This window comes from Parabacteroides sp. HGS0025 (assembly GCF_000969845.1).
Classification (GTDB): domain Bacteria; phylum Bacteroidota; class Bacteroidia; order Bacteroidales; family Tannerellaceae; genus Parabacteroides; species Parabacteroides gordonii.
On record NZ_KQ033903.1, the window covers coordinates 151,493 to 209,163 of the forward strand.

38 protein-coding genes and 1 tRNA gene (2 of these 39 running past the window's edge) are annotated in these 57,671 nt (G+C 43.7%); 23 read left to right on the plus strand and 16 right to left on the minus strand.

What is annotated here, in order from left to right; genetic code table 11:
- Both HMPREF1212_RS17845 and HMPREF1212_RS27585 read right to left on the minus strand, forming a co-directional pair.
- Window positions 1–3,147: the 5' portion of a TonB-dependent receptor gene (locus tag HMPREF1212_RS17845; RefSeq protein ID WP_046150538.1), read on the minus strand. Its footprint begins 291 nt before the window's first position; 3,147 of the gene's 3,438 nt are visible here — the first part of the coding sequence; it begins with the start codon at window positions 3,145–3,147; the stop codon falls past the left edge of the window.
- 114 nt (window positions 3,148–3,261) lie between these two features.
- Window positions 3,262–4,242 carry a FecR family protein gene (locus HMPREF1212_RS27585; protein ID WP_046150539.1) on the minus strand — a complete coding sequence of 327 codons (981 nt, stop codon included), beginning with the start codon at window positions 4,240–4,242 and terminating at the stop codon, window positions 3,262–3,264.
- A gap of 143 nt (window positions 4,243–4,385) precedes the next feature.
- On the opposite strand from HMPREF1212_RS27585, the gene HMPREF1212_RS17855 reads away from it, so the two are divergent.
- Window positions 4,386–4,955, plus strand: a complete 570-nt coding sequence (locus tag HMPREF1212_RS17855) for an RNA polymerase sigma-70 factor (protein WP_369800842.1) — start codon at window positions 4,386–4,388, stop codon at window positions 4,953–4,955.
- A gap of 106 nt (window positions 4,956–5,061) precedes the next feature.
- On the opposite strand, the gene HMPREF1212_RS17860 is transcribed toward HMPREF1212_RS17855, so the two are convergent.
- The 4 genes from HMPREF1212_RS17860 to HMPREF1212_RS17875 form a co-directional block, all read right to left on the minus strand.
- Window positions 5,062–5,829, minus strand: a complete 768-nt coding sequence (locus tag HMPREF1212_RS17860) for a glycerophosphodiester phosphodiesterase (RefSeq protein WP_046150541.1) — start codon at window positions 5,827–5,829, stop codon at window positions 5,062–5,064.
- A gap of 18 nt (window positions 5,830–5,847) precedes the next feature.
- Window positions 5,848–9,015 carry a TonB-dependent receptor gene (locus tag HMPREF1212_RS17865; protein WP_046150542.1) on the minus strand — a complete coding sequence of 1,056 codons (3,168 nt, stop codon included), beginning with the start codon at window positions 9,013–9,015 and terminating at the stop codon, window positions 5,848–5,850.
- Window positions 9,016–9,196: 181 nt separating this feature from the next.
- Window positions 9,197–9,847 carry a hypothetical protein gene (locus HMPREF1212_RS17870; protein WP_046150543.1) on the minus strand — a complete coding sequence of 217 codons (651 nt, stop codon included), beginning with the start codon at window positions 9,845–9,847 and terminating at the stop codon, window positions 9,197–9,199.
- 76 nt (window positions 9,848–9,923) lie between these two features.
- Window positions 9,924–10,553: a porin family protein gene (locus tag HMPREF1212_RS17875; protein WP_046150544.1), complete on the minus strand. Its 630-nt coding sequence runs from the start codon at window positions 10,551–10,553 to the stop codon at window positions 9,924–9,926.
- Window positions 10,554–11,065: 512 nt separating this feature from the next.
- Here HMPREF1212_RS17875 and HMPREF1212_RS17880 point away from each other — a divergent pair.
- Together HMPREF1212_RS17880 and HMPREF1212_RS17885 are read left to right on the plus strand one after the other, a co-directional pair.
- Window positions 11,066–14,062: a SusC/RagA family TonB-linked outer membrane protein gene (locus HMPREF1212_RS17880; RefSeq protein ID WP_046150545.1), complete on the plus strand. Its 2,997-nt coding sequence runs from the start codon at window positions 11,066–11,068 to the stop codon at window positions 14,060–14,062.
- A 17-nt stretch (window positions 14,063–14,079) separates the two neighbouring features.
- Window positions 14,080–15,798, plus strand: coding sequence for a RagB/SusD family nutrient uptake outer membrane protein (locus HMPREF1212_RS17885; protein ID WP_046150546.1), 1,719 nt, complete (start codon window positions 14,080–14,082; stop codon window positions 15,796–15,798).
- Between the two features lie 146 nt (window positions 15,799–15,944).
- On the opposite strand, the gene purL is transcribed toward HMPREF1212_RS17885, so the two are convergent.
- Window positions 15,945–19,637 (minus strand): phosphoribosylformylglycinamidine synthase, encoded by a 3,693-nt coding sequence (purL, locus tag HMPREF1212_RS17890; RefSeq protein ID WP_046150547.1) that lies wholly within the window; start codon window positions 19,635–19,637, stop codon window positions 15,945–15,947.
- Between the two features lie 243 nt (window positions 19,638–19,880).
- Window positions 19,881–20,315 (minus strand): DUF6078 family protein, encoded by a 435-nt coding sequence (locus HMPREF1212_RS17895; protein WP_046150548.1) that lies wholly within the window; start codon window positions 20,313–20,315, stop codon window positions 19,881–19,883.
- A gap of 506 nt (window positions 20,316–20,821) precedes the next feature.
- Between HMPREF1212_RS17895 and HMPREF1212_RS17900 the strand changes: the two genes are divergently transcribed.
- The 8 genes from HMPREF1212_RS17900 to HMPREF1212_RS17935 all read left to right on the plus strand — a co-directional run bounded on the left by HMPREF1212_RS17900 (window position 20,822) and on the right by HMPREF1212_RS17935 (window position 32,720).
- Window positions 20,822–21,385, plus strand: a complete 564-nt coding sequence (locus HMPREF1212_RS17900; RefSeq protein ID WP_046150549.1) for an RNA polymerase sigma-70 factor — start codon at window positions 20,822–20,824, stop codon at window positions 21,383–21,385.
- Window positions 21,386–21,494: 109 nt separating this feature from the next.
- Complete coding sequence (locus tag HMPREF1212_RS17905; RefSeq protein ID WP_046150550.1) at window positions 21,495–22,499, plus strand: FecR family protein; 1,005 nt, start codon at window positions 21,495–21,497, stop codon at window positions 22,497–22,499.
- A gap of 182 nt (window positions 22,500–22,681) precedes the next feature.
- Window positions 22,682–25,969, plus strand: a complete 3,288-nt coding sequence (locus HMPREF1212_RS17910; protein ID WP_232430155.1) for a TonB-dependent receptor — start codon at window positions 22,682–22,684, stop codon at window positions 25,967–25,969.
- A gap of 5 nt (window positions 25,970–25,974) precedes the next feature.
- Window positions 25,975–27,594 (plus strand): RagB/SusD family nutrient uptake outer membrane protein, encoded by a 1,620-nt coding sequence (locus HMPREF1212_RS17915; RefSeq protein ID WP_046150552.1) that lies wholly within the window; start codon window positions 25,975–25,977, stop codon window positions 27,592–27,594.
- A gap of 72 nt (window positions 27,595–27,666) precedes the next feature.
- Window positions 27,667–29,628, plus strand: coding sequence for an alpha-L-fucosidase (locus HMPREF1212_RS17920; RefSeq protein WP_046150553.1), 1,962 nt, complete (start codon window positions 27,667–27,669; stop codon window positions 29,626–29,628).
- Between the two features lie 106 nt (window positions 29,629–29,734).
- A complete protein-coding gene (locus HMPREF1212_RS17925; RefSeq protein WP_046150554.1) occupies window positions 29,735–31,285 on the plus strand; it encodes a sulfatase family protein in 1,551 nt (516 codons plus the stop codon).
- A gap of 132 nt (window positions 31,286–31,417) precedes the next feature.
- A complete protein-coding gene (locus HMPREF1212_RS17930) occupies window positions 31,418–32,077 on the plus strand; it encodes a LysE family translocator (RefSeq protein WP_028727715.1) in 660 nt (219 codons plus the stop codon).
- A 1-nt stretch (window position 32,078) separates the two neighbouring features.
- A complete protein-coding gene (locus HMPREF1212_RS17935; RefSeq protein WP_046150555.1) occupies window positions 32,079–32,720 on the plus strand; it encodes a carbohydrate-binding family 9-like protein in 642 nt (213 codons plus the stop codon).
- 55 nt (window positions 32,721–32,775) lie between these two features.
- On the opposite strand, the gene HMPREF1212_RS17940 is transcribed toward HMPREF1212_RS17935, so the two are convergent.
- On the minus strand, window positions 32,776–33,177 hold the full coding sequence (locus HMPREF1212_RS17940) for a DUF6249 domain-containing protein (protein ID WP_046150556.1): 402 nt from the start codon (window positions 33,175–33,177) through the stop codon (window positions 32,776–32,778).
- Between the two features lie 183 nt (window positions 33,178–33,360).
- Between HMPREF1212_RS17940 and HMPREF1212_RS17945 the strand changes: the two genes are divergently transcribed.
- Window positions 33,361–33,918, plus strand: a complete 558-nt coding sequence (locus HMPREF1212_RS17945; RefSeq protein WP_046150557.1) for an RNA polymerase sigma factor — start codon at window positions 33,361–33,363, stop codon at window positions 33,916–33,918.
- Window positions 33,919–33,920: 2 nt separating this feature from the next.
- Window positions 33,921–34,268, plus strand: coding sequence for an APC family permease (locus HMPREF1212_RS17950; RefSeq protein WP_046150558.1), 348 nt, complete (start codon window positions 33,921–33,923; stop codon window positions 34,266–34,268).
- Here the strand turns inward: HMPREF1212_RS17950 and HMPREF1212_RS17955 are convergent.
- Both HMPREF1212_RS17955 and HMPREF1212_RS17960 read right to left on the minus strand, forming a co-directional pair.
- Complete coding sequence (locus tag HMPREF1212_RS17955) at window positions 34,207–36,324, minus strand: sensor histidine kinase (protein WP_198293286.1); 2,118 nt, start codon at window positions 36,322–36,324, stop codon at window positions 34,207–34,209. The two genes, HMPREF1212_RS17950 and HMPREF1212_RS17955, sit on opposite strands and share 62 nt — an antisense overlap.
- Window positions 36,325–36,357: 33 nt before the next feature.
- Complete coding sequence (locus HMPREF1212_RS17960) at window positions 36,358–37,677, minus strand: sensor histidine kinase (protein WP_082099932.1); 1,320 nt, start codon at window positions 37,675–37,677, stop codon at window positions 36,358–36,360.
- 367 nt (window positions 37,678–38,044) lie between these two features.
- Between HMPREF1212_RS17960 and rpsA the strand changes: the two genes are divergently transcribed.
- Window positions 38,045–39,841, plus strand: coding sequence for a 30S ribosomal protein S1 (rpsA, locus tag HMPREF1212_RS17965; RefSeq protein WP_028727709.1), 1,797 nt, complete (start codon window positions 38,045–38,047; stop codon window positions 39,839–39,841).
- Between the two features lie 195 nt (window positions 39,842–40,036).
- Window positions 40,037–40,426, plus strand: coding sequence for a response regulator (locus tag HMPREF1212_RS17970; protein ID WP_046150560.1), 390 nt, complete (start codon window positions 40,037–40,039; stop codon window positions 40,424–40,426).
- 78 nt (window positions 40,427–40,504) lie between these two features.
- Here HMPREF1212_RS17970 and HMPREF1212_RS17975 read toward each other — a convergent pair whose 3' ends face one another.
- Window positions 40,505–40,777, minus strand: coding sequence for a hypothetical protein (locus HMPREF1212_RS17975; protein ID WP_028727707.1), 273 nt, complete (start codon window positions 40,775–40,777; stop codon window positions 40,505–40,507).
- A gap of 469 nt (window positions 40,778–41,246) precedes the next feature.
- Here HMPREF1212_RS17975 and HMPREF1212_RS17980 point away from each other — a divergent pair, with 469 nt between their 5' ends.
- The 3 genes from HMPREF1212_RS17980 (at window position 41,247) to HMPREF1212_RS17990 (ending at window position 43,453) form a co-directional block, all read left to right on the plus strand.
- Window positions 41,247–42,137 (plus strand): helix-turn-helix domain-containing protein, encoded by an 891-nt coding sequence (locus tag HMPREF1212_RS17980; RefSeq protein ID WP_046150561.1) that lies wholly within the window; start codon window positions 41,247–41,249, stop codon window positions 42,135–42,137.
- 29 nt (window positions 42,138–42,166) lie between these two features.
- The gene (locus HMPREF1212_RS17985; RefSeq protein WP_046150562.1) at window positions 42,167–42,448 is read left to right on the plus strand and encodes an HU family DNA-binding protein; all 282 of its coding nucleotides are present in this window, start codon (window positions 42,167–42,169) and stop codon (window positions 42,446–42,448) included.
- A gap of 183 nt (window positions 42,449–42,631) precedes the next feature.
- Entirely contained in the window at window positions 42,632–43,453 is an 822-nt protein-coding gene (locus tag HMPREF1212_RS17990) for a hypothetical protein (RefSeq protein ID WP_046150563.1), read from the plus strand.
- Window positions 43,454–43,537: 84 nt separating this feature from the next.
- Here HMPREF1212_RS17990 and HMPREF1212_RS17995 read toward each other — a convergent pair.
- The 3 genes from HMPREF1212_RS17995 to HMPREF1212_RS18005 form a co-directional block, all read right to left on the minus strand.
- Window positions 43,538–43,611: transfer RNA gene (locus HMPREF1212_RS17995), tRNA-Pro, on the minus strand.
- 36 nt (window positions 43,612–43,647) lie between these two features.
- Entirely contained in the window at window positions 43,648–44,712 is a 1,065-nt protein-coding gene (aroB, locus tag HMPREF1212_RS18000; protein ID WP_028727704.1) for a 3-dehydroquinate synthase, read from the minus strand.
- Between the two features lie 211 nt (window positions 44,713–44,923).
- Window positions 44,924–45,811 carry an Rpn family recombination-promoting nuclease/putative transposase gene (locus HMPREF1212_RS18005; RefSeq protein ID WP_046150564.1) on the minus strand — a complete coding sequence of 296 codons (888 nt, stop codon included), beginning with the start codon at window positions 45,809–45,811 and terminating at the stop codon, window positions 44,924–44,926.
- A gap of 1,726 nt (window positions 45,812–47,537) precedes the next feature.
- Here HMPREF1212_RS18005 and HMPREF1212_RS18010 point away from each other — a divergent pair.
- Entirely contained in the window at window positions 47,538–50,588 is a 3,051-nt protein-coding gene (locus HMPREF1212_RS18010) for a DUF6383 domain-containing protein (RefSeq protein WP_046150565.1), read from the plus strand.
- 240 nt (window positions 50,589–50,828) lie between these two features.
- Here HMPREF1212_RS18010 and HMPREF1212_RS18015 read toward each other — a convergent pair whose 3' ends face one another.
- Window positions 50,829–51,407, minus strand: a complete 579-nt coding sequence (locus HMPREF1212_RS18015) for an RNA polymerase sigma-70 factor (RefSeq protein ID WP_087880931.1) — start codon at window positions 51,405–51,407, stop codon at window positions 50,829–50,831.
- 180 nt (window positions 51,408–51,587) lie between these two features.
- On the opposite strand from HMPREF1212_RS18015, the gene HMPREF1212_RS18020 reads away from it, so the two are divergent.
- From HMPREF1212_RS18020 to HMPREF1212_RS18035, 4 genes are all read left to right on the plus strand, one after another.
- Window positions 51,588–52,562 (plus strand): FecR family protein, encoded by a 975-nt coding sequence (locus HMPREF1212_RS18020; RefSeq protein ID WP_198293287.1) that lies wholly within the window; start codon window positions 51,588–51,590, stop codon window positions 52,560–52,562.
- A 201-nt stretch (window positions 52,563–52,763) separates the two neighbouring features.
- Window positions 52,764–56,102, plus strand: coding sequence for a TonB-dependent receptor (locus HMPREF1212_RS18025; RefSeq protein ID WP_198293288.1), 3,339 nt, complete (start codon window positions 52,764–52,766; stop codon window positions 56,100–56,102).
- Window positions 56,103–56,114: 12 nt separating this feature from the next.
- Window positions 56,115–57,626 carry a RagB/SusD family nutrient uptake outer membrane protein gene (locus tag HMPREF1212_RS18030; protein WP_046150568.1) on the plus strand — a complete coding sequence of 504 codons (1,512 nt, stop codon included), beginning with the start codon at window positions 56,115–56,117 and terminating at the stop codon, window positions 57,624–57,626.
- 34 nt (window positions 57,627–57,660) lie between these two features.
- Window positions 57,661–57,671, plus strand: partial view of a M81 family metallopeptidase gene (locus tag HMPREF1212_RS18035; RefSeq protein WP_046150569.1) — the start only. The gene runs 1,546 nt beyond the window's last position; only the first 11 of its 1,557 coding nucleotides appear in the window; its start codon is at window positions 57,661–57,663; its stop codon lies off the right edge, out of view.

Consider the following 57,671-nt stretch of genomic DNA (forward strand, 5'->3'; position numbering starts at 1 on the left):
ACGCGGATAGACGGCACGCGGGTTCGGGTTTTCCTCTGTCCAACGCCCCAGATGGAACTTACGCGGGTTAGAGTTCAACATAAAAGCTGAAACCTGTTCAGATTCGAAAGCGGCCATCGTACCGGCAACACCTTGTCCGAAGAGAGACAATTCAAAGTCTTTATATTGCAGATTCAGATTGATACCATACGTAAAGTCGGGCACATCCTTGCCGATAATGGCACGGTCTTCTCCGGTAATGGCACTGCCCCATTCCACGCCTTCACGCTGCGGTACATATTTGATATCACCGGCTCTCGGTTTACGTCCGTAAGTATAGTAATGTCCGGCATCTATTTCTTCCTGGGTATACAGACCGTCGGTTTTCAATCCGAAGAAAGAACCGATCGATTCACCTTCGCGCAGGATAAAACGGATCTTATCCCCACCATTCTGGATAATATCGTCAGAGCCACCCATATCCATGATCTCATTATTATTGGTCGCAATATTCGCACTTACCGTATAAGAGAAATCACCCAATGTCTTGCGATGGGTCAGTGCCAGTTCGAAACCACGGTTACGTACTTTGGCTATGTTCTGCGACGGGTTAGACCAGATACCGGTTTCCAACGGGACATTATAGCTCAAAAGGATATCGCTGGTATTCTTGATATAATAATCGGCTGTCAGGCTAAACAGGCCATTGAAGATATCAAAATCAACTCCGATATCGGTCAGTGCAACCGTTTCCCAGCCTAACTTTTCGTTTGCCGGCTTCGACTCTAGCACGCCTTTTACCGCTTCATTATCAAAGTTATAATCCGATCCATTGTTATACAACTGGAAATAATCATAATTACCTACGTTATTGATATTACCCAGTGTACCCCAAGAGGCACGGATCTTCAGATTGTCGACCCATTTCACATCATCCATGAAACTTTCCTGATTGATACGCCATCCGGCAGAGAAAGAGGGGAAGATACCCCAACGGTTATCTTTGTAGAAACGGGAAGAAGCATCCGCACGCAGGTTCGCTTCAAACAGATAACGGTCATTAAAACTATAATTCAAACGGCCGAAATAAGACAGGATCTTATATTCCCGCATCGGATCACCATACGTATTCACATCGGGTTGGTCTTTGCTTACTTCCGAACCTGTAGTAATATCCTTCAGGTCATCGGTCACGAAGTTTTTATACTTGGAATAAAGACGTTCATATTTATAATGTTCATAAGAAGTTCCGGCTAATATACCGATATTATGTACTTTGTTCGACCAGTCGTAACGGGCAGTCAAAGTGTACATCGTCCGGTTCTCACTCTGCCAGAACATATTCATTTCATTTGTGTACACACCGGTTCCGGGGATTTCAGCTCCGGTTTCAAAATTCTTCACATTGTCCTGCAATGCGGTGTAACCCTTTGATTTAGACTCCCAGCTTTTGAAGGCGCCCTGTCCGGAAATAACCAGTCCTTCGATCGGCTTAAGGTCAAATCCCAGGTCGATCATGGTATTGTCGGTCTTTCCGTCAGACCAGTTGTTCTTGCTTAAGGCACGCAACGGGTTTCCATTCATAAACGATTGCGTGGCCGCTTTACCTCCGGCAATAGACCCCCATTCGCCGTTGGACTGCTGTGCAACCATCGTGGAAGGAACCATCAGGAAGTTTCCGATGGAAGCAACGCCATGTTCCGTCTTATTCGTGCTACGGATAAATTTCACACCCGTCTTCAATACCAGCCATTTCGTTACATCGGCTGCGACATTGGCATCCAGGTTATAACGTTGCGAGCTCTGTCCGGGCATGAATTTGTCATCATACAGATAACCCAATCCGGAGAAGAAACGAACCTTATCGCTACCACCGCTGAAGTTCAACGAATGCTGCGTGGTTACCACCGGATTATCCAACACCAGATCCGCCCATTTCGTATTCGGGTAGTAGTCAGGTCTTGATCCATCTTTAAACCATCCGATCTCGTCATTCGAGTAGGCTGCATTCTTTCCATTAGCCGGATCACGGTTATAGAATGCTTCGTTCAACAACTCCGCATAATCCCACGAGTCGAGTACATCCGGCAAATAAGTCGGCATCTTCAATCCTACATAACCGCTGTAAGACACATTCATTTTCTCTTTCTTACCGGTCTTTGTCGTAACCAGCACCACCCCATAAGCGGCACGTGAACCGTAGATGGCAGAAGAAGCGGCATCTTTCAGGAAAGAGATCGACTCGATACTGTTAGGATCGAGGTTCGAGAACAAGTCGGCATCGGAAATAGCGCCGTCGATCACATATAAAGGAGAAGAGGTTCCCAGGTTACCGCGTCCACGGAAATTGATAGAAGGAGTTTGTCCCGGACGGGATATGACCGTCACACCGGGAACAGTTCCCTGAACGGCAGCCAGCACATTTGTCTGTACGCGGTCTTTGATATCTTCGGAGCTGATGGCAGCTACTGCTCCTGTCAGGTTTACTTTCTTCTGTGTTCCATAACCGACAACTACTACTTCATCCAGCAGTTCAGAGTCTTCTTCCAGGGTGACATTAACAGATGACTGCCCTTCTTTCAAGTTTATTTTCTTTGTCGCATAACCAATATATGAAATAAGCAAATGCTTATCCCTTCCTGACATTGTCAGGACAAAGTTTCCATCAAAATCAGTAACCGTCCCGTTCGTAGTTCCGGCCTCTACCACACTGGCACCTATAACCGGTTCGCCATGAGTATCTTTCACAATTCCTTTTACCGTCACATTCTTCTGTTGATGGACAGCGTTCTTAGCGGCAACGTTCCTTGAAACGTCTGCTGTTTTCGACACTACGATCTGGTTATTTACAATCCGGAAAGAGTATTCCGTATTCCCGAACAGCTGATTCAGCACGACCTCCAGAGAGGCATTCGTTACATCAATGGATATCTTCTTATCCAGGTTGATCTGATCGTCATTATAGAAAAAGGTATAACCACTATCCTTTTCCAACTCCGCAATTACTGAAGACAGGGGAGCATTGCTCTTTTTCATGGTGACCTGATAGGTCTGGGCAAAGGCCGAGACAGGGATCAACCCTATCGCACCCATCAGAAATAACTGTGTGATCTGCTTTTTGAATTGTTTACAGAACACATCTCTCAACAAAACTACTCGTTTATTCATATTAATATTCAGATAAATTTTAATGTGTTTTTCTTTTTCTCTTTACCGGGGGTATTCCCGGTTTCCATAGACTCGTTTATCCCTTTTTCATTCTTCTCTGATTTAAGTTTAACATTATCTTTTTTTCCCTTTTTCAAACAGTACAAATCCATCCCCTCTCTTGTGGTAGGATACAGGGGAACTGTTGGATATTATATTCAATAAAAGTTCGAGCGATTCATTATGTATGGAGAAAGTGAAACTATATTTATCCGCCACTGCATCCGGACATTCAAGACGGATCCCATACCAGCTTTCCAGACGGGGAAGGATCATGGCAAGCTTTTCATTCTTAAAGCTGGGCTTTCCTCCCCGGTACCAGGCCGAATACTGGCCGGCATCCACTTTTTCAATCTCTGCCTTCCCATTCAGTTCATAAGTCAGCTTCTCATCCGGGAATACCAGATAGACATCTCCTTCTCCCTCGCTTCTCTTGGTACTAACTTCCACTGCCCCATCCGAAAGGATCATTTCCGTATAAGAAGCCGAATCGACACTAAACACCTCGAAAGAAGTTCCCAGTGCCTTTATATCCATACTTTTTGTTTTCACGATAAAAGGATGTTCCGTATCATGGTGCACCTTAAAGAAAGCCTGCCCCGAAAGTTGGATTTCACGATTCTTTCCGGAAAAAGTGGCAGGGTACGTCAGCTTACTGCCGGCATTCAACGATACATGGCTACCGTCCGGCAAATAAAACGACTCCATCGACTGCCGTCCGGCATTCACGACATATACGATCTGCGACTCCGGTTCATTTGTTGTACCCAGCCAGTAACCTACAGAAAGCAGTAACGCCAGCGAAGCTGCAATACCGTATCGTCCCCAACGTTCGGCAAACGATTTATGGCCACGTATCTTCTTCGTTATCCGACCATATACACGTTTTTTTGCTTCAACGTCAAATGTTGAATCATCCCGCGTATCGTTCCACTGACTTTTAAGATGCCGTACGATTATGTCCCGCTCGGAAATATTCTTCTTCTCCTCTCCGGTCAGACGTCCGGACAGCACTTTTTTTACTATTTCCTTTTCATTCATTGTTGTTAATCCCATTTTTAAGCGATTCTATATGTAAATACTCCGATTCTTTCCTTATCCCCCAGAAGATTTTGGTCTTTTTTTCATTTTATTTCTGAAGCATTCGTTAAAAAATGATACTTGATTATTGTTGATTCTTTCATATATTTGCATTCTACATGAATCAAAACGATCTAATATTGGAAGATAAAGCACTGATAACTGCATTAAAAAACGGGAGCGAAGAGGCATTTACCTCTTTGTACCATAAGTATTGCAATAAAGTATATAAATTCTGCAGGCTTTATTTTACAAATAATTCTTCTGCAGAAGAAGTAGTGCAGGAGGTCTTCATTAAGTTGTGGGATATACGCAGCTACGTTAATGAAAACGAGAATCTGGAAGGTTTATTATTTATCATTACCCGCAACATGGTGTTCGATAATACCCGGAAAAATTTCAACGAATCATTCTACCAGATATCGATCCTGGCGGCCTACGACAAGGCTTATGACATTGAAGAAGAGTTGCAGGCCAAAGATTTGAAGGTTTATATCGACCGGTTGGTGGACGAACTGACTCCCCGGCAAAAAGAGATATTCTGCATGAGCCGGTATGAACATTTAAGTTACAAAGAGATTGCCGAAAGATTAGATATTTCACCGAAAACAGTAGAACGTCATATCAATGATGCACTGAAATATCTGAAGAAAAATATCTACTTCCTGCATCTGTTCCTTTCCGTATAAAAGGCAACCCGCCAGTTGGGCAGAGAATAAAGTGGCTTAACATTGAATTGCATAAGACAAAAAACAGGCTAGTTATTAACTAACTAGCCTGTTACAGTTTCCTATTTCAGTTTTTCCTGATAATCTCCTTCAGCTCTTCGGGTTTGTCGGTAGTGATAAAATCCACTCCCTGTGAGATCATCGACCGCATGACAGCCGGGTCATCCACAGTCCAGACATTAACGGTCAGTCCGGCCTCTTTCGCTTCACGGATCCATTCGGGATGTTTGTCGAATACCTTATAATGGTAGTCCAGTCCGGTAAAGCCCAACACTTTAAGATCGGCCGGAGATACTTCACCACGCAGGTAAGCGACCTGTGCAGCAGGGGCACGGCGGATCAGCTCCTTACAGATATTCATACTGAAGGAGATATATTCCACCTGCTCTTCCAGCTGATACTGCTGAACCAGAGCGAGGATGGCTGTTACCGCCCGGTCTTCATTCACCACTCTTTTGTGGGGTTTTATTTCAAGGATCAGTTGCGTTCGCTGGTTCTGCTTACCTTGTATCAGGTATTCTTCGAGGGTAGGAAGTGTTTCCCCGTTTTTTAGTTTCAGATCTTTTATCTCTTCATACAGAGAAGTTTCGATGCAGAATCCCTGGATGCTGTCGTCATGATTGACCACAGGGATACCGTCTGCCGTGAGGCAAACATCGAATTCCGAACCATAAGCACCTACTTCATGCGCTTTATTCAACGCAGCGATAGAGTTTTGCGCAGAACCTTCACAGTCCCAATAGCCGCGGTGGGCAATTACTTTTGTCTGGGAAAATGCACTGCTTCCGCAAAGGAAGGCGGTAAGCAGCATCGTTAAGATCAATCTTTTCTTCATTGTTTTATCTGTTATGTATTAGAATCCGTAACGAAGACCAATCTGTACCTGATAAGGGTTACCATTCAGATTAGAAACACCGGTATTTGCATTAACATTGTAAACATACTGTTTTTGTTCGGAATTGAAGCTTTTGATCGAATAAATATTTTGTTTACCCAGGTTATGACCGGAGCCCCAGTTCTTGCTGAACAGGTTGGCTACGTTAAAGATATCCACCGACAATTCGATGTTTTGTGTTTTATAGATTTTGAATTTCTTGGCAATACGCAGGTCGAACGTTCCGTAGAAACCGTTCACGCCACCGTTGCGTTCAGCCACTTTACCGAAACTCTTGCGGATATACTTCTTGGTGCTTTCTTCCACATCCGGGTTATCGAGTATGGACTGGATACCTTCGCGCAGATACTGAGGAGTAGCCGCGTCGTTCGGATCATAGATGTAAGCCAGGTCGTTGGAAGAGACAAAATCACCGTTCACATTTCCGTTCACAGCCAGTGAATAGCGCGTTCCGCCCAATCCGGAGAAGCGTAAACCGACACTGACGCCCCAGAAAGTAGGAGCTGTTCCATAGAAAACGACTTTATGACGGAACTGGTTATCGGAATAGCTCATCCGGCTCAAATCACGGGGATCGTCGACCACCATCTTGGAGAGGGTGGCCGAGTTTGCCACATTCCCGTTATATGAAGTATTATCTCTTGTATCATTCCAGGTGTAACTGAAAGCGATCTCGCCATCATTCAGATAACGCCAGGTTCCGTCGACAACGAATGCAAACTGGTTCACCTTTCCTTCACTGTTCAGTTCGAGTACACGGCCTATTTTATCCGTCTTGCGCCCTTGCGTCCAGTCGGCTGAACCGTTTGCCGGGTTGATGCTTTCGGCAGGAACATAGACCCCGCGGTTTCCTTCGGCTGCCAGGCGGAAGAAAGGCTCGTCGGCCATATTGCGGTCTACGTACATATAATTATTACGTCCCAGCGTCATAAAACCGCTTACTCCTATTTTCAGGCGGTCTGTAAAGAAGTGGGTATACGAGAAGTTCGCTTTATAAACAACCGGCACCTTTGCATCGGCTCCGTTCATATTGATCGTTGCCAGCTTGGGGATATCCGGATTATTAAACAGATCGGCACCGGGAGCTGTCGACGGGTCTTTACGGTAGGATTCGAAATCGGGGGTCGGCACCAGGTCGCCTGTCAGGTCGACGGATAATACTTTGGTTCCGTCGAATACCATGTTGTTAATCATTGCATAGTTATTGATATCGGAAGCAAAGATACCACCGCCGAGGCGGATGATGTCGGTATGCTTTTCATTCACGTCCCAGGTGAATTGCAAACGGGGTTGTACCTGGAAAGTAGTCAGGCCATTGTCTGTACGCAAGCCTAATTCATCGTAAACCGTCTGGTTGAAGTTCCCTTTATTAAAGTAATTGGCATTATCGATACGAAGTCCCGCAGTCATTTCAAATCCCGGGAAGAGTTTGGTCTGCAACTGGCCGTACACCCCTGTGTTCAGGATATTCTGTTTGACACGCTGATCGGGATCCAGATATACTTCACGCACATAGCGGTAAGGCTTCAGGTTATTGAAGTTATCCATCCCGGTGAAGTAGAAACGGCCGTTCGCCTCACTGCCATAACGGGAGTCCATGTTGGTGTACATCAGGTCGGCACCAAAAGTAAAGTTGATCTTATTGGTCGTATAATACAGGTTATCTACCAGATGCAGTACATTATTATAGAAATTCTCCGGAGAATAACGCTGGCCGCCTAACTGGATGGTTGTATAAACATCCTTACCGTCCACTGTAGATTGCACCCGTTCCACAATAGCACGGGGGATATTGGCGGAAGGTAATTGCTTATTCGGCGTACTCTCTTCCGAAGTGTACAGGTGTTGCAGTTTCAACTCGTTAGTGATACGGGGTCCCAACACAGAACGTAAAGTTGCCAGGATACTATTGTCGATGGAATGCACATCACCGTACACTTCATACAGGTTGATAGAACTGTTGTCCCCCAGTGCCTGCTTGTTGCGGTCGTTCACATAGTTGTCGCGTATGGTCAATAAGTTGGTGGCATTCAGTTGCCAGTCGATACGGGCGAATACGGCATCCGTTGCCTGCTTCTTATCGAAGGAACCGAACTGGGGCGAACCAGCTACTCCGTATTTATTACGGGCAATTTCCAGATACTGATCCAGCGTGGATTGTGTTACGTTATAACGTTTTTCATCGGCTGCACTTTTAATATCGGCAATCTGCAACGGACGGGAGTCCGCCTGATGATCCCAAGCCAGGAAGAAGTGAGCACGGTTCTTGATGATCGGCCCGCCCAGTGTCGCTCCATACTGATAAGTAGAGAAGCTGGCATCACGATCATTACCGCGAATATCATAAGGACTTGAAAGCCAGTCGGCACGACCGTACACAAACGCACTTCCCGTCAGGGTATTCGTTCCCGATTTAGTAACTGTGCTGACAGCCCCACCTCCACTGCGTCCGTAAGTGACATCATATTGGTTGGTCACAACCTCAAACTCGCGAACAGCTTCCATCGAGATCGCGTAAGGCCCTCCGTTACGGTTGGTCGTACCGCCCGAGGTCGGATTCTTTGCCGACATACCGTCGATCGTAAAATTAGTGGAAGAAGCCAACTGCCCGGAAAGGCTACTTCCCGTACTCAACGGGGAGAGATCCACCAACGAGGTAAAGTTACGCCCGTTCACCGGCAGCTTGGCAATATCCTTTGCCGTTACCGAAGTGGCCGCCCCAATCTTCGGGACTGTATTCTTTAACGAATTGGCTACCACTTCCACCGCTTCGATCTCGACTGACGCTTCCTGCATCTTAAAGTCCACACGGAGCATATCACCCTGATTGAGCGAATAGCCTGTTTTCTTTTGTTCGCCATAACCGATAAAAGATGCAGTCACCGTATAAGGCGATCCCAACGGCAACTGCTTGATAATGTATTCTCCTTTCTCATTCGTCATAGAACCGGTGAAGAAACCGGTCGACTCATTTTTCACCTGGATGGTGGCTCCTATCACTGTTTCGCCGAACTCATCCACGACCGTTCCGGTAATAATGGCTTGCGTACTTCCCTGTGCATTGACAGCCGCAGAGAAACAACAAAGTAGCATCAGCAATGTGACTAACCTGGTAAATAGTTTCATAAACAATCTTTTAATTTTATTTCCATATAAGTTTGATGTCGCAAAAGTAGCCCCGGTATATTGCAGAGGTGTGACAACAAAATGTATATTCATTAACATTCCGCTTACTTTTCTGCAACAAAAAGCCCGATGAGCAAGTTGCTTCACCGGGCTACATTAAGCGTATGTCTATAAGAGGAGTTCAGTCTTCCAGGGTCTTGATTATTGAAGAGGCTATCTTCGATGAACTTTTGCGGCTGATCTTACGCACCTTATCCGGGTTCTCCAGATTCATGCAGGTGAAGTAATTATTACCGCGGTAAATCTCCTTTTTATCCTTATCATATAGCGAATAGCTTACGATATGGAATAAAGTACGAAGAGGCTGTTCCTGCCATTTCAGATAATGTTGGTTCAGCACCAACAGGTAATCGGCTCCGGCCTTGTTCAAGACTTTCTGTAGTTCTTCCGTAGGCACGGCCGAGAGGTCGGAATAGCTGTCTTCACTTTCTCCGTTTACCTTGATCTCATTCAGCACCTGTCCGTCTACCAGATTATCCGTTGCCGGGATAAATTTACAACCGCCTTCCTTTACCGCCGCTGCGATATTCTCTGCGATAATACTATTATATTCGCGGTCGATACGATCAGCTTGCATACCGGTTTCTTCCGCGATCATTCCGTTATAGAAATAGTTGGACTTCACATTATCATGCAAGCCGACAATAAGGATCTGCTTGGCATGATAGTTGCTGCTTTCATCCTTTTTATTTCCTTTTGCTGAAGCTGTTACCACAGTACCCTGTACAAGCAACAGCATCATAATAACCTGAACATTGAATAACTTTCTCATAATTCTTTTCATCATTGATTTTGGTCACAAAGGTAAAGCCGCCTGATTGCAGCGTTGTTACAAAGGGATAAAGTTCCTATTTCATCCGAAAACACCAGCCGACATTGATTTGTATCACACCATTGTTAGAAGTATTATCATACATCGAGTCGCTCAGACCTCCGGCATCTTTAAATATATTCGTCAGCCCGATATTATAATTGGCGGAAACCGCCAGACCGCAATCGAACAGATAACCGACTCCTACTCCCAGGGAGAAATCAAATGTATTCACATTTTCTCTTATACTACCGGTTATTCGTTTCAGATAACAACCTTGCTCCTGTATGCTGGAAACAACCTTGTCATTCGCTTTCGCCCTTACGTTTATTCCCAACTGGGGCCCGGCAAAGATATTAAACCCTTTAAACAGATAAAACCTGGCATAGACAGGAATATTCAGATAATCACATTGAAGCCTGGCAGTCATGCCATAATCATCAGACTGGTAGCCTTGCATCGAATAATATAATCCAGGCTCCAGAGCAAACCGTTGCGAGAAGCGGTACTCACCGGCAATACCAATATTTAATCCCGGTTGCATATCGCCACCATCAGGAACCATATTAGCCAGATTAAGCCCGGCTTTAGGTATAAAAGAAAACTCCTGGGCATTTACCTGAACGGAAACCAGAAGTACCACAACAAACATTATCCATCTTTTCATATCAGTATTTTATTTATGTATACCTATATGATGATTCTTTGTAAGGAAATGTTGCAACGGATTATGAAAATAATAAGCGGGAGATTTATAGAGAGCTATAATTACCATAGTTCTGTACGAACTATGCGGAATAGATCAGACTGAGAAAAACACTGTGCAAAAATAATAAAAAAGGAATACAAAATGATAAAATATCATTTTTTTATTCTAATATCTGCAAGGTTTATAAAATACTTTTTCACACGGCAACCAGACAGATTACATATTTTAAGACAAAAACCTTCATCAGAGGCCGCTTCCTCCCAGGCAAAAGACTGTCTACCATGCATAAAATAAAACAGTTCGTACAGAACTATGGTATGTATTTCAATGGAAACACAAAATCTAATATAACTCTAATATCTAATAATGAGGCCTATGGTGTAAAAAAAGTATCGTTTACCTGAATACGTACCAGATACGTAATTTTTAATCAATTCAATTTATTAAATCTAACTAGTATTAATTAAATTATGAAGAAAGCAATTCAATCGATTTCTTTCAGAGATACAGTTTATGTATCCACATTCTGTCTGTTACTCTCTGCATTTCCTACAAATGCGAAAGAGGTAAACAGTTATAATTCAGAAGTATTACCGGTGACTAACATCACACAACAGAACAAAACAGTCACAGGTACAGTGGTCGACACTAACGGGATCCCTATAATAGGTGCCAACGTAGTGGTCAAGGGCACAACCCACGGAAACATCACGGATGCCGACGGTAAATTTACAATTGAGAACGTTCCTGAAAACACTATTTTACAAATCTCTTACATCGGCTATAAAACGCTGGATGTAGCCGTAAGGAACAAGTCGAAAGTAGAGGTCACCCTCGAAGAGGATTCAGAAAATCTACAGGAAGTTATCGTGGTCGGTTACGGTAGTACGGTGAAAAAAGACCTGACAACAGCCGTGACAAGTGTAAAAAGTAAAGACTTCCTGCAAGGAGCATCCAACAGTCCTTTACAGATGATCGACGGTAAGGTAGCCGGAGTATCCGTGTCCAACACAGCCGCTGCCGACCCGAATGCCAGTCCCAGCATACAGGTGCGCGGTGCCTCTTCCCTGAAAGCAGGAAACGGGCCGCTGATCGTTATCGACGGTATGCCCGGTGGGGATTTGCGTAACCTCGCCCAACAGGATATCGAGTCGATCACGGTATTGAAAGACGGTTCCGCCGCAGCTATTTACGGTTCACGCGGTGCAAACGGTGTTATCCTGGTTCAGACCAAACAGGGAAAAGCCGGTAAAGTATCTATCACATATGACGGGTACGCCGAACATGACTTCGTGGCCGCACGGCCGGAAATACTGAGCCCGGAAGAGTTTGTTGCCAACAATATCGGAAAAGACTACGGTTCGCGCACCAACTGGTATGACGAATTGCTCAACAAAAATAACTTCGGACAAAACCACAACCTCGCTCTATCCGGAGGTAGCGAGTCTACTATCTTCCGTATCTCAGCCAACTATCGTTCCAAAGAAGGACTGGATATTGCGACCGACCGCAAAGAATACGGTTTACGTGCCAGCTTCAAACAAACAACTTTAGAAGGCTTACTGGAAGTGACAGGAAACATTTCCTATCGCTATGCCGATGAAGATTACACGGATTACGGTAGCTTCAAACAGGCTGTCGAACTGAACCCGACCTATTCAAAAGATGAAATGGATGCCTTCCGCAACAACTTCGACAGCTACAACCCCATCTTCAACCTGACAAGACGGGAAAACGGAGCTACACAGGAATACCTGACCACCGACTTCAACATCAAACTCAACATCCTGAAGAACCTGAATACGGAGTTGAAGCTCGGCCGCCAGGGACACGACAAAAAGCAACGCGAGTATTATTTCAAAGACCACCGCGAGTCTATCAACAACAGCCGTAACGGACGCGCCCGCCTGGAAAACGAAAAGTGGGTCGATTATACATTGGAATGGCTAGGCAACTATTCACTGGATATAGACCAACACCACCTGAAAGTGATGGGCGGCTATTCGTATCAGGAATTCAACTGGGAAAAGTTCAATGCGGAAAACATGAACTTCCCGACAGACGCTTTCCTGTATAACAACCTGGGAGCAGGCGATTACAACAAAGCGGACGGACGCCTCGGAATGGAGTCGGATAAGAACAAGGAAAAGACAATCGCTTTCCTGGGACGTGTCAACTACGATTTCGATAATACTTTCCTGTTCACCGGATCTATCCGCTACGAAGGGAATACCAAATTCGGTACCGATCATAAATGGGGTGCTTTCCCTGCCGCTTCCGCCGCCTGGCGCGTTTCCCGTCTATCCTTCTTTGAAGACTCCCAGACGGTGAACGATTTGAAACTTCGTTTCTCTTACGGACAGACCGGACGGTCGGGCTTCGACAAATATATCTCCCTGGCGAAATATACCGGCTACGGATGGATGCCGAACAGCGAAGGTAAATGGGTTCAGGTATACGGGCCGGGAAACAACCCGAACAGGGATCTGTCTTGGGAAAAACAGATATCCTACAACCTGGGTATCGACTATACCTTATTCAACTCCCGCCTGTCCGGTAGCCTGGATCTTTTCATCCGCGAAGGGAAAGACGTGATCGGAGAATACCAGGTGCCGGTTCCTCCCTATCTGCATGAAAAGATCATGACGAATGTAGGTACGACCAGCTCCAAAGGCTTCGAATTGCAGATTAACTGGGATGCCGTACAGACAGATAAATTCACTTACTCCACCAACGCTACGCTTGCCTATACCAAATCGAAGCTGAAATCATTCTCCAACGAGAAGTACGAGCTAGGCTATATGGAAGGCGACGGTCTGCCCTCACCGGGAAACCCCGGCCCATGCCAACGTTTGCAGGATGGCATCGAGATCGGTTCATTCTACGGATACCGTTATGCAGGTGTCGATGAAGATGGAAATATCATGGTGTACAAAGGCGGGGAAAAAGGAGGGGAAACCCTGCGTGGCCGCGATGCCGGAGAAGCCGACAGAACCTATATCGGCAACGGTACTCCCAAATGGGAAATGGCCTGGGGCAATACCTTCACTTACAAAGGCTTTGACTTGTCGCTCTATTTCCGCGGACGTTTCGATTACCAGATCCTGAACCAGTATCAGATGTATTACGGTCTGCAAGGTGTAACCGGTATCAACAAACTGACATCTGCCTATAAGGAGAATGCCCATATCAAAGGCGAGAAGATCATGTGCGATTACTTCCTCGAAAACGGTAATTACCTGAAACTGGATAATATCACGTTGGGATGGACACCCAAGCTGAACACGAAATGGATCTCGAACCTGCGTATCTATGCCACCATGAAGAATGTGTTTACCATCACCAAATATTCGGGCGGAATGGATCCGTCGAGCGTCGACGTGACAGGCTTATGGGCCGGCAGAGGCAGTATGGACTTATATCCGACAGCCCGCAATGTATCATTCGGAGTTCAAATCAGTTACTAAATTAAAGCATAAACAGCATGAAAAATATAAAATCACTTTGTGCAGTCAGCCTGCTGGCAACGACTATGGCTTTTACTTCCTGTACGGATCTGACAGAAGAGCCATTCAATATATTGACAAGCGACAACTATTTCACCGACAAGGCTTCTGTCGAAGCCACCGTACTCCGCCCGTACGAACATGCACAATGGTGCGGATGGGACGGCGACCGCTGGCAGTTGCAGGAACTCACCGGCGACCATTTCGTATGGACACAGAAGGGACGTCATGGCTACGATGACGGACAATGGGTTCGCCTGCACGAGCATAAATGGAATTATGACATGAACCAGATCAACGGTGGCTGGGTTGGCCCGTATCAGGGAATCCAGCAGATCAACTCGCTGCTTCGCGACTTCAATATCCTCGACTTCCAGGCAATGGGTATTACCGACGAGGAAAAGAACAATTACATCGGCGAGCTGCGTACCTTACGCGCCTGGTTCTACATCTTCTTGATCGACTTCTATCGCAATGTCCCTATCTTTACGGAGAAAGATGCACCCGACGAGCTGCTCGCACAGGCTGCCCCGGAAGAAGTTTTCAACTATATCGAAAGCGAACTGAAAGAAGTATTGCCTCAACTGAAAAAGGAAAACATCGTCGGCCGCTTCACCCAGGCTCCCGCCGCTGCACTGCTGGCTCGTATCTATTTCAATTCGCAAGTATGGCTTAACGTAGACCGTTCGGCCGATTGCAAGACCTTCTGCGAAGATATTATTGCTGGTAAATACGGAGAATATCATATCAACCAGAATGACTACCGCGATCCATTCCGCTCCGGTATCAAAGGCTACAGGTCACCCGAACTTCTATTCGAATTCCCCCACAAACGTAATGTGTACCAGTTCGGCGGTTTCCACGACTCCTTCCTGCATTACACTTCCGGACAGGCATTGGGTAATCCCGACGGAGGTAACAACGGTATTCACCTGACACCTTCAAGGGATTTCGACGGCAATGTCTACAAATTCGCCAGCCAACTGGGAACCCCGTACGAAAAGTTTGCAGACTGCGATTACCGCAAACAACCTTTCCGGATCACCAGCGCAAACGGCGACTATGACGGTTTCTTTATGATCGGTACACAATACAAGTTCGATTATACAAAAGGATACGGTTATACGGATGAGACAGTGAAAGGAACAGAAGAGTACAAAGGCGAATCACTGATCTATGTAGACCAGGTAGGCCGTTTCTCCGAAGGCCTGGCCACTGCCAAAGAAAAAGGATCGCGTGTGACGACAGGGGAAGAGAACTCAGGAGTTCGCTTTAATAAGTTCCCTTACCTGCAGGAAGGCGACGGATTGTACATGTGCCAGTCTGCACCGGAAATCCGTCTGGCAGAGATCTACTACATGCTGGCCGAGATCAATTACAGAAGCGGCAACAAGACAAAAGCTGCCGAACTACTCGATTTCGTACGCATCAGAAACTATCCGGCAGACGAGTGGAGCAAATACAGCTACACACAGAACCCGGCCATGCTGACAGACCAGGAGTTTGTAGACGAATGGGGACGTGAGTTTATCGGCGAGCGCCGCCGCCGTCCGGATCTGATCCGTTGGGGACGCTTCGGTAATGCCTGGTGGGACAAAGACGTCGATCCGTCGGACAAGGAATACACGATCTTCCCGATCCCAAAACGCCAGATGGATGCCAACCCATTGTTAAAGCAAACGACAAAAGGCTGGTAACGACCTCATAAAACAAAATGGATAAGCAGCCGCACTAACTAACTATTTCGCACTTAATAATAATATCCCTGGCTGCTTATTCATAAAAAAAGGTTGCAATGTTCAGTACACTGCAACCTTTTTACATTTAAAAGATCTATCTCTTTTTACTTCTTGTTTCCTTCAATCCACTTGTATGCATTTACGAAACCTTCGATCCACGGAGTTACCTCGTCGCTGTTCTTACGATCGTTCGGATAGTAACCGCACTGCCACGGGAACAAAGCACGTTCCGGGTGAGGCATCATGGCCAGATGGCGACCGTCTTTCGAACATACACCGGCCACAGACCAGGGTGAACCGTTCGGGTTGGCAGGATAACCATCATAGTTATATTTAGCAACAATGTGATATTCTTTTTCTTCATACGGGAAAGAGAACTTACCTTCTCCGTGAGCCACCCAAACACCGATCTTGCTTCCGCTCAAAGAACCGAACATGATTGAGTTATTCTTCGGGATCTCCAATGTGACGAAGTTAGACTCGAACTTATGAGAGTCGTTGTGCAACATCTTATGCTTCTTTTCGTGTTCCGGATAAACCAGTCCCAGTTCGGCCATCAGCTGGCAACCGTTACAGATACCCATACTCATCGTATCAGGACGTGCATAGAAGTTTTCGAGCGCTTTCTTCGCCTTTTCGTTGTAGAAGAAACCACCGGCCCATCCTTTGGCAGAACCCAGTACGTCGGAGTTGGAGAAACCACCGCAGAATACGATGAAGTTTACATCTTCCAGCGTTTCGCGTCCTGAAGCAAGGTCGGTCATGTGAACGTCTTTCACATCGAAACCTGCCAGATACAATGCGTAAGCCGTTTCACGCTCACACTGTGTTCCCTTTTCACGGATTACGGCCGCTTTGATTCCACTCGGAGTCTTGCGGTCGGCAGACAAGCCATAAGAAGAAAGCTTTCCGGTGAAGTTCTTGTTGTACTTCACTTCCAACGGCTGCATCTTATAGTTTTCGAAACGGTTGCCTGCGCATACGCTTCCCGACTGTTTTACATCCAGCTTGTAAGAAGATTCATACCATACATCACGCATATAGTCGATACCGAAGTGATATTCCACACCGTCTTTGTCGACGAGGATATGACGTTCGTCGGTCGGTTTGGCGATAACGGCGAAACCTACACCGGCTTCTTCCATCAACTTTTCGAATGCTTTCTTGTCTTTCACCTGAACCAGGATACCCGGGTTTTCAGCGAACAGGATCTTAACGATATCCGTTTCCGACAACTTATCCAGGTTGACCTGCAAACCGCCTTCTACGTTGGCGAAGCACATTTCAAGCAAAGCCGTGATCATACCACCGGCTGAGATATCGTGACCGGCAAGGATCAGGTTCTTTTCGATAGCTTCCTGCACTGCGTTGAACGCATCGGCAAAATATTCGCTATCCTTTACTGTCGGCACTTCGTCACCCAGCTTGTTCAAAGCCTGGGCAAAAGCAGAACCGCCCAGCTTCATCGTATCGAACGAGAAGTCTATATAATATATGTATGAGTTCTTGTCGTTCACCAAAACAGGAGAAACAATTTTGCGGATATCGCTTACCTCGGCACCGGCTGAAATAATAACCGTACCCGGAGCGATCACCTTCTCGTCGCCATACTTCTGAGTCATCGACAAAGAGTCTTTACCTGTCGGGATATTGATACCCAGTGAGCAGGCAAAATCGGAAGCAGCTTCGACAGCCGTATACAAACGGGCATCTTCCCCTTCGTTGCGGCACGGCCACATCCAGTTGGCACTCAGCGATACGCCTTCCAGCTTGTCAGCCAGCGGAGCGAATACGATATTCGTCAGCGACTCGGCAATAGCCATTACAGAACCGGCAGCCGGATCGATCATAGCCACCTGCGGAGCGTGACCGATAGAAGTAGCGATACCGGCTTTTCCACGGTAATCCAACGCTACCGCACCCAGGTCGCTGAGTGGCAACTGCAATTCACCCTGGCACTGCTGGCGGGCGATCTTACCTGTTACGGAACGGTCTACCTTATTGGTCAACCAGTCTTTACAAGCAACAGCTTCCAGTTGCAGTACGTTTTCCAGATAGTGGTGCAATTCCGATTCCTTGTAAACTACCGGAGCATACGTTTCATTGACCGTATGGTCTGTCATGATCGTTCTCGGCGGTTTACCGAACATATATTCGAGCTTGATGTCAATAGGCTTCACACCGTCGGCCTGTTCGAATACAAACTTCATGTCGTTTGTTGTTTCTCCGACCACATACATCGGAGCACGTTCGCGTTCTGCAATACGTTTTACGCGTGCCACGTCTTCTTCCTTCATCAGCAAGCCCATACGTTCCTGGCTTTCGTTACCTACAATTTCCTTAGCGGAAAGCGTAGCGTCGCCGACAGGCAGTTTGCTCATGTCGATATGTCCGCCGGTGGCTTCCACCAACTCAGACAAACAGTTCAGGTGACCGCCTGCCCCGTGGTCGTGGATAGAAACGATCGGGTTCTCGTCAGACTCGGCGATCGCACGGATCACGTTGGCTGCACGTTTCTGCATTTCGGGGTTGGCACGCTGTACGGCGTTCAGCTCGATACCGCTGGTGTACTGTCCTGTATTGACAGACGATACGGCACCACCACCCATACCGATACGGTAGTTGTCACCACCGATCACAACCACCTTTTCACCCGGTTCGGGATTCCCCTTCAGTGCATCGCGCATATTAGCGAAACCGACACCACCGGCAAGCATGATTACTTTATCGTATGCGTATTTCTTATTGTTTTCTTCGTGTTCGAAAGTCAGAACGGAACCACAGATCAGCGGCTGTCCGAAATGGTTACCGAACGTAGAAGCACCGTTTGAAGCCTTGATCAGGATCTGTTCCGGAGTCTGGTACAACCAGGGACGCGGATCCATGATCTTTTCCCATTCGCGGGCACCTTCGGTACGCGGATAAGAAGTCATGTAAACGGCAGTTCCGGCGATAGGCAAAGAAGCCTTACCACCACCCAGACGGTCGCGGATCTCACCACCTGTTCCGGTAGCAGCACCGTTGAACGGTTCCACGGTAGTCGGGAAGTTATGTGTTTCAGCTTTCAGTGAGATAACCGTCTTGATCTCTTTCACTGCATAGAAATCAGGTTTGTCGCCTGTCAGCGGAGCGAACTGTTCTACCACCGGACCTTCGTTGAAAGCCACATTATCTTTATAAGCAGAAACCAGCTTGTTCGGGTTTACTGCCGAAGTTTTCTTGATCAGGTTAAAAAGAGAACTTTCTTTCTCTTCTCCGTCGATGACGAATGTACCGCCGAAAATCTTATGACGGCAGTGTTCCGAGTTCACCTGTGCGAAACCATATACTTCGCTGTCGGTCAGCTTACGTTCCAGTTTCTGGCTTACTTCGTTGAGGTAAGAAACTTCTTCGTCGCTCAAAGCCAGTCCTTCTTTTTTGTTGTAAGCTGCGATATCTTCGATATAAACAATCGGATCCGGTTGTTTACTGATCGTGAAGATATCCTGGTTCAGGCCGTTGTAGATGCGTTGCAGCATCGGGTCATGGTCTGCCTCACCGGAAGAAACAGGGAAGTATTCTTCGATACGTGAGATACCGCTCAATCCCATGTTCTGGGTGATTTCCACGGCATTAGTACTCCACGGGGTGATCATTTCCCGGCGTGGGCCAACATACCAGCCATCCAATGTTTCCGATTGAACGGGAGTTGCTTCACTAAACAACCAAACGAGCTTTTGAACATCTTCAGGAGAGAAAGCGTGTGCGGCCTCAACAGCCAGCACCGTCTTTGTTGGAGATTGAAAGAATAGAATCATATCGTCGATTTATTAAGATATTCCAATAACAGACTGCAAAGATAATAAATATGTAGCAGATAAGAATGTACATCCTTACATTTTAGATTTAAAACCGTTCTTGCAAGTTCTTTTTTTTAAAACAGGCAGAAAAGACAGACAAGGCTCCTGTCTACAATTTGTTTCATCCTAGTGAAACACTTGTTTCTCCTATATGAAACAGTTGTTTCACTAGGATGAAACACTTTTGAAGTAATATACTTTTTACCACTCGTACTGCTCTACATATTCATCGAACTGGGGAGCTTCCTGAATACCCCGCTGAAGAAACAACTGACGGACATACTCTTGTTGTTCGGGAGTAAAAAGACGTTCTTTACGCCAAAGGCGATAAAAATGCGTTCGTCCGAAATAGGTTAACATCTGTTGTTTGATCACTACCGCATCGTTATGTGGTATATGAGCCAGTAATTCTGTCATTCCCAGGGCAAATTGCTGCAACTGGTCAGCTTTAAAGAAAGTGCAATCCCCATTGCCCGGATTCGCATAAGCCGGACTGACAAGGGTTATAGTCTTGCGCTCTGCCGGTATATGTTGCATGGCCTTACTACGAAGGCACTCATCTGCTCGTTTGCATTGGTTGTTCGCACAGTGAGCGAACTTATACGGCAGCAGGTTGTAATCAAAGTCTTTATTCATAATGTATATCGTTTTAACAAAAATACACTTTATTATTTAATTACAAGACAATTGCATCATAAATATACGATAAGCGACTAATCTATTGCCGATAATTACCAGCTTATATGACCGACAACCATCGACAACAGGTTAGTAAGGCAGAAAAAGAACGGTTTCGCCTTTCCCGTTGCTATACACCTCAAGGGCAGTGGGCACATTAATACACCACACGGGGGTACGAAACCGTATACCAATAACGGTTACAGGTAAAAAAATGCCCGCAACCTTAATTAAGAAGCAGATTCACCACTTCGTGAAAATAAGACAGTCGTTACAAATTTACTATTATTTTAATATACTGCCGCGATTTAGTCTTTATAAATAAGGTTTCTATGCGCTACATGAAAACGGCAGAGCGCCAACTTGCCAGAGATAAGATAGTAGTTTTATATTTTTTTTTCCTTTTAATAATAAACGATCTTTATCTTTGCAACTGAATAAAGAGATAATAAATCTATCTATTAATGGATTTCACCACCGAAAAGGGATACATAGAAGCAGTCAGCAGGGGCGATGAACAGGCATTCGAGTCATTGTTCCTACACTACTTTCCACGGATTAAAGGATTCATCAGCGGAATCCTGCAAAACGAGGAAGAGGCTGAAGATATTTCCCAGGATATATTCGTATCCATGTGGCAGAACAGGGAACGGCTCACGAATATCGAGAACCTGAATGCATACTTATTCCGTATAGCGAAGAATACAGTCTTCCGCCATATCGAACGGTCTCTATTATTCAAAGATTACCAGCAACAAACAGAACATGCCGCATTTGTTTCCGGCGAAAATGACAGCATAGAGGAAGAACTATACGCCAAAGAACTGGAATTCCTTATTTCTGTCGCTGTTGAAAAGATGCCGCCTCAACGAAAACAAATCTACCAGATGAGCCGTGTGGACGGACTATCCAACGACGAAATCGCAACACGCCTGTCCATTAGCAAACGGACTGTTGAAAATCATCTGACACTAGCACTAGCCGATATCCGCAAAATCATAGGATTCTTCATCCTTGCTTTCCTCTGATCCCCGACGAACACAGGACGATTTAAATTATTTTTGAAAAAAATTCATTTTCGGCTGTGTGTACTTCCCGCCTCACGTATCTTATATACAAAACAGGAAATATACACACATGTCAAAAGCATATAAAATACTACATAATCTGGTCAACCATACATTTGATCCCGAACTCCGGAACAATATATGGAAATGGCTGATCACCCCTTCCAAACAAAAAGAAAAAGAGGAGGTTCTTTTTTCTCTTTGGAACGAATACCCGTTGGCGGCAGACCAGAGCACCTACCAATCATTTAAGGAAACGCGGAGGAAAATCAAAAACGCCCGGCAGGAAAAGCGCCTGCACAGGATAACCAGAACGATAGCACGGGCAGCGGCCATCCTGGTCATACCTTTGTTATCGATTGTCGGTTCTTATTTATACATACAGAAATACACTACCGAAACGGAGTTGGTACAATGCTTCGTTCCGGATGGAGAAAAGAAGGAATTGATATTACCGGATGGTTCCAAAGCAAATGTAAATTCAGGTAGTATCCTTATATATCCTAAGAAATTTAAGGGAAACACACGCTCTATCTATTTATCGGGAGAGGCAAACTTTACTGTCCAAAAAGACAAAGAACATCCCTTTATAGTAAAAACAAACTACATAAAGGTGCAGGCACTCGGAACGAAATTCAATGTACAGGCTTATATCGAAAGCGATAAGATCATTACAACGCTTGAAAACGGAGCAGTGAAAGTAGATAAAACAACGGAGGATGAAAATTCCTTTATCTTATCCCCCAACGAACAGTTGGAATATAACTATCGAACCGGGGCATTTGAGAAAAGAATGATCAACGCAGCCAATTATTCCGGTTGGACTAAGGGAGAACTGAACTTTATGAACCAACCGTTGAAAGAAATACTGGCTACTTTACAACGGGAATATGCTGTGCAGTTTGTAATAAACGCACGCTTGTTCACCCCGGATCTGTACACAATAAAGTTTCGCGGACATGAAGATATAGATACGGTGATGAAGATCCTGACACTGACTGCCGGCGGATTGACTTATCAGATAGAAGACAATATAATTACGATTCATTCACTCAAAAAGAAAGGAGCTAAATAACAGAAAAAAGGGACCGGAGAAAATTGCGACACCTTTTCCGGACCCCCGAAATCAACAAACAACATTCATCGATCTTAGAAATCTTAAATTTAGTATTCATTGATTTAATTGACAAAAATATGAAAATAAACTATCAGGAGAGCATATATCCGCTCTTAAAATTACGTAAATTGTTAATTTTTATGCTATTGTGCCTATTTACCATCAACATAGGCTGGGCGCAAGACCAACGAATATCAATTGCTGCAAAAAACAAGACATTACTGACGACATTCGAGGAAATAGAAAAGCAGACAGGACTTAGCATTGCTTACAATCAAACTAAACTGAATATCAACAAGAAAGTAGATAAGAACTTTGATAATAAAAGCCTATCTTCTATTTTCACCGATTTACTTCAGGACAGTGGTTTCTCTTTCCGGTTCGAGGACAAGCATATCATTATCGTCCCTGTAGAACAACCAAAGAAACAATCATCCGGCAATAGTCCTAAAAAGATAACAGGAACGATTGTCGACGGAAGCGGTTTGCCGATCATCGGGGCAAATGTTGTAGTGGAAGGTACTTCTTCAGGAACAATTACCGACCTGGATGGCCGCTTCTCCTTAGATGTTCCGGCAGGCAGCAAATTACAGATTTCCTACATCGGCTATCTGTCAAAAACGATTACCATTAACAACAACACGGTCTACAATATCCAACTGACCGAAGACACACAAGCTCTTGACGAAGTTGTAGTTGTCGGATACGGTACGGAAAAGAGGGTTAATGTGATCGGTTCGATCGCCCAGGTAAGCAGTGAGAAGCTAGCCAACCGCTCTACCCCGATGTTGTCGAATGCATTGGCGGGACAAATGGCAGGAGTCACCGTTATCCAACGTTCGGGACGACCGGGTAACAGCAGCGGGCAAATACGTATCAGAGGGGTTGCTTCTTTCAGTAATGATGAAAACAATACCGCGAAAGCAGACGCTTTGGTTCTGATCGATGGTATTCCGGGCGATCTGAATGATATCAATTCGGAAGATGTAGAAAGTATTTCTGTCCTAAAAGATGCATCCACAGCCGCTATTTATGGAGCCCGGGCAGCCAACGGTGTTATTTTGGTCACGACCAAAACCGGGAAAGAAGGGAAAATATCGATTAGCTATAACGGGTATGTCGGAATGAACAAAGCAACCGCATTACCTAAATTCGTTAACTCCTGGGAATATGCTTCATTATTAAACGAAGCTGACGGTAAAGAGTATTATACACAGGCTGAAATACAAAAATTCAGAGACGGCAGCGATCCGGATAATTATGCCAATGCCAATTATCTGGATGAGGTGTTCAGCAGAAACGGTATACAGACCGGTCATGACCTGACACTGAACGGAGGAACTTCCAGCAACCGGTACATGCTATCGTTCGGTTATCTTCATCAGGACGGTCTGATCAAGAAAAATAATTATGAACGATACAATACCCGCTTAAACCTGATCACGGATATTCTTCCTAACTTGACCATCACGACCCGGTTAGCAGGAACCTATGCAACCCGCAACGAGCCGACAGGAAAAATGTTGGATATAGTATCCAGCGCCGTTCGTATGCCAGGTTTATGGCCTACATTCCTTTCAAACGGAGAACTGGGCTTAGGAGGTAAATCAGAAGGAACGCCGCCAAGTGTATTATACAGCAATTCATTCTTTGAAGAGCCCGATTTCAAGGTAAATGCACAAATAAGAGTCGATTACAGTCCGATCAAAGACCTGAAGTTATCTGCCATCGGCGGTTTTAACTACAAGAATCTGGAACAACGGACTTATAATGCGACCCGCCAGTTGGCCAACCAGACAATCGGCCCATCTACCTTAAAGCACGAAATGCGGAAAACGATCTACAAAACATTTCAGGCCACTGCCGATTACAGTAAACAGATAGACAAACATAGCCTGGGCGTACTTATCGGTTACTCCTGGGAAGAAGAAGCCTATCGGACATTAATCGGAGAACGCGATAAATTCCCCGGAAACGATCTACCTTATCTGAATGCCGGTTCACCGGATAATCAAAAAAGTTCAGGCGGTGGCAACGACTGGGCGATCCAATCTTTATTCGGAAGACTGCGCTACAACTTCGATGAGAGGTATTTACTGGAGTCTACCATCAGATACGACGGTTCTTCCCGTTTTCCCAAAGATAACAAGTATGGTTTCTTCCCTTCTGTTGCCGCAGGTTGGAGAATATCGGAAGAGTCGTTCTTCAAGGAAAACGAAGATCTGGACTGGATCAATAATTTAAAGCTAAAAGCATCATGGGGTATATTGGGTAACCAGAATATCGGAAACTATCCTTACCAAACCGTATTTGAGCTGGGACAGAACTATCCTTTCGGAGACAATTACGCTCTGGGGGCGGCTGTAACGACAGCCACCGACCCTACGATCAAATGGGAAGAGACACAGACTGTGGATGCCGGTTTCGAAAGTGTATTCTGGAACGGACAATTAAGTTTCAATGCCAGCTATTTCTATCGCAAGACTTATGATATTCTGTATAAGCCCAGCGGTAGCATATCCAGCGTATTAGGACAAAAGATCTCAGAGATGAACACCGGTAAGCTGAAAAATACAGGTTGGGAGTTTGAGATCGGACACCGTAATCAAATAGGTGAAGTATCTTACAACATCAATGGAAATTTCAGTATCATCAATAACAAGGTAATGAGTTTAGGTGTCGGCAATGTAGAACAGCTGAATGGCATGGTCGGTAATGGTAGCAATCTATTCATCAACTATCCGATAGATATGTATTACGGTTATAAAACCGATGGAGTCTTCCTGACGGATAAAGAAGTCGGTGAATGGGCAGACCAGACAAAAGTCAATCCGAATTCGCAGGCCGGCGACATCCGCTTTAAAGATATCAGCGGGCCGGACGGTAAACCCGACGGAGTGGTCGATCCGAATTACGACCGTGTATATCTGGGTTCCCGTATTCCCAAATATACATTCGGTCTGAACTTGGGAGCCGAATATAAAGGATTTGACATACAGGTTCAACTGCAAGGTGTAGCCGGCGTAAAAGGGTTGCTTTCCGGTTTCTCAGGTTGGGCGCTCTGCGGAGATGGGAATATCCAACGCTGGCAGGCAGACGGCCGCTTCGATCCGGCCAACCCGCAACGTTATCCGAAATATCCTCGTTTACAGTCTGTCAGAAACGTACAGGAACAAAACATGGAAGTATCCGACTTCTGGCTGCTCGACGCATCTTATCTCCGCCTGAAAACAGTACAGGTAGGCTATACGCTTCCCGGATCTATTCTGAAAAAGGCCGGCATATCCAGATTACGTTTATATGTAACTGCTGAAAACCCATGTACCTGGAATAAATACAGGGAAGGATGGGATCCTGAAATCAATACAGAAGGAAACTATTACCCGATCCTTGCGACCTACACATTTGGTATTAACCTCAAATTCTAACAAAGATGAAACGTAGTAAATTTATCATATATTATATCATTGCAGCTATCCTGCTGAACACCTCCTGCGATCTGGAACGCACACCGCTGGATCAGTTCTCCGAAGAAACCTTCTGGAGCAGTGAAGAAAATGCCCTGATTGCATTAACCGGTATTTATAAAGGTAACATCACTTTCAATGCGAACGAGATGAACCCTATGGACTGGTGGTCTTACGGAGGATTGATATTCCTTGAATTTGCATCCGACAATGCATATGACCGTAGAGGAACGAATTCCAATTTCATGAAAATGGTCAATGGTTCTCTACTTCCCAACAATTCATTTATAGCCTCCTATTGGTCTAACTCATATACAAAGATAGCCCGTTGCAACCGTTTTCTGGAAGGGATCGATAAAGTTCCGGCCAGTGAGGGAGTCGTAAACCGCTTCAAGGCAGAAGCACGCTTTTTGAGAGCTGTGCAATACTTCTATCTGGCACAATATTTCCAGGATGTGCCTTTGGTAACTAAAGTGTTGACCAAGGATGAAGCAAATGTCGTTACGAAACAGACTAAAGCTGAAATCGTTGCCTTTATTACCCGGGAGTTAACAGAAAGTATTCCTGATCTTCCCCACTGGAAAGATCTGCAAGCTTCTGAAACCGGCCGGGCTTCCCAACAGGCGGCTTATGCATTCCTGGGTAGAACGCTTCTGGCAGACAAACAATATAAAGAAGCCGCAGCCGCCTTCGAGCAAATCATTAACATGGGAGAGAATATTATCGAAGCGGATTATCAATCGGTATTCTATCCTGCAAATAAAAACAGCGCAGAGATTATTATCGGAATGCAGTACCTGACCGATATGGCAGGTTGCGGTATATGCCAGCATGCATACCCGGTGAAAGACAGAGGATGGTGTCTGATCAATCCCCTGGGAAGTTTATTCGAAGCTTATCAGTTCAAGGACGGTACACCTTTCAGCTACGATAGTCCTTTGTACAATCCTAAAAATCTGGGCGAGAACAGAGATCCCCGCCTGGACTATACGATCTTCTACGACGGTGCGACATTCAAGGGAAGCACATACATCTCACATCCCGACTCGGACAGTCCTGACAAAACGCAGGGAGGACAAACGACCCAGACCGGATTTATGATGAGAAAGTACTTTGATGAAACCTATAACGGAAATATCGGGACATACGGCCCTAATATTCCTGTTATCCGTTATGCTGAAGTATTGCTAAGTTATCTGGAAGCGAAACTGGAAGGAGGAGAAACGATTACAACGGAACTTCTCGACAAAACGATAAATGCAGTCAGACAACGTGCATCCGTCAATATGCCTCCGATCACGGAAACAAATGTAGATAAACTGCGTCCCCTTTTACGCAACGAACGTCGCGTGGAATTGGCGATGGAAGGCGTTCGTTACTGGGATCTGCTTCGTTGGGGCGTTGCGCATGAAGTCCTTCAAGGTAAATTCTACGGAGCCCCATTCCCCGGTGCCCAAAAAGTGGACGGGGATGGATCTCAGGATCCTTATGGCCGCTGGTATGTAAATAAATGGAATTTCCGCCAACAAGACTATAAATGGCCGATTCCACAATCGGAACAGGATATCAATCCTAATCTGAGATAATTAATCAAACAAAACCGGAGAAAAGTTCAGGGAATTCCCCCTTTCTCCGGTTTTCAAATTAAAACACGCTATATGAATTACTTATATCTATTATCTTTATTCTTTTTACTTAGTGCATGTACTTCCGGCACTCCTCTTCAAAAGCAAGAAGGGAAATCCTTCTCCATACCCGCTAATGCATCCCGGGAAGATGTCATCAAACTGGCAACCGAAGTCCGTCCCTCTTACCGCCAACTGGATTACCAGCAGCGGGAAATGTTAGGTTTCATCCATATCGGGATGAACACTTTCACCGGAGCGGAATGGGGGACAGGAAAAGAAGATCCTTCTATCTTCAATCCGGATCAACTGGATGCTGAGGAATGGGTTAAGACATTCAAAGATGCAGGGATCACTGGCGTTATCCTGGTTACTAAACATCATGACGGTTTTTGTGTATGGCCCAGTAAATACACCGACCATACTGTAGCCCATTCTCCCTGGCGCAACGGACAAGGAGATATGGTAAAAGAAGTGGCCGACGCCTGTAAAAAATATGATATGAAACTCTGTCTCTACCTCTCCCCCTGGGATATGCATGAAGAGACTTATGGTACAGAGGCATACAATGATTATTATATCCATCAGCTGGAAGAATTGTTAACGAATTATGGCCCCGTCTATCTTCTCTGGTTCGATGGCGCCGGCATAAACAGCAAAACCAGCGGTAAAGAAATGAATTTTGCCTGGGAACGTATCTTTAAAAGAGCGCGCGAACTTCAGCCGGATGTATTGTTATCCGGTGCAGCACCTGACATACGCTGGGTAGGCAACGAAGCCGGACAGGGACGCGAAACGGAATGGAGCGTTCAGGGGATCGACGATGAAAATGTATTGTTCGGCGGAGAGATCAAAGGGCACGCTTCGACGGCCAAAAACCTGGGAAGCATAGATGAATTAATGAATAAAAAACGACTGGTATGGTATCCCTCGCGGGGAGGCTTACCACTGCGTAAAGGTTGGTTCTATAATCCGAACGATGACCAAACGACCAAATCATTGGAGTATCTCGTAAACAGCTATTTCTCTACCGTTGGTCAAAACTCAAACCTCCTGCCTAACCTCTCACCGGATAAAACAGGCCGCATCCCCCGGAAAGATGCAAAACGACTGATCGACTTCGGTAAAATAATTGCAGCCATGAAGCAAACGGACTATGCGTTGGGAGCTAAAACCATTCCCGTTTCAGGTTGGGATAACTCTTCAGAAAAAAATGTCCTGACCGACAATGATCCTTTTACCTCCTGGCAAACACCGGACGGAGTGACACAAGCCGAAGTAAGGATCGAACTGAAAGCTGCCGCCCCGATCAATGTCATCAAACTACAGGAGAACATCCGTGATTACGGGCAAAGAGTAGAGTCTTTTGCCATAGATGCTTTGATCGAAGGAGAATGGAAGGAAGTTGCAACCAGTACAACCATCGGTTTCCGCAAAATGATCCGGCTGAAAGAACCGGTCGAAACCGATCAGTTCCGTATCCGTATCCAGAATAGCAGAGTATCTGTTTCTTTAAGTAACATATCCATGTATTATCTGGCTCCCATTCCGAAAGAAACGGAAAGAAAAAATGACCGGAAAGCGTTGACAGACGACAATTGGATCATTAGCTCTTCCGGCATCTATGTACAGGATACGCCTCTGCAATATCTGGTAGACAATAATGAGTCCGATTGTTTCAAAGGAATCATACGAAAACTTCCGGCCAAATTTCTTTTTAATTTCAATAACCAGGAATATATACTGAAAGGCTTCTCATATCTCCCTGATAAAACTGAACATGCTGGACACATTGAGGAGTATGCCCTCTACTTCAGCAATGACGGACAAAACTGGGGAAACCCCGTTATACAGGGACGTTTCGGAAACATCGTTAACAATCCGGTAGAACAGTTCATTCCTTTTGATGGACACAAAACGAAATTCGTAAAAATGGAAATACTAAAAGCGACTTCCGATACCATTTCGATTCCCGGGCTTGTATTTTATCAATAAAAGCACTGCTACCGCGACGTTATCAAACGGTAAATTGTTTTTATCAGATAAAAAGCAGATATTTGTAATCTGAATTTATAATTATTCACCTGAGATATTAAATATCATGAAATCAAACTTATTGATCGGGCTTGGATTGGGCACTCTGTTTGTCCCTAACCTATTGAAAGCCCAACAGGGGCAGCCTACTCCACAAATGCCGAATGTCATCTTTATCTATGCCGACGACCTCGGTTACGGCGACCTGGAATGCTACGGAGCTACCCGCGTACAAACGCCTAACGTAAACAAACTGGCAAACAGTGGTATCCGCTTTACGAATACACATGCAACGGCTGCAACCAGTACTCCTTCCCGCTATTCCCTGCTTACCGGAGAATATGCATGGCGCAGGCCGGGTACGGACATCGCTGCCGGTAACGCCGGAATGATCATCCGCCCTGAACGTTATACCATCGCCGACATGTTCAAGAACGCAGGCTATACAACCGCTGCCCTGGGTAAATGGCATCTGGGACTAGGAGACAAGACAGCCCAACAGGACTGGAATGCCCCGCTGCCCGCCGCTTTAGGTGATCTGGGATTCGATTATTCCTATATCATGGCTGCTACGGCCGACCGCGTTCCTTGTGTATTTATCGAAAACGGTAAAGTGGCTAATTACGACCCGTCTGCACCGATCGAAGTCAGCTATGAGAAACCTTTCGAAGGCGAACCGCTGGGAAAAGACCATCCGGAACTGCTATATAACCTGAAACACAGCCACGGCCATGACATGGCTATCGTAAACGGTATCGGACGTATCGGTTATATGAAAGGGGGCGGCAAAGCCTTATGGAAAGACGAGAACCTGGCAGACTCCATCACGACACATGCCCTCGATTTCATCAAAGCGAACAAGGACAAACCTTTCTTCATGTATTTCGCCACCAACGATGTACATGTACCCCGTTTCCCGCACGACCGCTTCAGAGGTAAAAACCCGATGGGGTTGAGAGGGGATGCTATCGTGCAATTCGACTGGAGTGTCGGACAGATCCTGGATGAACTGGACAGACTGGGATTAAGAGAAAATACGCTGATCATCCTTTCAAGCGACAACGGTCCTGTTGTGGATGACGGTTATGCAGACCAGGCAGAGGAATTGCTGGGCGATCACAAGCCGGGCGGCCCGTTACGTGGCGGCAAGTACAGCGCTTTCGAAGCCGGAACACGCATTCCTGCAATTGTAAGCTGGCCGAAAGAAATAAAAAAAGGAAAGGTATCGGACGCTTTGATGTCGCAGGTAGACTGGTTTGCTTCACTGGCAGCATTGACTGGCTCGGTTCTTCCAAAAGGAGCTGCTCCCGACAGTTACAATTATCTGGGCACTTTATTGGGAACAGACAACAGCGAACGTCCCTGGGTGATCGAACAGGCATCCGACCATACTTTATCAGTCCGTACAAAAGACTGGAAATATATCGAAACCAGCGACGGACCGAATATGGTTCCCTGGGGACCGAAAATCGAAACAGGCTATTCCAAGACACCTCAACTGTATGATATGACAAAAGTAGGTGAGCAGGAAAACCTGGCATTAAAACGTCCTGAAATTGTCTATCAGCTACAGTCCATACTGAAAGGTGTACGACAGAATACGGTAAAGCCGCAATAAGTTAAGACAATGTATTTCAATTAAAATTCAATGGTCGGGAGCAAAAGTTCCTGACCATTTTTTTGTTTTTACCTTTTTTTATCAGGGAATAGACATTATCTTTGTGGCAATTTGGCAGAAAATAAAAGGATAATGCTGGGACTTATTAGTAAAGGAATTGTGATAGGCATACTCGTATCAGCCCCGATGGGTCCGATTGGTATGCTGTGTATACAAAGAACATTGAACAAAGGACGTTGGCACGGTTTCGTTACCGGTCTGGGAGCAGCCTTATCGGATGTTATATATGCAGCTCTTACTTGCCTGGGAATGGGGGTCGTTGTTAATTTCGTGGAAGCCAACCAGGCTCCGCTTCAGTTAATGGGCAGCATTGTTCTGGGACTTTTCGGTTACTATATATACCAAACCAATCCTGTAAAAAACTTAAAAAAGCAACGTGAAAAAAAGTTATCGTTCACACAGGATTTTATTACAGCTTTTCTTCTTACCTTTAGCAACGTTTTGATCGTGCTTCTGTATATAGGCCTGTTCGCACGCTTTGGATTTGTGTTGCCAGACCATTCGGTATGGATGTTATTAGGTGGGATCGCATGTATTGGTTTAGGTGCCGTTCTATGGTGGTTCGGTATCACATATATAGTTGCTAAATTAAAAAAGTGGTTTAATGTACGAGGAATATGGTTGTTAAATCGGATTGTAGGGACAGTCATTATTATTTTGGCTATTGTAGGAGTCTTGTCAGTTCTCCTCACCTCATATTTCCATTTGCCGTTGCTCCAAATCTATAATTAACATGAAGAAGCTAAAAGTACCGTATTTAGTAACACTGGATGTATTGGATTTATCATCCGCAGGATATTTGCTGGAAAGCAAAGCTCACAGAGAGTATATTGATGTAATCAATTGGGAGAAATACCCTTACAAACCGATTGTGGCATTCGACATTGCACGTTCGGATGCCTTTTTATACATTCGTTATTTTGTAAAAGGCAACTCATTAAAGGCACTTCATGGTGTCGACGGTTCTCCCGTTTATACAGATAGTTGTGTGGAGTTTTTCATGAAGACCGTGGAAGATCACAACTACATGAATTTTGAATTTAATTGTATCGGGACGTGTGATGCCGCCCGCCGACAATCGCGGGAGATCAAACGATCGCTGACCTCCGACGAATATGCATCCATCCGGAGATATTCTTCACTGGAGAACAAACCATTCACGGAGAAGATGGGCGTATACTCCTGGGAATTGGTTGTTGCCATTCCTTTCCAGTTAATGGGACTCGATCCGGAAAATCTACCGGAAAAGATTTTAGGAAACTTCTACAAATGTGCCGACGACACAGAGTTCCCCCATTACGTAAGTTGGAATCCGATCGATGTTCCTACACCGGACTTCCATCGTCCGGAATTCTTCGGGGAGATTTATTTATAAAACAAAAAAGGGTGAAGTTTAGAACTTCACCCTTTTTTGTTGCCTGATAAACCCATTATTTATCCTTATCCTTTGTAATCTTCATCTCTACAAGAAAGGCAATAATCAACCCGATACCACCGAACAACAGAACAGAGGCTCCGTAAATAGAACTGACCATTTCCCGCTCTCCCCAATTTTTCAAATCATAGTTAGTGGTAGATACAGAGATTATAAAGCCTACCAACAACCCTAATCCGACACCAGCCAATAAGCAACCGGCCTTCAATGAGCTAAAAGAGAAATTAGCCGATAGGCGGGGCAAACCAATTTTTACATCAGCGGAAGGATCCAACTTATCCCCGATCTTCTCTATAATTGCCAATCGTTCTTTTTTACGTACGAACAATTCGAACAAGCCGTAAATACCGGCACACACTATCCCGACAATAAGCGGAACCATTATAAAATCCATCATAGCAGTAAGTATTAAATGTTTTTACTAATTCATTTACTAGTTTGACGCAGCGCCACAGAAAAGGTTACAACTAAAGAAAGAAAATATCCCGACACCTGCCGATTAGTTGCCGGAAATCTATTTTTTATATTATTATTGTTGCGAGTTGTAACCTAATTACCGAACTTGCGTCCATAAGGTAGGATGGAGTTGTATAGCGACGCATATTACATAGAAAGGATTGTGGCCGGAGATACAGGTTGTTTCGCCTGCCTGCTCGATAAATACAGCCGTCCGGTTCATTCGTTAATCCTTAAGACGGTACGGAATAAGGAGGATGCGGAAGAACTGGCGCAGGATGTATTTATGAAAGTTTTTCGTAACTTGCCGTCGTTCAAAGGCGATTGCAGCTTCTCTACCTGGATTTACCGGATCGCTTACAATACGGCGATTTCCGAACTACGGAAAAAGAAGCAGGAGTTTGTCGCCATTGAAGAGTCGCAGATCAACAACGTATCTGAAGAAGAAATCAGCGAGATGCTGGAGCATACGTCGGTATCGGAGCAACTCGACAAACTGGAGATCGCCCTCGCTCAACTGCCGCCGGACGAAAGGGCCTTGATCCTGCTCTTTTACCACAAGGAAAAGACAATCGAGGAACTGACCGTAATAACGGGGCTGAGTGCATCTAATGCCAAGGTCAAATTGCACCGTATACGAAAAAAGTTATTTGTATTAATTAAAGGAATGGAGGAACAATAAATATGGACAGTAACAAGAAAAACCCGGATATACTGGAAAACCTCTTCAGGCAGATGCCGGAAGAAGAACTGCCCGCATCCTTTCGCCTGAACGTGATGCAGCAGATAGCCAAAGAAGCCGTTAAGGTAAGAAAGCGGAATGAATGGTTCGGACTGGCTGCCGTGATTGCAGCCTCGTTGCTGATGCTGGCAATAGCTGCCGTGTCTTTCTTCTATATAGAATTACCTCAGATAAGCTGGCCGAAGATAAATCTATCCGCCCTTAGTTTCTATTTCTATATCGGGATACTTAGTTTACTTCTCCTGTTTGCCGATTACAAGTTGAGGAAGGCATTCCGCAAGGATGAGTAAAGATGAAGCGGGCTCCATTCTCATAGGTCGGATCGATAGCAAGAGTGCCATTTAAACGGTCTGCAATCAGTGTACAGATAGAAAGTCCCAGGCCGACACCGGGTTTATAATCATCCAGCTTTTCAAAACGCTGAAAGACAGAAGCCTGCTTCTCCTTCGGGATACCGCAACCGGTATCAGTCACAGAGATATGGACCTGTTTGCCATCTTCATCGACTTTATAGGACAGGTTGATCTCTCCTTTTTGTGTGAACTTGGCCGAGTTCGTGAGTAGATTGGTCAGTATCTGCAACAGACGCAATTTATCAGTATGAAGTGTAACAGGGATAATATCCGGAGTAAAGGTCAGCTCTACCCCTTCCGGTATCCTGTGGCGGACACTGTCGAGTGCTCTTTGGCAACATTCCGTCAACGAATAATCATCAAACTTAAAATTCAGATCCCCGGTTTCCATGCGTGACAGGTCGAGTACGTCGTTAACAAGATTCAGCAACTGCTCGGTATTGTTCTTTATGACGGAAGCATACATATCAGCCTCATCCGGGTCACCGGAACCATCGACCAGTAAATCGGAAAAACCGACAATAGCATTCAACGGCGTACGTATCTCATGGCTCATATTGGCTATAAAGGCACTTTTCATCCGGCTGGCTTCTTCGGCTTTGGCTTTCTCGCATTTCAAGTTGTTTTCAGACTCCAACAGGGAATGTTTCTCCTTCAGTAACTCGTTCTTTAACCGGCGGGCACGCTGATAATACAGTAACAACACATACAAAAGACACAATAAGATAATAAAGACGACGGACAAGAAAAGGATTTGCCGCTGTTTCTCAGCCATGCGTTCCTTATTTACCTGCATCTCGTGTTCTTGTTCTTCCTTGTTTTTCAGTTCGTGCAAGGCTCGGAGCAGATTTACCTGACGAATGAATGTTTTCTTGTTGCGCTGTAAGCTCATATCATTCAGTTCATCATATAAAACAAGCGCTTCCGACAACCTCCCCTGCTCTTCCAATACTTCCGCCTGAAACTGCAAGTCGATGGGAATACGTTCCGTTTTGAATATCTCCTCCATCAGTTGTGCCGCCTTGGAGAGATTACCCGTTTTTCTGTAATAATGTGCCAGGGTCGCCCGATAAGTATTTTCCACATAATCACCCTCGACCACTACATTTCCGACATATTTGTTCGCTTTTGCCAGCATTTGTCTTGCTTCTGCCAGCATATCCTCACGGATATATAAATCTGCATAAGAAGAATAAAGTAACCAATACTCCCTTTTTATATGAGCAAATGTTTCCGTCCGCATAGTCATCACAGCCATGGAATCGACAGCAGCTTCATAACGTTTAAATATACCTAGAGCCTGTTCAAAAGGACAAACTCTAGTTGCACATTCCGCCTGATATGCTGACATCCTCATGCGGGTCTCCCTTCTCTTTACTTCAGAGCAATCCATATCATCCAGCATATCGATACCCTCCTGAAACACGACCACTGCAACACTATCACGACGCAAACGTTTATAAATCAACCCTAAACTCTCGGTACACCTAACCAAACCATACGGATGCCCGATCTCACTCGCCAAATGGTATTCGTTTAATGCTTCATTCAAGGCAGCCTCATACTCACCGCTCCAAAGCAAGTCCTGACAGGAATAGCTTTTCGCATCGAACAAAGCATTGGGGTATTCATTCCGGCTTTTGCTGATTGAATCGATCTTTCTTCCCCAATATAATATACTGTCCCGTAGCCCGTATTCATTATAATAATGACGGGACAGATTAAGCAGTGCGAAATAAACAGCAGGAATCGAATCGATCCGGCAAGCTTCTTCATAACAACGTTCCAGCCATGCAACCTCGACAGGTGTCTGATTATTCAGATCTGCCAGCCTGGTCAATACCGGTATCCTGACATGGGGATCGGAAGATACGGACAAGAGAGACTCCAAGCTGTCGATTTTATGAGAGATCAACAAAGAATCCGGCTGTGCATACAGAGTATATTGCGACATTACATACAGAATGAATGTAACCAAAAAGCATTTGTTCATATATATATTGCAGACTCTCATACTTTTATCGGATTAATCTTTGCTATTTTCCAAACCGCAGGGATGAATGAATACAAAGCAGGCGCCTCTCGCTTCCTTTCCGGAAGAAGTATCCAGATACAAGCTGCCTCCAAAACGGTCGGCGATATTCCGGCAAATAGTAAGCCCTAATCCCGTACCTTGCTTAAAGTCATCCAGTTTTTCAAAACGTTCAAATATTTTTTCGGCCATTTCTTCCGGAACGCCACAACCGGTATCAGACACGATAAAGCGGACAGTATTATTCTCCCGGTCTATTTCAAAACTCAGATTCACCTCTCCTGTCGGAGTAAACTTAAGTGCATTTGAAAGCAAATGTCCCAGCAACTGCTGCAAACGGAACCGGTCGGTGTTTAAAAGAAAAGAGTCTACGGGGAATACACTGTTCAGCTTTACACCCGACCTGGCTTTATTTTCCATAAAAGCTGCCACCTCGCGGCAAAGCACAACTATATCCCATTCTTTGATCGTAAAACTATAATTACCAGACTCAAGCCGGGACAGGTCGAGAACATCATTTATCAGGTTCATCAATAACCCTGAACTGTGTTTGATCGTAGTGGCAAAAGTTTTTTTCTCCTTTTCCTGAAAAGAATTGTCGACCAGCAATTCGGAAAAACCGACAATAGCATTAAGCGGCGTACGCACTTCATGGCTGATATTCGAGATAAAAACAGTTTTCAAACGGTTTGCTTCTACAGCCTCCTCTTTGATTACTCGCAATTGTTTTTCCGACTCAACCAGTGAATCTTTCTCTTGCAGTAATTCATTCTTCAGACGCCGGGCACGGAGATACAAGCGGTATAAGAGAGATAACAGGATCAGCAGTACACCGATCGTCACCAAAATATGAATTAGTTGCCGTTGCCGGGAAGCGATCTGTTCATTCTGATAGTTCAGTTCGCGGACTCGTTTCTCGGTATCGTTCAAATCGTTCAGGACGCGAATCTGGGTCATCTGCCGGTCGAAAGCTTTATCATTAATAGCCGCATTCGTTTCCAGCATATTTTTATATACCTGAATAGCTTCTTTCAATTCCCCGTCACGACGCAGGGTCTGTATTTTCACCCTCATCATATCCACAAGCTCCTTGTCTAAAGAGACTTCTACTTTTTGTTGTCGGTTAATTGATACCAATTCTTTCAAAACAGTAAGTTTTTCTTCAGGCGTCTTTACTTCTTGCAGCACATTACGCAAACTGTCTGTCCGTATTTTCCCTCTCTCGTTTTGGGAAGATACCGATACCGCGTAAAGTAAAAGTACTACTACACATACTATTTTTATACTCTTTGTAAACAGACTTTTAGTCTTCATGCATATAATCTTACAGCGATTGGCAAACTTACAAATAAATATTTACACCGAAGAGGATATTTCAATATATTTTTCTTCAGTCATTTTGAATTTCAATTGCTTTATATACATCTTATAACAATCGCCTGTTTCAAAAATCAGCAAGGATGGAAAAAATTGGCCCCCTGCATATAGGCGGAGCCAGACAGACAAGGAATATGACCGGGATTATATATAAGCAGAAAAACAAGAGAAGTAAAACTTATTTTCCGAAGCAAAACGCTTGTCTATCAGAAAAAAAGCGTTACCTTTGCCCCGATTTTTGAGAGATGACAACATAATGTCTAACTTACTAATTAAAACAAACTTAAGTATTAACAATTAGAGAATGGAAAATTTAAAGAACATTCAGCCGGTTGAAGATTTCAACTGGGACTCCTATGAAATGGGAGAATCTTACGGTGACGTAAGCAAGGACGACCTTGTAAAAACGTATGACGAAACCCTGAACACTGTAAAGGATAAGGAAGTCGTTATGGGAACCGTTACTGCAATGAACAAACGTGAAGTTGTAGTGAACATCGGTTTCAAATCAGACGGTGTTGTATCAATGGCGGAATTCCGTTACAATCCGGATCTGAAAATTGGTGACGAAGTAGAAGTTTACATCGAAAACCAGGAAGACAAAAAAGGACAGTTGATCCTTTCCCACAAGAAAGCTCGCGCTACACGCTCTTGGGATCGTGTTAACGAAGCTCTTGAAAAAGACGAAATTATCAAAGGTTACATCAAATGTCGTACTAAGGGCGGTATGATCGTTGACGTATTCGGTATCGAAGCATTCTTACCGGGTTCTCAGATCGACGTTAAGCCTATCCGCGACTATGACGTATTCGTAGGTAAGACAATGGAATTCAAGATCGTTAAGATCAACCAGGAATTCAAGAACGTTGTTGTATCTCACAAGGCTCTTATCGAAGCAGAGCTTGAAGCACAGAAAAAAGACATTATCTCTAAACTGGAAAAAGGACAGGTTCTGGAAGGAACTGTTAAGAACATCACTTCTTACGGTGTATTCATCGACCTGGGTGGCGTAGACGGTTTGATCCACATCACAGACCTTTCTTGGGGCCGTGTTTCTCATCCGGAAGAAATCGTTCAGCTTGATCAGAAGATCAATGTTGTTATCCTTGATTTCGACGACGAAAAGAAACGTATCGCTCTTGGCTTGAAACAATTGACTCCGCATCCTTGGGATGCTTTGGATACTAACCTGAAAGTTGGTGACAAAGTAAAAGGTAAAGTGGTTGTTATGGCTGACTACGGTGCATTCATCGAAATCGCTCCGGGCGTAGAAGGTTTGATCCACGTATCAGAAATGAGCTGGACTCAGCACCTGCGTTCTGCTCAGGACTTCATGAAGGTTGGTGACGAAATCGAAGCAGTAATCCTGACTTTGGATCGTGACGAACGTAAGATGTCTCTGGGTATCAAACAGCTGAAAGCTGACCCATGGGAAGATATCGAATCTCGTTTCCCGGTTGGTTCACGCCACACAGCAAAAGTTCGTAACTTCACTAACTTCGGTGTATTCGTAGAAATCGAAGAAGGCGTAGACGGCTTGATCCACATCTCTGACCTTTCTTGGACTAAGAAGATCAAACACCCGAGTGAATTCACTCAGATCGGTGCGGAAATCGAAGTTCAGGTTCTGGAAATCGACAAAGAAAACCGTCGTTTGAGTTTAGGCCACAAACAGCTGGAAGAAAATCCTTGGGATGTATTTGAAACTATCTTCACAGTAGGTTCAATCCACGAAGGAACAATCATCGAAGTACTTGACAAGGGTGCTGTAGTTTCTCTGCCTTACGGTGTAGAAGGTTTCGCAACTCCGAAACACCTGGTAAAAGAAGACGGTTCTCAGGCTGTAGTTGACGAAAAACTTCAGTTCAAGGTAATCGAATTCAACAAAGAAGCAAAACGTATCATCCTTTCTCACAGCCGTATTTTCGAAGACGAACAGAAGGGTGCTAAGAAAGATGCTCCTGCAGGTGACAAAAAGCCGGCTGCAAGACGCAACAAAAACGAAGAAGCTTCTGCAATGGTAACCGGTCCGGTAGAAAAAACTACACTGGGTGACATTGAAGAACTGGCTGCTTTGAAAGAAAAACTTTCTGGAAAATAATCAGTTACACTGATATAAGACAAAAAGGAGTCGCTTATAAAAGCGGCTCCTTTTTTTATGTTCTTATCCCGTTATATCCCCCCTTCTGACACTTTCCCCTACATTTGTTGATATTCATGAAGATTTAAGCCTTATAAGCTTGCGTATCTTAAATTAAATGCTGAAATTTGTTGATGTTAATCCAATATTAAGATCATGGATGAAAATATAGCAAACAAAAGCATTACAATTCTCATCGCAGAAGATGAAGAAAGTAACTTCTTATTACTGAAAACAATCCTGAAAAGACACTGCAATATTTTGCATGCTAAAACAGGAAAGGAACTGTTGGAAATTTATAAAGAGCAACATGCCGACCTGATACTTATGGACATCAAGATGCCTGAAATGAACGGTATAGATGCCCTAAAAGAAATCCGCAAATTCGATACGGAAATCCCGGTTATCATGCAATCAGCCTATGCTTTTGAGAATGATATGGAATCGGCACGTCAGGCCGGAAGCAACGGATTCATCACGAAACCGATCAACATCAAGGAGCTAAAAGCAACATTATCCAGCTTTCTGCCCGAGTTGACCTGGTAGTTCAATAGGATAAAGATAAAATAAAAAGGAGATGCTTTCTACAAGTATCTCCTTTCTATTTTTGTATTGCAGCCTTAGTTACTCATTGGCAGCTTCTGCTTTCGCACATTCTGCCTCTTGTTCTTTTGCACCGTAATAAGCACAATCTTCCTGAATTCCTAAAAGCTGATTCATTTGATGTCTTTTTTCTAAATCGGTAAAATAGACTTCTACCACTTTATAAATATCAAAACCTCCTGTCGAACCTGCGGCAAGATTTAGTGACTCTACCATTTTTTTTGCTGCATTATGAATTTCAGCTTTTTCGATGAGGTGTAACTCATTACTGTGAATTAATTGATTCTTTCCCATGATGTTTGACTTTAAAGTTATACTTGCTTTTTTATTAATAACCACTGAGCAGACAAGTTTGTTATGCTTGCTGATTCTTTACAGCTTTAAATATACAAACATCTTCTTATTATTGCACAATTTCATACCTTTAATTTCAAACTTTCGTCAAAATTATTCCAAACAGCATACTTCTTCTATACTTTTCCGTTTTGAATAAGGAGCAGGTTCTGCATATCCGATACGCAGTAGAATAGTAACCATATATAAGAAAACGGTAACATTCAAAAGATACAACAACAATTTTTAATATGAGAATAATGAACAAATATCTTCGAAATAAGGTTTATATGGTTCACTAGTGAATAGTCTGTAACAAAAAATGTCAAGAAACGTGCCATATTTCTTCATTGTCATACCATAATTCCACAACCCTGAATATCATAAAGAACGATGTCTTAATTTTATACACGAATATAATTATAGGGTGATGTCTTTAGAAGAAAACAGATTATACGTAGGAAATAATGACACCGCGAATTTTATAAATAACGAATTAATATTCTATAAGGATGTCAAAGAAATTCCTATTCCCCCGTATCCTTCATACATAGAATACGGAATGGTAATACTTTGCACCGAAGGCAATGCCAGGATCAAAGTTCATACATATGAACACTTATTGGCAAAAAACGAGCTGATAATACTTCTTCCGGGTCAGCTTATCTCTTTAAATGAGATAAGTAAGGACTTTACTATAAGTGCTTTTTCCATTTCACGATCGTTGTTCAATGATGTATTAAGTGGAATTTGCAGGTTTTCCCCTCATTTCTTCTTCTACATGCGAAGTCATTTCTATTATGAACTGACAGATAGCGAATCGATGAACTTCGGTAATTATTATAACATGGTATGCACAAAGGCCCAGTCTCCTTCAAACCTATATCCAAGAGAATCCGTCATTCATATATTACGAATTCTCTACTTGGACCTTTATAACAGTTACAAAATCGACTCATTGCCATATATACCGACAATGGATTCTCATAAAAAAGAATTGACAGATAAATTCTTTTCTCTTATCATGCAACATTACAAAGAGAACAGAGAGGTTTCCTTTTATGCTAAGATGTTATGTATAACTCCCAAGTATTTAACGACAATTGTCAAAGCGGTAAGCGGCAAGTCGGCCAAAGATTGGATATTAGAGTATATTATATTAGAGATCAAAGCTTTATTGAGAGACTCTTCATTAAACATACAGGAGATCGTACTTAAAACAAATTTTGCCAATCAGTCTTCTCTGGCGAGATTCTTCCGGAAACATACGGGCATGTCTCCCTCTGAATTCAGAAAAGGTAAATTGGATACAAACTTATAAACAAATTTCTAACTAAAAAAGAAAAAGCGATGAACAGAAGTCAATTAATTAACGAACTAGCAGCAAGAACAGAGGTTAACAAGAAAGATATTACAACAGTACTCGATGCATTTACGGAGATGGTCGTTGAGCAGACAAAAGCCGGAGACCGTGTATTCATACCTGGCTTCGGGGCATTCAAACCTCGCTTACAGACAAGTCGTCCGGCACGAAATCCCAAGAATGGAGATGTCATTATGCTCACACCTCGAACCATCGTCCATTTCAAATGTGCCTCTCAGCTGATCGAACAAATAAACGCAGCCGAGTAAGGAACTATCCTCCGGATAATTAAATCCAGCCACCAGGATAATGGAATTAATAGGGCGGGTAATCGCTGGCCGATAGTTATCGGCCAGCCTGCTCATTACTAAATCTTAACAAACACTTTCCCTACAAAGATTTATTAAATCCAGAACCTTTTTCATATATTTACGCAACTAAGATATACTACTATGATCAAAAGACTACTACTAATATATCTGCTATGGAGTTGCTTTACCATTTCAGTCAAAGCAACCGGGCAGGTTGGTGAAATAATTATTATCGGGCATGATACCCTCAGTATGCTTTCTTGCCCTATTGAAGCAGATTCATTGATAAGCGAAGAAGTACAAAAACAAATACGAACATTCTTATCTGATGAGCACTTCAGCACCGGATGTTACCGGAGATATATCGGATACTGGCAACTGGAAAACAACACATTATATCTCGAAAAGATAAGAGTTTACCCGGATAGACATGAAGGAGAACAAACCTTTCTTAAGATTGATAGTATTTTTGGAAGGTATAAAGAAAAAGAGAGCCGTATCACAGCCTCTTGGTTCAGTGGCGAATTAAAAGTTGTCTCCGGAAAATGTGTTTCATATATACATGACGGATTTCTGCGCGACTATGAACATGAAAGAATATACAAAATAGAACGAGGGAAAGTCATCTCCCAGGCATTTTATGAAAACTCTTTGCAAAAGGCTCGTATTACTAAGGAAGAGGCCTTGCAATTCATTATACAACAGTTTAATAAAGATTTATTCCCGGAGCTTAAAGATATAAAAATAGGATGTTTATTCAGCCTGATTCCGCAAAAGGACGGAAAAATAGACAGCCTGATTATTCATCATATAACCTTCGGAAAAGAAGATATCTCTTCCGAACGACAACAATTATTCATACAGGAGTTACGTTCCTGTTTCGACTTAATCCCCGAATGGGATGTAATCACCATTCATGGAAAAATCCAACCTACCCTTTCCCGTTGGTTTATACCTCTCTAGCGAGGTAAAGAATTTCGCGAAAAATATCGAAAAACAAAAAAAGGAACTAAGTTTACAACTTAATTCCTTTCTGCTCATTAACCGTCGGGATGACAGGATTTGAACCTGCGACCACACGCCCCCCAGACGCGTACTCTACCGGGCTGAGCTACATCCCGTTTTTCTTTTACGGCTGCAAAGGTAAGATTTTTCCGTTATACGCCAAAACTTTCTCGGTAAAAATCCAGAGACTCCAGTATTTTTTCTTTTGTAACCTGCTGATTTATCTGAACATCACCGATTTGCGAAAGCAAAGTGAAATTGATTATACCTGCCTCATTCTTCTTATCATGTGTCATCAGCTCATATAAAGTATCGTAATCCTTGCAATCGAACACAAATGCAGGATAATATTCCTTGATATAATAAACTACCTGGCTCAACTTATCCATCGGAAAACCGCAAAGTTTGTGAGACAGATACAATTCGCTCACGATACCGGCAGCAACGGCATGACCATGCAGCAACGGACGGTTCTTTTTAAACGAAAGGCTTTCGTAGGCATGACCGATCGTATGCCCGAAGTTCAGCGCCTTACGGATACCATGTTCTTTCGGGTCTTCCTCTACGATACGCTCTTTTACGGCTACCGATTGGGCTACCATCTTATTCAGGAAGGCATAATCCATCTTCTGGTCGAGATCGAACAACATAACAGTCGCATAGGTATCTATCGAACTGATCAGTGCATGTTTGATCATTTCCGCATAACCGGACAACAAGTTATCACGATCCAGCGTACGAAGGAACTCACAATCGATAAATACACATTCGGGAGGATAGAAAGAACCGATCTCGTTTTTCAGCCCATTGAAGTTGATGCCCGTTTTCCCTCCGACGGCAGCATCCACCGAAGCCATCAGCGTAGTAGGGATATTTACCGTTTTCAGTCCACGCTTAAAAGTCGCACCGGCAAAGCCACCCATATCAGTCACCATACCGCCTCCGAGGTTTACCAGCAAGGAGTTACGGGAAGCCCCTTCGTTCGAAAGGCGCATCCAGATAGTAGATAAAGCCTCCAGTCCTTTATGCGTATCACCCGCATCTACGGTTATAACCGGAGCGCCCTTGATAGCCGGAACATCCTGAATCAAAGGATAACATTTCTCCTGAGTATTCGTATCTGTGAGAACAAACAATTTATCGTAATTCAGTGCAGCAAGGAACTCCTGCAAATCTGCTTTCAGATCCTTACTGATCACTACTTTTTGATCAGCCATATATTTTATTATTTTGCTTCTTAGGTTACAAAGGTATTATTTGTTATTCGATTATCAAAAAAGAAGATCAAGTAATAACCACATTAATCCGTTAGCAGAATTAATCCGTGTTCCATCCTTTTGACTCATCTAGCAAGAACAGAAACAAAATCAGCCGGGGTGTTATGTCTTAAGATACCCCGGCTGATTTAATATATTATGCAGTTATAAATTACAATTCGTCAATCTCTTTCACCGACAATCCGGTACACTGAGCGATCGTTTCAATATTAATTCCCTGTTTTTTTAAGTTCGCAGCAATGAGACGTTGTTCTTCTGCCTTGCCTTTCTCCAAGCCCTTCTCCAGACCTTCCATTTTGCCTTTCTCTAATCCTTTCTTCAAACCCTTCTCTTCAGCTTCTTCTACAGCATATTCCAGCGTAGCACGCCAGTCGCGGTAAATCTTTAGATTCTCCTCATAGACGGCACGTTCGTGATCGGTCATTGCTTCTAACTTCGATACATCGAGCAGACGCTTGAAGGCATCATTTTTCTCCTTGAACGGAGACATATCAAATAAATTCATATTCTTCAATATATAAATCGTGTTTTCAAGAGGCGTCTTGCACTCCTCTTCACTTAAATTGAACAGGTCGAACGACAGATAGATCTGCTTCAACTTGACCTCGCCAAATGTTTTACCCGTTGCCTCGTTCGCCAAAATCACGTCCGTGCGCCAATTTTGAAACTCAGGCAGGCTGAAGTTCAACAGGTAGATACCATACACCGGAAGCAGGCTGTACTTCCAGTCATCACCGGTCCTTCCCTGACGGGAGACCATTTTACAAAGATAATAGAATCCGCGGTTAAAGAAATAACGTTGCGGGCAATTCTGCATCTCCAAAATAAATTTACTTCCATCCACATCTTCGCAAAGGAGATCGAAGATCACCGTGCGCTGTTCTACTACTTCCGGTTGGATTTCTTTATCGAGATAAGTCAGGTCTTTCACCCGGTGCTCGCCTTCGAGGGCGGCATTGATAAAGTCGATGGCTACTTGCTTTACTCCGAATACGGTTTTAAAAGCGCTATCCAGCATGATATTAACGTACTTTTCCATATGTCAATGGTTTTAATGGTCTGTTACCCACTAGCGGGTAACGGGACAAAGATAGTTGTTTTTTATTTATATCAAAAAGATGAAGCTGCTTTTTTCATGGCTTCAAAGAGAATGAAGCATGTGATGTTTAGAGGCTCTTTCCCCACCAATAAGAAATATTGGGGAAAATGAACCTTTTCAATTGATAATTAGGCTTCGCGTTTGAAGCTAGAAAAATATGAACCTGATAGTGACATTGCAAGCCCTTCGGGACAAGCGGCGATGCTATTAGACTCATTTCTGGCAATAGGTGGAACACTCATATCATTTCCTTTTTACATGATAAAAAAGCATTAAAACCGTTCACTGTTCACCTGGCAGAGTGCGACGGCATGCAAATCAATGTATAAGACGCTTATTTCCCTGGTGAATGGTCACTCAAAAAGGTGAATGGTTTATACGAACCTTTCACCCTCGTCTTATCCGGATTACTTATTTTTACAGCTTATACTATTGCTCAGTAAATAAAAGGTCTGAACTGATTAAGGTCAATATTATAGCTTATTTACTTAACGACCAACGTCGATAAGCTTGCTGAGTATCGTCGCAAAGCTTAACAACCAAGGTCACAAAGCTTAACGATGGCGGTGTCCGGATTTATAAGTAATAACTAAAGAGTTAGTTTGCAATAGGTTTAATGGTAATGGATAATAAGGGGAAAGATACTTTTTAAGTTGCCGGATAAATACTTATATATAGGAAGGTGAATGGTTGGATCCAACCATTCACCTTTTTATCCAACCATTCACCCTGTATATATGTTGTTAAACAAAATATAATCAATAAGTTATTATATGTAAGGTGAAGGGTGAATGGTTTATTGCCTGATTTTGCATGAATAGTTGCTCCGGAGCAAAGATTGCAACACTGATAGCTCAAATCGGGCAGTAAGTGAACCTTTTTTGTAACAAGAAAGTCGATATATCTTGTTTCGTCCTTACAGGACTTAAGAAAAGAGGATAGACTATCAGGAACCCAGGGTTAAAAACCCCGGGCTGATTTTGTGATCAGGCTTACAGCCTTCAAGACAACGACATCGTAAGGGCGGTTCGCGAACCGCCCTTACCAACGACACTACATTCAAAACTGGCAATATGTGAAACATTCACATTTCATTAAAGGAACAGATTCATTACAGTATTGTCGAGGTTGAACGCGATCTCTGTGCTGCACTGGATACCCGTTTTTTAATTTCTCTTTATCCCCCCAAACCAGGGGATATGTTGCGTAAATCGTGTTGTTTCGTTCTATAATCCACCTATTTCGGAAAATTAGGGACGTTTTTTCTTGCTGATTCGGAAAACCTCTTTACCTTTGCAACAGATTCCGTAGCGAGCAGAGGCTTGCGATACGCGGTTTCAATACATATTGTAAGTATTTTACGAAAATTATTCTATACATAAAATCTGGTAAATTTTAAGTCTAGTGGAGTAATGGACAGTAAATGCTTGCGCTGATTACGTATAAGTTCGTCTACCATTTTTATGGGAAGATTGTTTTATATCGTAAAGGCGCAGGCTGTTGTTCTATTATTGCTAGACGGGCTTACCAGAGCCTTATGTATGATAATAGACAACGCCTGCGTTTTTTTATGCCCGTTCATAATCATTCGCGGGGGTTGTTTCCCCTTCGTAAAATTAGTTGTTGGATTTTTAGACCCTATTTATAAACAATTAATTTTAAGATTATGAACAAAAAGTTTTCTACTTTATTGACAGCAAGCCTACTGATGGTAGGTGCGTTGTTTAGTAGTGCAAACGCAGCAGGCGTTGACATCCCTTATGGGGATAAGGCTACATCGGTTACTTCCGGATCAATGTATTATGTGGTTTTACAAGCTGGTAATGGTCTTGCAGCTGATGATGTTATGATGGGTATGAAGAATACCGATGGTACTTTGGCTGGACTTGCTTCCAAAGCGGTTGGTTCAGGGACATTTACTTTTACCGGAGCAGAGGGAGCAGATGTTACAAATTATCTTTGGACTGTTAGCGAAACTACAGAAAACAACAAAAAGTTTTATACATTGAAAAATGTAAAGGCTGAAGCTTATTTGGCATCTAACAGTGCGAATAGTTTTGCTTTTGTTTCTGCAAAGGATAATGCAACAGGGGATAAATCTGTTATCAAATTTACTTTTGGAGAAGATGGTGATGCTTATAGCGATACTTATACTTATTTATTGCCTAATGGAGGAGCAAAAGCATCTAATGCTTTAGCGGTAGATGCTGATGCTGGAACAATCACTTTTAATGGAAATGGTAGTGGTGGAGCCAAAAAGGTCATCCTTTACTCCGTTAAAACCCAGCCCGTTGCAGCAATAGATTTGAACGCTGCGTTTGGTGGTGCCGGTTTCTCATTCGCTCCTGATGGCGTTGAAGTAGAAGATAACATCTTCGATCAGAGCATCAAGGCTTTTGATGTTGAGCATGATATTGTATTGGAAGCAGGTGTCCGTGTTATTAAAGCCGGTACTTACTTTGCAACCAGCTATCCAGATGAATTAGCTGAAGAAGATGCAATTACTACTGCTGAACAATTCGATGCATGTACATTCATCGCTGTCTCTCCGACAAGCAATTTCAAAACAAGCAAATTGCCTCAGGGTAGCGGTGCTGGTTTCAAATTTGTAACTGTAAAAGGGGATGATTTGAATACTTATATCAGTGGAGATAACCTGTCCGGTAAGGAAGAAATATATGTTGGCAACGCTGCATTTACCGTTACTGAACCGAATGAGTATGCAAATCCGGGTAAATACACAATGTCTTTGAGTGCACGTGTACTGGCAGATCCGAAAGCATCTTCTAACAAAGATCAGAACCATGCAGCAAAAAACATCGATGTAATTGCAACTGCTATCCAGGATGTAAATTATATCACTACAACTGTAAGTGGCGAAGGTTCTCTTTTCAAAGTGGCTTCCAGCAAATTGGTAAAAGGGGTATCTTTATTGAAAGAAGAAAAAGCTCCGTCTGTATTCAATATCCAGTTTGTAAGCGGTAAAGGCAAAAAAGATTCTGAATATAATAAGTATGTGGGAGTTGCTATCGCTAGTGGAACTGACTTCCAGTTGGTAGCTCAGGGTAGTGCTTTGGCTGCTTTGAACACTCCGCAGTATCAGTTCGTAATCTCTGCCATTGATACAAAGACGCAGACTATTACTTTCAAGAATCTTGAAACTGCTGTTACTTTCAAATCGACTTTGTTTGAAACAGAAAATGAAGGTGAATATAAATTGGTAGGTGTTGGAAGTGCGGTCAGTACAAACTTAGCTGTTGTTGAAGTTGCAAAAGACGATAAGTCAGGCTATACAGAAGATGTTAACCTGGAAGGTAAAGTAATCACGCTGAACGCTGTAGAGGTTGACCCATTTGCAGGTTTCGCTGTTAAAGACCTGACTTCTGAGGCTGTTATCTTGAAATTTGCCAAGAGTGCGGCTTTGAATGCAGAAAAGCTGTATGTAGGTGTAGATGAAAAAACTTCAACTAATACCGATCTTTATGATAAAGAATCGAAGGCTATCAAGGTTAAATTCATTCCGAAAGAAGAAGCAGACAAACCTCAGGGAGACGCTCAGACTTATTGCTACAACAAGGGCGGTAAGGTATATACTGCCAGCCAGAAGATGGTAACTTATTACTCTTATTCTGCACAGATTATTGATGGTGAAAATAATAATAGCTATTTGAAAATCAATAGTACTGCTTTAGAAATTGAAGAGGGTGTTGTCAATCCTGCTTCTGCTAATACGAAATTTGTAATCAAAGAAAACAAAGACGGTTCTGTTTCTCTGTTTGTTTCAACAGCATTTGCTCATGCTACAAATGCAAAAGCAGTAAAAAGTGATGACGGTACTGCTATCTCTGTTGACGGTATCGCTTATGGAGTAGAAAAAGCTGACGCTATCAAATTGTATCTTGTTGGTGAAGAACTGGGTGTAAGCCTGGAAGCAAAACCGCGTCATGCAGCATTCCAGTCTACAACCGGCGGTTATATCTCATTGAACGATAAAAATGAGGGTATCGTTGCTATCAAGACAGCTGCTGATGCAGACCTGACATTCTGGTTGGATACTGCTGATTCAAAGGCAACTGTTCCTTCTTTCTATATCTCTCGCCGTGGTGCTAAAGCTGACGATGCAAGATTGTTTATGTTTAATACAGCAGATTCGGTTAACACTATCTCTGGTGATGAAAATCCTGCTTATGTATGGTATCCGGGGGTTAACAAGGTGATCTTTAAAGCTGCTACATTGGTTAACCCTGATACACTGTCTACAACTGTAAACGGTAAAGCTGCATTAGTTGCAACCAGTGCTGATCAGAACAAGGGTATTCTGGGTGGTTTGAACAACTTCAAATATCAGATTTTGAAAGTTACTGATGCTGACAACGAATATTATATCCGTAATATGGTTGATGGAGATTACTTGGTTAGCTACAATGGTCTGCTGACATTAGGTGAAAGAGACAACGCTATCAAGGTCGTTCTTGAAGCAGGTGAATCACCTGTTGCCAATGATGCAATCAACGTATCTGCGGTATCAGTAATCGCAACTGACGGTGCTATCATTATCAAGGGTGCTGAAGGCAAGAAAGTGGCTATCAGCAATGTACTTGGTCAGACAATTGCTAACACAGTTGTTACTTCTTCTGAAGCAACTATCGCTGCTCCTGCAGGTGTAGTGGTCGTAGCCGTAGAAGGCGAAGCTGCTGTTAAGGCAATCGTAAAATAAGAAATTATTTATAATCAATAAATTTAAATTTGACTGCGCGGTGATATCGGACAAGAATCAGCCAAGTATCCCGTGAGGGTGAACAAGCGGTCGATATTAATACTAAAGTAATGAAATAAAGTTCTTCTGTTCGATCTCTGTGAAGAGCAAAAACAGACAAAAACAAGCCTCGGAGGATTCGTTTTCCGGGGCTTCGTTCTTTAGAAAGAAGTGTTCGAAGGTAAAAAATCTAGTAACGGGTTACATTATATTCCCTCCTGTCAAAGCCAGTACTAACGGAAGATAATCCTTTAATTCGACGCGAAGACTTTTAAGGGCCTGCTGTATACGGTAATCGATTGTTTTGGAAGACATACCTAATGCTGCCGCTATTTCGTTATAGGTCTTGCCGTCGATCCGGTTCATTACGAAAGCTTCCCGGTATGTTGCCGGAAGTTTTGCCAGCGCCTCTTCTATTTTTTGTGTCAACTCTTCCACAATATAAAAGTCAGGATCTTCAAACTGTGATTGCCAGTTGCCGGCAATGAATGAGTGAACCTGTTCATGCAAGCGAAGTTTTTCTATATGATTGATACATTTATTCTTCACGGCACGGAAAAGATAACCGTTCAAGGAAGAATCGACCACAATTTCCTTTCTACGTTCCCATATCCCAACCATCATATCCTGTATAAGCTCCTCCGCGTCATTCATCCCGACAAATTGTGTCGCATAGGCACACAACACAGGGTAATACCTTAAAAAGAAAGTATTAAAGGCCTTTTTGTTTCCCCGCTGAAGGGAATCAAAAAGTCTTTCATCTTCTGTGTTCTGATACATTTGTTTGGTCATGAGCCGACTTATTCTGATACGCATTTTGCATCTATAAAGCAAAATTAAAAAAAAAGGGCTTATTTCCCAATTCTGTTTAGGAACTTTCATTCCTGAACTGTCATATTAGAAAGAACAGAAAGAATGGAGCAGAAGAAAAATATAAATGAATTGGATTTATTTCGATATATGAATAACGAACTAAGCGGTCAGGAATATATCGAAGTAGAAGAATGGATCAATGCTTCGGAAGAGAACCGGAAGATTGCCAAAGATTATTATGAACTCTCTTTTGCCGTTACTTCCCTGCAGTTTATCAAACGTTCCGCTCCGCAAAAAGCACTGGAAAACGTCAATAAGCAGATAAAGGAAAAACAATTCCGGAAATTGTACCTCTTTGTCCAACGGGTTGCGGTAATTTTACTGTTGCCTTTGCTCACCCTTTCCGGTTTTCTCCTGTTACAGCCCCGGGAAAAGACCCCTGTTTTCTATCTGGAAGCGCGCATGACACCCGGGATGATCGGTTCAACCGTATTGCCCGATGGCACAAAAGTATGGCTTAACTCCTCCTCTTACCTTAGATACCCCAACCTTTTTTCCGGGCAGACCCGTGAAGTGACCCTTGACGGTGAAGCCTATTTCAAAGTAACAGAAAACACAAAAAAGCCTTTTATCGTTCATTCGGGAAATTCTTCCGTCAAAGTTTTAGGTACTGAATTCAATATGGATGCGTATAGCAGCAACGGTTTTATTGCGACAACCCTTGTCAACGGTTCCATTCAATTCAACTATCAAAACGAAGACGACACATCCAGTTCAGTAATCATAGAACCGAATGAACAGATTTATTTCGATAAGAAAACCAGCCAGACCCAGGTATCTGAAGCATATATACCTAAAGATATCGCCTGGAAAAACGGACAGATCATTTTAAAAGAGACTCCCTTATCCGAAATCTTGTGGATACTGAGCAAACGGTTCAACGTGGAGTTTACAATAAAAGACCCCGCTTTTTATAAGCATTCTTTTACCGGTGTTTTCACCAACCAGCAGATCGAACGCGTATTGGAGCATTTCAAACGATCATCCGGTATACGTTATAAAATAAATCACGAGCTCGATCAGGATGGAGAAATCACCAAAAGTCAGATAGAATTATATTAACTATTGTCTAATCTTTAAATCAGAAACGATCATGAAAGCAAGAGATCCATAAAGAAAAAACACACGAATAAATATTGGCGTATCTATTCGTGTGGAAAAAAAACGACGCTTGAGGCAACAAGCTTACATTTTTGTTTACCATTAAAACACTGTAAATCTATGCGAAAAAGAAGTAATATCAAAACGAAAATACTCTTACGTATGAAAATAACTGCATTATTGCTAGTCGCCACCCTTACTATAGTAAACGCGGCAAATACGTATAGTCAGACAACCTCATTGTCTGTCGAGGCTAAGAATCAAACCATACAAACGGTTTTGGACCATATTGAATCCCAGTCGGAATTCAAATTCTTTTACAATACGAAGCAAGTGAATACAAATAAACTGGTATCTATCCATGCCAGCCAGAAAGACGTATTCGAAGTGTTGAACGATCTATTCAGGAATACAGATATAAAATATGAAGTATTGGATAAGAATATTATCCTGACTTTAAAAAAGGAAACTGCATCAAACATGAGCCCGGCTATCAGCCAACAGGACAAAAATGTGAGCGGTGTGGTAGTAGATCAAAACGGCGAACCGGTCATCGGTGCCAATGTAATGGTGAAAGGGACAACGACCGGCTCTATCACGAGTATAAACGGCGACTTCGCTCTTAACAACATTCCCCAATCGGCTGTCCTGGTGGTCTCCTATATCGGTTATATAACCAGAGAAGTACCCGTCGGACAGCAACAGTCGCTGAGAATCGTCCTGAAGGAAGACCTGCAGACGTTGGACGAAGTGGTCGTTGTCGGTTACGGTACGATGAAAAAAAGCGATATCACGGGAGCTATCTCATCCGTGAGCGAGGAGAAAATCGCTCGCCAAGCTGTAGCCAATGTTTCTTCTGCATTGCAAGGCCTGGCTACCGGCGTATCCGTTACTTCCAGTTCCGGATCTCCGGGTTCCGCCGCCACGATCCGTATCAGAGGTGTCGGTACGGTAAACGATGCAGAACCATTGTTTGTCGTAGACGGGATGCCCGTGACGGATATAAACTACCTGAACACGTCGGACATACAGTCTATGGAAGTACTTAAAGATGCTTCCGCTTCCGCTATTTACGGTTCCCGTGGCGCGAACGGCGTAATCCTTATCACTACGAAAAAAGGTGCCGTAGGAAAAACCACCGTCACGTTCGACGCGTATTGGTCAATGAACAAGATATTGAATAACATCGATTTGATGTCAGGTCAGGAATGGTACGACTATCAGGAACAGTTGAACGGCGTAAGAAGTGTTCCCATCGACTTGAGCCTTGTCAATCGTAACGTCTCCACCAACTGGATGGACGAAATCACGCATACAGCCTTTATGCACAACTACAGTGTCGGCATAAGCGGCGGTAAAGAGAATGACTATAAATTCAATCTGGGCTTGAATTATATCAATCAAGATGGAACGATCAAGAAATCCAATTATGAACGGTTCAGTGTCCGTCAAAGTACGGAAAAAACAGTGATCAAGGATCATTTGGTAGTAGGTACCAACGCGTCGATCGCAAGATCTACCGATGCGAGTATCAGCGAGCGCAACAGTAGCAATGTGTACGACGCCGACTATGGTGTCGTAAGTAACGCACTCCGCCTCGATCCGGTAACTCCTGCCCGAAATGCGGACGGTTCGTACGGTTACTCTCCTTATATTGACTACTATAACCCGTTAGCAAGCATCATGTACCGGGACAATGAACGGGAGAGACTTGCTTTCATCGGCAATATGTATGGTGAATGGCAGATTATAAAAGGATTGAAGTTCAAGAGTAGCTTCGGAGCGGAAATCAGAAGAGTCGACAATAAAACGTTCTCGCCTGTCTATCAGGTATCCTCTAGCCAGAGAAATCTGGAAAGTAGTTTATCGAAGTCGCAGACCAAAGGATACTACTATACATTTGAGAATACCCTTTCATATGAGAAGAAGTTTGCCAAGAAACACTCCATATCCGCTCTCGTGGGTTATACCAACGAATGGGGTAAGCGGGAAAGCCTGAGCGTAAACGCAAGAGATCTTATCGGTGAGTCGGATAACCTACACTATGTAGACGCTACGCTGGATAAGAACAAGACCACGGCAAGCAATAGCGCTACGGAATATGGTTTGATGTCTTATCTGGGCCGCGTACACTACGATTACGATAACAAATACCTCGTCACGGCCACTTTCCGTCGAGACGGTTCCTCTAAATTCTCTTCCAAGAACCGCTGGGGTAACTTCCCCTCGTTCGCTTTGGGTTGGAGAATGGATAACGAAAAGTTCTTCCAGAGTCTGAACGCCGATTGGGTTTCTTCCCTAAAACTTCGTGCGGGCTGGGGACGGATCGGGAATCAGAATATTACCGATTATGTGGATCGCAGTTTGCTGTCATTGAACGCGTCATACGGTGCTTTATTCGGAGCAAGGGAGAATGAAACCTTGTATCAGGGTATTGCCGTGGCAAGATTAGGCAATTCGGATATTAAATGGGAAACCACAGAATCCCTTAACATCGGTCTCGACGCGAGCTTCTTTAACAGCCGGATGGTTTTCAGCTTCGAGTATTATTACAAGACAACGAAGGATATGTTGCTTGCGGCTCCTATGCCTATCTATATGGGATATGCGAATAATACCTACACCAATATCGGTGAGGCAAACAACCGCGGTGTCGAGTTGAATCTCGAATGGAGAGACAAGACCGAAAGCGGCTTCGAATACAACGTGGGAATGAATATGTCGACCATCCGTAACCGGATGACGAAATTGAACGGTGGTACGCCTATTTCCGACGGGCCATTCCGAAACGGAACCATGTACCTCACCTACACGAATGAAGGTATGCCTATCGGCGCATTCTGGGGTTATAAGACAAACGGGCTTATCCAAACACAGGAGCAGCTGGATGCCGTTAAGCGGGCAGATTTCCAGCCTAATGCCGAATTGGGTGATGTATTGTTTGTGGACACGAACGGCGACAACAAGTTAAACTCGAGTGACAGATGCATGATCGGTAATCCTATTCCGGATATCATATACGGTATCACCGTCGGTATGGCATGGAAAGGCTTCGACCTCAATTTGCAGTTCGGTGGAACGATCGGTAATGAGATATTTAACGCGATGCGTTATTACACCTATTTCCCGAACGATATAACGAACAAAGATAGAGCGTTAATGAATTATTGGACGCCTACCAATACAAATACGGACATCCCTCGCCTGACGGCTACGGACGTAAACGATAATGACCGTTTCTCAGACATGTACGTGGAAAACGGCACTTATTTCCGATTGAGAAACGCCCAACTGGGTTATACCCTACCCGCTTCTCTCACACAGAAGATAAAACTTCAAAAGGTGCGTTTTTATGTAAGCGGTCAGAACCTGTTTACGATATCCGGTTACTCGGGTATGGATCCGGAAGTAGGTCAGTCGAGCTCTTTATCCAGAGGTATAGATTACGGTATCTATCCTCAGAACAGATCATTCACCGGTGGTTTTAATGTTACTTTTTAAATTTATAAGGTTATGTTTAAAAACAAATATATCATAGGAATCGCACTCGCGATATTAACAGGATTCAGCAGTTGCGCGGATTTGGATTTGGCACCGTTAGGTAGCCCGGAGGCTGGAAAGCTAACAGAAGAACGGCAAGCATTCTTGCGTTTGACAGCTGTCTATTCAGGTATGAAAGACTTCCGTTACACCTGGTCGATGCAATGTTTCGGAGACGTATTGTCGAACGACGCAACTTATAGCGGTTCTTCGAACGATGCACAGACCTTCACGTTGATGGAGAATTTTCAGTATCAGGCAGATCATACCGAGATTTTGAACAAATACCGGTATTCTTACCAATGTATCAATAAAGCGAATTTATTTTTACAGGACATGGAAACGGCCGAGGATGCCATTTTCTCGACGTACAATAAGGAACAAATGATTGGTGAGGCCAAGTTTATCCGCGCCTATACCTATTTCGAACTCGTGAAAACCTTTGGCGGTGTTCCTTGTTATACGGAAGTCCTGGATCTTGCCCATGAAAGACTCGGACGTTCGACCGTTGAGGAAGTATATGCTGTTATCGAACAAGACTTGAACGATGCGGTTAGTGCTTTGCCTAAGAAAAGTGAGATCGCAAACTACGATGCAAGCTATGCAGGAAGAATCACCAAAGGTGCGGCCATTGCCATGCAAACACGTGTTTACCTTTATCAGAAAAAGTACGATGAGGTAAAAAAGGCATTCGAGAATTTCCAAAAGGAATGCGGTAGCGAATATAGCCTGGTGAGCCCGGAAGAATACGCTTGGCAATTCTCCTTGAAAGGGGAACACTGTTCCGCATCTATCCTGGAAATAAATATGTATACTTCCACAACTCAAAGCTCGTATAATGTAAATAACGGTAACCGTCACGTATTGATGTCCATGCCCCGAAATATGACGATCGGTTTCGGTTGCGCACAGCCTACCCAGGCCCTGGCCGACGCTTATGATGCCGAGGGGGATATCATACGAAAGAATACGACACTCCTTTCCACGCAAGAGGCCATAGAGATCGAGACTGCGGCTAAAGGTGAGGTGGCACCCATTACGGACGACCGAACCGGTTGGTATAATCGCAAATTGTATCTTGCCCCCGGGGAGAGAGAAGAGAACAGAGGGAATAACCAACCGACAAACCTCAGGCTTATCCGCCTCGCGGAAGTATATTTGAACTATGCCGAAGCTTGTTATTTCAGTGGCGATATCGCTAATGCACAAAAATATCTGAACGAGGTAAGAAGTCATGTCAACCTGGCTCCTAAGAACAATACAGGAGATAAATTATTTGAAGACATCATGAACGAGCGTCATCTGGAGTTCGGATTGGAAGGTTTCCGGTTCTTTGATGTGGTACGAGTAGGATGGGGCGAGAAAGTCTTTAACGGAACCAAGAAGGTGGAATTTGGAGCTAAGACTCCTTTCGCCGCCGGTGCGGAAGTATTGCCTATACCTCAAACCGAGATTGACATAAGTGGCGGTTTAATAAAGAATTAATAAAGAAACAACAACTTGTATAAATCATAACAGTATGAAAAGAAA

Excerpts from the sequence above, each read along its gene's own strand:
- HMPREF1212_RS27585 (WP_046150539.1), bottom strand. The coding sequence starts at position 4,242 with ATGGGATTAACAACAATGAATGAAAAGGAAATAGTAAAAAAAGTGCTG.
- HMPREF1212_RS17855 (WP_369800842.1), top strand. The coding sequence starts at position 4,386 with ATGAATCAAAACGATCTAATATTGGAAGATAAAGCACTGATAACTGCA.
- HMPREF1212_RS17860 (WP_046150541.1), bottom strand. The coding sequence starts at position 5,829 with ATGAAGAAAAGATTGATCTTAACGATGCTGCTTACCGCCTTCCTTTGC.
- HMPREF1212_RS17865 (WP_046150542.1), bottom strand. The coding sequence starts at position 9,015 with ATGAAACTATTTACCAGGTTAGTCACATTGCTGATGCTACTTTGTTGT.
- HMPREF1212_RS17870 (WP_046150543.1), bottom strand. The coding sequence starts at position 9,847 with ATGAGAAAGTTATTCAATGTTCAGGTTATTATGATGCTGTTGCTTGTA.
- HMPREF1212_RS17875 (WP_046150544.1), bottom strand. The coding sequence starts at position 10,553 with ATGAAAAGATGGATAATGTTTGTTGTGGTACTTCTGGTTTCCGTTCAG.
- HMPREF1212_RS17880 (WP_046150545.1), top strand. The coding sequence starts at position 11,066 with ATGAAGAAAGCAATTCAATCGATTTCTTTCAGAGATACAGTTTATGTA.
- HMPREF1212_RS17885 (WP_046150546.1), top strand. The coding sequence starts at position 14,080 with ATGAAAAATATAAAATCACTTTGTGCAGTCAGCCTGCTGGCAACGACT.
- purL (WP_046150547.1), bottom strand. The coding sequence starts at position 19,637 with ATGATTCTATTCTTTCAATCTCCAACAAAGACGGTGCTGGCTGTTGAG.
- HMPREF1212_RS17895 (WP_046150548.1), bottom strand. The coding sequence starts at position 20,315 with ATGAATAAAGACTTTGATTACAACCTGCTGCCGTATAAGTTCGCTCAC.
- HMPREF1212_RS17900 (WP_046150549.1), top strand. The coding sequence starts at position 20,822 with ATGGATTTCACCACCGAAAAGGGATACATAGAAGCAGTCAGCAGGGGC.
- HMPREF1212_RS17905 (WP_046150550.1), top strand. The coding sequence starts at position 21,495 with ATGTCAAAAGCATATAAAATACTACATAATCTGGTCAACCATACATTT.
- HMPREF1212_RS17910 (WP_232430155.1), top strand. The coding sequence starts at position 22,682 with ATGCTATTGTGCCTATTTACCATCAACATAGGCTGGGCGCAAGACCAA.
- HMPREF1212_RS17915 (WP_046150552.1), top strand. The coding sequence starts at position 25,975 with ATGAAACGTAGTAAATTTATCATATATTATATCATTGCAGCTATCCTG.
- HMPREF1212_RS17920 (WP_046150553.1), top strand. The coding sequence starts at position 27,667 with ATGAATTACTTATATCTATTATCTTTATTCTTTTTACTTAGTGCATGT.
- HMPREF1212_RS17925 (WP_046150554.1), top strand. The coding sequence starts at position 29,735 with ATGAAATCAAACTTATTGATCGGGCTTGGATTGGGCACTCTGTTTGTC.
- HMPREF1212_RS17930 (WP_028727715.1), top strand. The coding sequence starts at position 31,418 with ATGCTGGGACTTATTAGTAAAGGAATTGTGATAGGCATACTCGTATCA.
- HMPREF1212_RS17935 (WP_046150555.1), top strand. The coding sequence starts at position 32,079 with ATGAAGAAGCTAAAAGTACCGTATTTAGTAACACTGGATGTATTGGAT.
- HMPREF1212_RS17940 (WP_046150556.1), bottom strand. The coding sequence starts at position 33,177 with ATGATGGATTTTATAATGGTTCCGCTTATTGTCGGGATAGTGTGTGCC.
- HMPREF1212_RS17945 (WP_046150557.1), top strand. The coding sequence starts at position 33,361 with ATGGAGTTGTATAGCGACGCATATTACATAGAAAGGATTGTGGCCGGA.
- HMPREF1212_RS17950 (WP_046150558.1), top strand. The coding sequence starts at position 33,921 with ATGGACAGTAACAAGAAAAACCCGGATATACTGGAAAACCTCTTCAGG.
- HMPREF1212_RS17955 (WP_198293286.1), bottom strand. The coding sequence starts at position 36,324 with ATGAACAAATGCTTTTTGGTTACATTCATTCTGTATGTAATGTCGCAA.
- HMPREF1212_RS17960 (WP_082099932.1), bottom strand. The coding sequence starts at position 37,677 with ATGAAGACTAAAAGTCTGTTTACAAAGAGTATAAAAATAGTATGTGTA.
- rpsA (WP_028727709.1), top strand. The coding sequence starts at position 38,045 with ATGGAAAATTTAAAGAACATTCAGCCGGTTGAAGATTTCAACTGGGAC.
- HMPREF1212_RS17970 (WP_046150560.1), top strand. The coding sequence starts at position 40,037 with ATGGATGAAAATATAGCAAACAAAAGCATTACAATTCTCATCGCAGAA.
- HMPREF1212_RS17975 (WP_028727707.1), bottom strand. The coding sequence starts at position 40,777 with ATGGGAAAGAATCAATTAATTCACAGTAATGAGTTACACCTCATCGAA.
- HMPREF1212_RS17980 (WP_046150561.1), top strand. The coding sequence starts at position 41,247 with ATGTCTTTAGAAGAAAACAGATTATACGTAGGAAATAATGACACCGCG.
- HMPREF1212_RS17985 (WP_046150562.1), top strand. The coding sequence starts at position 42,167 with ATGAACAGAAGTCAATTAATTAACGAACTAGCAGCAAGAACAGAGGTT.
- HMPREF1212_RS17990 (WP_046150563.1), top strand. The coding sequence starts at position 42,632 with ATGATCAAAAGACTACTACTAATATATCTGCTATGGAGTTGCTTTACC.
- aroB (WP_028727704.1), bottom strand. The coding sequence starts at position 44,712 with ATGGCTGATCAAAAAGTAGTGATCAGTAAGGATCTGAAAGCAGATTTG.
- HMPREF1212_RS18005 (WP_046150564.1), bottom strand. The coding sequence starts at position 45,811 with ATGGAAAAGTACGTTAATATCATGCTGGATAGCGCTTTTAAAACCGTA.
- HMPREF1212_RS18010 (WP_046150565.1), top strand. The coding sequence starts at position 47,538 with ATGAACAAAAAGTTTTCTACTTTATTGACAGCAAGCCTACTGATGGTA.
- HMPREF1212_RS18015 (WP_087880931.1), bottom strand. The coding sequence starts at position 51,407 with ATGTATCAGAACACAGAAGATGAAAGACTTTTTGATTCCCTTCAGCGG.
- HMPREF1212_RS18020 (WP_198293287.1), top strand. The coding sequence starts at position 51,588 with ATGAATAACGAACTAAGCGGTCAGGAATATATCGAAGTAGAAGAATGG.
- HMPREF1212_RS18025 (WP_198293288.1), top strand. The coding sequence starts at position 52,764 with ATGAAAATAACTGCATTATTGCTAGTCGCCACCCTTACTATAGTAAAC.
- HMPREF1212_RS18030 (WP_046150568.1), top strand. The coding sequence starts at position 56,115 with ATGTTTAAAAACAAATATATCATAGGAATCGCACTCGCGATATTAACA.